Origin of the sequence: Sporomusa sp. (assembly GCF_035561155.1) — a bacterium.
In the GTDB taxonomy this organism is placed as follows: Bacteria; Bacillota; Negativicutes; order Sporomusales; family Sporomusaceae; genus Sporomusa.
In genome coordinates, this window is the sequence record NZ_DATMYD010000155.1 from 1 (window position 1) to 56,770 (window position 56,770).

The 56,770-nt window shown below is 45.1% G+C and carries 55 protein-coding genes, 2 pseudogenes, 1 riboswitch and 1 other annotated feature; of the genes and pseudogenes, 9 read left to right on the top strand and 48 right to left on the bottom strand.

Annotated features, from left to right (window positions below; genetic code table 11):
• Window positions 1-189: 189 nt before the first annotated feature.
• From pcp to VN447_RS21255, 19 genes and pseudogenes are all read right to left on the bottom strand, one after another.
• Entirely contained in the window at window positions 190-846 is a 657-nt protein-coding gene (pcp, locus tag VN447_RS21165) for a pyroglutamyl-peptidase I (protein WP_325528059.1), read from the bottom strand.
• An 11-nt stretch (window positions 847-857) separates the two neighbouring features.
• Window positions 858-1,703 carry a methyl-accepting chemotaxis protein gene (locus VN447_RS21170; RefSeq protein WP_325528061.1) on the bottom strand — a complete coding sequence of 282 codons (846 nt, stop codon included), beginning with the start codon at window positions 1,701-1,703 and terminating at the stop codon, window positions 858-860.
• Between the two features lie 21 nt (window positions 1,704-1,724).
• Window positions 1,725-3,086, bottom strand: a complete 1,362-nt coding sequence (gene accC / locus VN447_RS21175; protein ID WP_325528063.1) for an acetyl-CoA carboxylase biotin carboxylase subunit — start codon at window positions 3,084-3,086, stop codon at window positions 1,725-1,727.
• Between the two features lie 12 nt (window positions 3,087-3,098).
• Entirely contained in the window at window positions 3,099-4,052 is a 954-nt protein-coding gene (locus VN447_RS21180; RefSeq protein WP_325528065.1) for a DUF979 domain-containing protein, read from the bottom strand.
• Window positions 4,042-4,755, bottom strand: a complete 714-nt coding sequence (locus tag VN447_RS21185) for a DUF969 domain-containing protein (protein WP_325528067.1) — start codon at window positions 4,753-4,755, stop codon at window positions 4,042-4,044. The genes VN447_RS21180 and VN447_RS21185 overlap by 11 nt, the downstream gene beginning before the upstream one ends.
• A gap of 48 nt (window positions 4,756-4,803) precedes the next feature.
• A complete protein-coding gene (gene accB / locus VN447_RS21190) occupies window positions 4,804-5,274 on the bottom strand; it encodes an acetyl-CoA carboxylase biotin carboxyl carrier protein (RefSeq protein ID WP_325528069.1) in 471 nt (156 codons plus the stop codon).
• Window positions 5,275-5,288: 14 nt separating this feature from the next.
• On the bottom strand, window positions 5,289-6,296 hold the full coding sequence (locus VN447_RS21195; RefSeq protein WP_325528071.1) for a biotin-dependent carboxyltransferase family protein: 1,008 nt from the start codon (window positions 6,294-6,296) through the stop codon (window positions 5,289-5,291).
• On the bottom strand, window positions 6,293-6,994 hold the full coding sequence (pxpB, locus tag VN447_RS21200; RefSeq protein ID WP_414714934.1) for a 5-oxoprolinase subunit PxpB: 702 nt from the start codon (window positions 6,992-6,994) through the stop codon (window positions 6,293-6,295). The genes VN447_RS21195 and pxpB (VN447_RS21200) overlap by 4 nt, the downstream gene beginning before the upstream one ends.
• A 54-nt stretch (window positions 6,995-7,048) precedes the next feature.
• Window positions 7,049-7,816 carry a 5-oxoprolinase subunit PxpA gene (locus VN447_RS21205; RefSeq protein ID WP_325528075.1) on the bottom strand — a complete coding sequence of 256 codons (768 nt, stop codon included), beginning with the start codon at window positions 7,814-7,816 and terminating at the stop codon, window positions 7,049-7,051.
• Between the two features lie 193 nt (window positions 7,817-8,009).
• Entirely contained in the window at window positions 8,010-8,948 is a 939-nt protein-coding gene (locus VN447_RS21210; protein ID WP_325528077.1) for a biotin-dependent carboxyltransferase family protein, read from the bottom strand.
• On the bottom strand, window positions 8,945-9,706 hold the full coding sequence (pxpB, locus tag VN447_RS21215) for a 5-oxoprolinase subunit PxpB (protein WP_325528079.1): 762 nt from the start codon (window positions 9,704-9,706) through the stop codon (window positions 8,945-8,947). The genes VN447_RS21210 and pxpB (VN447_RS21215) overlap by 4 nt, the downstream gene beginning before the upstream one ends.
• 17 nt (window positions 9,707-9,723) lie before the next feature.
• Window positions 9,724-10,611 (bottom strand): LysR family transcriptional regulator, encoded by an 888-nt coding sequence (locus VN447_RS21220; RefSeq protein ID WP_325528081.1) that lies wholly within the window; start codon window positions 10,609-10,611, stop codon window positions 9,724-9,726.
• A gap of 227 nt (window positions 10,612-10,838) precedes the next feature.
• The gene (locus tag VN447_RS21225; RefSeq protein ID WP_325528084.1) at window positions 10,839-11,117 is read right to left on the bottom strand and encodes a helix-turn-helix transcriptional regulator; all 279 of its coding nucleotides are present in this window, start codon (window positions 11,115-11,117) and stop codon (window positions 10,839-10,841) included.
• A 193-nt stretch (window positions 11,118-11,310) separates the two neighbouring features.
• Entirely contained in the window at window positions 11,311-11,694 is a 384-nt protein-coding gene (locus tag VN447_RS21230) for a DUF2294 domain-containing protein (protein WP_325528086.1), read from the bottom strand.
• A 78-nt stretch (window positions 11,695-11,772) separates the two neighbouring features.
• A riboswitch (cyclic di-AMP (ydaO/yuaA leader) is annotated at window positions 11,773-11,909 on the bottom strand.
• Window positions 11,910-12,068: 159 nt separating this feature from the next.
• Entirely contained in the window at window positions 12,069-13,679 is a 1,611-nt protein-coding gene (locus VN447_RS21235; RefSeq protein ID WP_325528088.1) for a BCCT family transporter, read from the bottom strand.
• Window positions 13,680-13,843: 164 nt separating this feature from the next.
• A pseudogene (locus tag VN447_RS21240) lies at window positions 13,844-14,650 on the bottom strand (methyltetrahydrofolate cobalamin methyltransferase); the annotation flags it as partial.
• Between the two features lie 13 nt (window positions 14,651-14,663).
• Window positions 14,664-15,302 (bottom strand): corrinoid protein, encoded by a 639-nt coding sequence (locus VN447_RS21245; RefSeq protein ID WP_325528091.1) that lies wholly within the window; start codon window positions 15,300-15,302, stop codon window positions 14,664-14,666.
• A gap of 24 nt (window positions 15,303-15,326) precedes the next feature.
• Complete coding sequence (locus VN447_RS21250) at window positions 15,327-16,751, bottom strand: trimethylamine methyltransferase family protein (RefSeq protein WP_325528093.1); 1,425 nt, start codon at window positions 16,749-16,751, stop codon at window positions 15,327-15,329.
• Between the two features lie 186 nt (window positions 16,752-16,937).
• The gene (locus VN447_RS21255; RefSeq protein ID WP_325528095.1) at window positions 16,938-18,383 is read right to left on the bottom strand and encodes a sigma-54 interaction domain-containing protein; all 1,446 of its coding nucleotides are present in this window, start codon (window positions 18,381-18,383) and stop codon (window positions 16,938-16,940) included.
• Between the two features lie 276 nt (window positions 18,384-18,659).
• On the opposite strand from VN447_RS21255, the gene caiT reads away from it, so the two are divergent.
• Window positions 18,660-20,243 (top strand): L-carnitine/gamma-butyrobetaine antiporter, encoded by a 1,584-nt coding sequence (gene caiT / locus VN447_RS21260; protein WP_325528169.1) that lies wholly within the window; start codon window positions 18,660-18,662, stop codon window positions 20,241-20,243.
• 100 nt (window positions 20,244-20,343) lie between these two features.
• Here caiT and ilvA read toward each other — a convergent pair whose 3' ends face one another.
• The 9 genes from ilvA to VN447_RS21305 all read right to left on the bottom strand — a co-directional run bounded on the left by ilvA (window position 20,344) and on the right by VN447_RS21305 (window position 30,117).
• Window positions 20,344-21,588, bottom strand: a complete 1,245-nt coding sequence (ilvA, locus tag VN447_RS21265) for a threonine ammonia-lyase (RefSeq protein ID WP_325528097.1) — start codon at window positions 21,586-21,588, stop codon at window positions 20,344-20,346.
• Between the two features lie 46 nt (window positions 21,589-21,634).
• Window positions 21,635-21,863, bottom strand: a binding site (T-box leader).
• A gap of 170 nt (window positions 21,864-22,033) precedes the next feature.
• Window positions 22,034-22,969, bottom strand: coding sequence for a DMT family transporter (locus VN447_RS21270; protein ID WP_325528099.1), 936 nt, complete (start codon window positions 22,967-22,969; stop codon window positions 22,034-22,036).
• A 157-nt stretch (window positions 22,970-23,126) separates the two neighbouring features.
• Window positions 23,127-24,038 (bottom strand): arginase, encoded by a 912-nt coding sequence (gene rocF / locus VN447_RS21275; RefSeq protein WP_325528101.1) that lies wholly within the window; start codon window positions 24,036-24,038, stop codon window positions 23,127-23,129.
• 38 nt (window positions 24,039-24,076) lie between these two features.
• Window positions 24,077-24,649: a chromate transporter gene (locus VN447_RS21280; RefSeq protein ID WP_325528103.1), complete on the bottom strand. Its 573-nt coding sequence runs from the start codon at window positions 24,647-24,649 to the stop codon at window positions 24,077-24,079.
• A 1-nt stretch (window position 24,650) separates the two neighbouring features.
• A complete protein-coding gene (locus VN447_RS21285; protein WP_325528105.1) occupies window positions 24,651-25,226 on the bottom strand; it encodes a chromate transporter in 576 nt (191 codons plus the stop codon).
• Between the two features lie 154 nt (window positions 25,227-25,380).
• Complete coding sequence (gene dcuC / locus VN447_RS21290; RefSeq protein ID WP_325528107.1) at window positions 25,381-26,745, bottom strand: C4-dicarboxylate transporter DcuC; 1,365 nt, start codon at window positions 26,743-26,745, stop codon at window positions 25,381-25,383.
• A gap of 82 nt (window positions 26,746-26,827) precedes the next feature.
• Complete coding sequence (locus VN447_RS21295; RefSeq protein WP_325528109.1) at window positions 26,828-27,919, bottom strand: dipeptide epimerase; 1,092 nt, start codon at window positions 27,917-27,919, stop codon at window positions 26,828-26,830.
• 332 nt (window positions 27,920-28,251) lie between these two features.
• Window positions 28,252-28,593: a DUF3870 domain-containing protein gene (locus tag VN447_RS21300; protein ID WP_325528111.1), complete on the bottom strand. Its 342-nt coding sequence runs from the start codon at window positions 28,591-28,593 to the stop codon at window positions 28,252-28,254.
• 78 nt (window positions 28,594-28,671) lie between these two features.
• A complete protein-coding gene (locus tag VN447_RS21305) occupies window positions 28,672-30,117 on the bottom strand; it encodes an NAD(P)/FAD-dependent oxidoreductase (RefSeq protein WP_325528113.1) in 1,446 nt (481 codons plus the stop codon).
• Window positions 30,118-30,298: 181 nt separating this feature from the next.
• Between VN447_RS21305 and VN447_RS21310 the strand changes: the two genes are divergently transcribed.
• Complete coding sequence (locus VN447_RS21310) at window positions 30,299-31,051, top strand: exodeoxyribonuclease III (protein ID WP_325528115.1); 753 nt, start codon at window positions 30,299-30,301, stop codon at window positions 31,049-31,051.
• An 88-nt stretch (window positions 31,052-31,139) separates the two neighbouring features.
• Here VN447_RS21310 and VN447_RS21315 read toward each other — a convergent pair whose 3' ends face one another.
• On the bottom strand, window positions 31,140-31,997 hold the full coding sequence (locus VN447_RS21315; protein WP_325528117.1) for a YitT family protein: 858 nt from the start codon (window positions 31,995-31,997) through the stop codon (window positions 31,140-31,142).
• A gap of 98 nt (window positions 31,998-32,095) precedes the next feature.
• Window positions 32,096-32,875, bottom strand: a complete 780-nt coding sequence (locus tag VN447_RS21320; protein ID WP_325528119.1) for a hypothetical protein — start codon at window positions 32,873-32,875, stop codon at window positions 32,096-32,098.
• Between the two features lie 322 nt (window positions 32,876-33,197).
• On the opposite strand from VN447_RS21320, the gene VN447_RS21325 reads away from it, so the two are divergent.
• From VN447_RS21325 to VN447_RS21335, 4 genes and pseudogenes are all read left to right on the top strand, one after another.
• Entirely contained in the window at window positions 33,198-34,187 is a 990-nt protein-coding gene (locus VN447_RS21325; RefSeq protein WP_325528121.1) for an asparaginase, read from the top strand.
• Window positions 34,188-34,352: 165 nt separating this feature from the next.
• Window positions 34,353-34,587, top strand: a pseudogene (locus VN447_RS23335) (methyl-accepting chemotaxis protein); the annotation flags it as partial.
• A 50-nt stretch (window positions 34,588-34,637) separates the two neighbouring features.
• Window positions 34,638-35,360, top strand: coding sequence for a cache domain-containing protein (locus tag VN447_RS21330; protein ID WP_414714935.1), 723 nt, complete (start codon window positions 34,638-34,640; stop codon window positions 35,358-35,360).
• Between the two features lie 287 nt (window positions 35,361-35,647).
• The gene (locus VN447_RS21335) at window positions 35,648-36,037 is read left to right on the top strand and encodes a hypothetical protein (RefSeq protein WP_325528125.1); all 390 of its coding nucleotides are present in this window, start codon (window positions 35,648-35,650) and stop codon (window positions 36,035-36,037) included.
• A 196-nt stretch (window positions 36,038-36,233) separates the two neighbouring features.
• Here the strand turns inward: VN447_RS21335 and VN447_RS21340 are convergent, their stop codons facing one another.
• The 3 genes from VN447_RS21340 to VN447_RS21350 form a co-directional block, all read right to left on the bottom strand.
• Entirely contained in the window at window positions 36,234-36,365 is a 132-nt protein-coding gene (locus VN447_RS21340) for a hypothetical protein (RefSeq protein ID WP_325528127.1), read from the bottom strand.
• A 149-nt stretch (window positions 36,366-36,514) separates the two neighbouring features.
• Entirely contained in the window at window positions 36,515-37,945 is a 1,431-nt protein-coding gene (locus VN447_RS21345; protein WP_325528129.1) for a DEAD/DEAH box helicase, read from the bottom strand.
• 121 nt (window positions 37,946-38,066) lie between these two features.
• Window positions 38,067-40,445: an ATP-dependent DNA helicase gene (locus tag VN447_RS21350; protein WP_325528131.1), complete on the bottom strand. Its 2,379-nt coding sequence runs from the start codon at window positions 40,443-40,445 to the stop codon at window positions 38,067-38,069.
• Between the two features lie 135 nt (window positions 40,446-40,580).
• Between VN447_RS21350 and VN447_RS21355 the strand changes: the two genes are divergently transcribed.
• Window positions 40,581-41,573, top strand: coding sequence for a Gfo/Idh/MocA family oxidoreductase (locus tag VN447_RS21355; RefSeq protein WP_325528133.1), 993 nt, complete (start codon window positions 40,581-40,583; stop codon window positions 41,571-41,573).
• A gap of 179 nt (window positions 41,574-41,752) precedes the next feature.
• On the opposite strand, the gene VN447_RS21360 is transcribed toward VN447_RS21355, so the two are convergent.
• From VN447_RS21360 to VN447_RS21400, 9 genes are all read right to left on the bottom strand, one after another.
• Window positions 41,753-43,054, bottom strand: a complete 1,302-nt coding sequence (locus tag VN447_RS21360; RefSeq protein ID WP_325528135.1) for an MFS transporter — start codon at window positions 43,052-43,054, stop codon at window positions 41,753-41,755.
• A 220-nt stretch (window positions 43,055-43,274) separates the two neighbouring features.
• Complete coding sequence (locus VN447_RS21365) at window positions 43,275-44,288, bottom strand: zinc-binding alcohol dehydrogenase family protein (protein WP_325528137.1); 1,014 nt, start codon at window positions 44,286-44,288, stop codon at window positions 43,275-43,277.
• 62 nt (window positions 44,289-44,350) lie between these two features.
• On the bottom strand, window positions 44,351-45,352 hold the full coding sequence (gene yiaK / locus VN447_RS21370; RefSeq protein WP_325528139.1) for a 3-dehydro-L-gulonate 2-dehydrogenase: 1,002 nt from the start codon (window positions 45,350-45,352) through the stop codon (window positions 44,351-44,353).
• A 15-nt stretch (window positions 45,353-45,367) separates the two neighbouring features.
• Window positions 45,368-46,381: a Gfo/Idh/MocA family oxidoreductase gene (locus tag VN447_RS21375; protein ID WP_325528141.1), complete on the bottom strand. Its 1,014-nt coding sequence runs from the start codon at window positions 46,379-46,381 to the stop codon at window positions 45,368-45,370.
• 20 nt (window positions 46,382-46,401) lie between these two features.
• Window positions 46,402-46,878 (bottom strand): YhcH/YjgK/YiaL family protein, encoded by a 477-nt coding sequence (locus VN447_RS21380; protein WP_325528143.1) that lies wholly within the window; start codon window positions 46,876-46,878, stop codon window positions 46,402-46,404.
• 146 nt (window positions 46,879-47,024) lie between these two features.
• A complete protein-coding gene (locus VN447_RS21385) occupies window positions 47,025-47,327 on the bottom strand; it encodes a hypothetical protein (protein WP_325528145.1) in 303 nt (100 codons plus the stop codon).
• A 15-nt stretch (window positions 47,328-47,342) separates the two neighbouring features.
• On the bottom strand, window positions 47,343-48,332 hold the full coding sequence (locus VN447_RS21390; protein ID WP_325528147.1) for a LacI family DNA-binding transcriptional regulator: 990 nt from the start codon (window positions 48,330-48,332) through the stop codon (window positions 47,343-47,345).
• Window positions 48,333-48,534: 202 nt separating this feature from the next.
• Entirely contained in the window at window positions 48,535-48,741 is a 207-nt protein-coding gene (locus VN447_RS21395) for a hypothetical protein (RefSeq protein ID WP_325528149.1), read from the bottom strand.
• A gap of 297 nt (window positions 48,742-49,038) precedes the next feature.
• Entirely contained in the window at window positions 49,039-50,763 is a 1,725-nt protein-coding gene (locus tag VN447_RS21400) for an NADH-dependent [FeFe] hydrogenase, group A6 (RefSeq protein WP_325528151.1), read from the bottom strand.
• A gap of 231 nt (window positions 50,764-50,994) precedes the next feature.
• Between VN447_RS21400 and VN447_RS21405 the strand changes: the two genes are divergently transcribed.
• Window positions 50,995-51,897, top strand: a complete 903-nt coding sequence (locus tag VN447_RS21405) for a radical SAM protein (RefSeq protein WP_325528153.1) — start codon at window positions 50,995-50,997, stop codon at window positions 51,895-51,897.
• A 23-nt stretch (window positions 51,898-51,920) separates the two neighbouring features.
• Window positions 51,921-52,562, top strand: a complete 642-nt coding sequence (locus tag VN447_RS21410; protein ID WP_325528155.1) for a dienelactone hydrolase family protein — start codon at window positions 51,921-51,923, stop codon at window positions 52,560-52,562.
• Window positions 52,563-52,690: 128 nt separating this feature from the next.
• On the opposite strand, the gene VN447_RS21415 is transcribed toward VN447_RS21410, so the two are convergent.
• From VN447_RS21415 to VN447_RS21440, 6 genes are all read right to left on the bottom strand, one after another.
• The gene (locus VN447_RS21415) at window positions 52,691-52,936 is read right to left on the bottom strand and encodes a hypothetical protein (RefSeq protein WP_325528157.1); all 246 of its coding nucleotides are present in this window, start codon (window positions 52,934-52,936) and stop codon (window positions 52,691-52,693) included.
• A gap of 166 nt (window positions 52,937-53,102) precedes the next feature.
• Window positions 53,103-53,423 carry a DUF1540 domain-containing protein gene (locus VN447_RS21420; protein ID WP_325528159.1) on the bottom strand — a complete coding sequence of 107 codons (321 nt, stop codon included), beginning with the start codon at window positions 53,421-53,423 and terminating at the stop codon, window positions 53,103-53,105.
• Between the two features lie 15 nt (window positions 53,424-53,438).
• A complete protein-coding gene (locus VN447_RS21425) occupies window positions 53,439-53,981 on the bottom strand; it encodes an NADH peroxidase (protein WP_325528161.1) in 543 nt (180 codons plus the stop codon).
• 254 nt (window positions 53,982-54,235) lie between these two features.
• Window positions 54,236-54,439: a 4-oxalocrotonate tautomerase family protein gene (locus tag VN447_RS21430; RefSeq protein WP_325528163.1), complete on the bottom strand. Its 204-nt coding sequence runs from the start codon at window positions 54,437-54,439 to the stop codon at window positions 54,236-54,238.
• A gap of 55 nt (window positions 54,440-54,494) precedes the next feature.
• Window positions 54,495-55,559, bottom strand: a complete 1,065-nt coding sequence (locus tag VN447_RS21435; RefSeq protein WP_325528165.1) for an AI-2E family transporter — start codon at window positions 55,557-55,559, stop codon at window positions 54,495-54,497.
• A 186-nt stretch (window positions 55,560-55,745) separates the two neighbouring features.
• The gene (locus tag VN447_RS21440) at window positions 55,746-56,366 is read right to left on the bottom strand and encodes an HD-GYP domain-containing protein (protein ID WP_325528167.1); all 621 of its coding nucleotides are present in this window, start codon (window positions 56,364-56,366) and stop codon (window positions 55,746-55,748) included.
• Between the last annotated feature and the right edge of the window lie 404 nt (window positions 56,367-56,770).

The following is a 56,770-nucleotide window of genomic DNA, read 5'->3' on the forward strand; positions in this document are numbered from 1 at the left end:
TGATAAGGTAGAAGACAAGTTATAAAGGTTTCCTAAATGGTAAAAGACGACCCTCACCCCAAAATTGGGAACAAGGGTCGTCTTCTGTTTCGTACTTTTTAAGCTTTGCTCCGTCAAAACCACAAGTTCTTCAGTGGCCTCACAAAATGTGGGCTGTTTTCTCATTGAGTCAATATTTCACAGGTTGTTCTAACATAGTGTCCCGCCGGTCACTTTGATATCTTGCTTATTCGCCAGGGCCGCGTCAATTGCCAGCTCTAGTCCGCGCACAATAGTTTCAAGAGCCATACTGGGCTGTCCGGCAAGACGTACCGCCTGTTCCGGCAGATAAGGAATATGGATGAATCCGCCGCGCCGTTTGTTGCCTTCCCGGGCCAGTGCGTGCATTAGTCCATAGAATAAGTGATTACACACAAAAGTGCCTGCTGTATTGGAAACACGAGCAGGAATACCACCTGCACGCATGTGTCCGACCATGGCTTTAATGGGTAACGTCGACCAGTAAGCATCCGGCCCGCCAATGACAATCGGCTCGTCAATTGGTTGGTTGCCCTCATTGTCCTTGATCCGGAAGTCGTCGATATTGATTGCTACCCTTTCAACAGCTATATCTACGTAACCAAGAGACTGGCCGACAACCAACACTAGCTCGGGATCTAGTTCTTCGACATAATTTATAATCGAGGTGATACTTGATCCTTTAACAACAGGCAAAGAACGGGTGATGATTTCAAAGCCGTCAATTTGCCGGCCGTTTAACAGTTTAATTGCTTCAAGCGCAGGGTTGACAGGTTCACCACCAAACGGCTCAAAACCTGCGACTAATATTTTTTTTATCGTGTTCACAACCCCCTCCATCATGTTCCGTTTATCATGTGATCAGATACACTGGATAGTTCCCCTGCCATTGATGCCAAACCCTGGCTAGCTTTGGCCATCTCGTGAATAGATGTTTCCTGGGTTTGAACCGTTTTGTCGATAGTAACCACTTTATCATTCATCATAACGATCGAATCTTGAATCTTAGCCAAAGAATCGTTAATATTTTTTACTGATTCAGCGCTTACAGCTGCCAGCTTCCTGATCTCAGCGGCAACAACACCAAACCCCCGGCCAGCATCGCCTACACGGGCAGATTCGATAGCGGCATTAAGTCCCAGAAGGTTTGTCTGACTGGACACATTTCTTATGAAAGAAACAATCTCATCGGTTTGCCTGATGGTATAGGCCAACTCACCGCTCAGCTTCCCCAGTTCACTACAAATAGTCGACAGTTCCTGAGAACCGGCAGCAACTTCCTCCATACTAGCCGTAAATTCTTCCGCCGAAGCCGCAAGATCGCCAGCGATATTGCGGACTTTTTCCTGATTGACCACAGCCTGGGTTGTAATAACGCAGCCAATTGTATTATTTTCGTCTTGTACCGGATGAGCACAAGCAATGTAGGGAATACCGAAGGCTGACTGCTCCTTGGTAATCAGCCGGATAACCCGGGCACCTGTTCTGATGCACTGCTCACTGACTTGCCCCTTCATCGGCTCTCCTGCCTTGAGCCCTAAGTCAAACGCCTTTCCCGGTACATAGGCAGTATATACTCCATCCTTTATTACCGATATACCTACATCTTCAACAAAGATTTCGTTAAGATAAGGAGCCACTTCGGTAAACAATCTTACTATTTCCTCTCCTGAATGCCGTTGCATACCATTTCATCCTCATCTACTCTATTTTTTGTGAACATCAAAAATATCTGTATGGATTTCCAAAAAGCCGGTATTAAAACTTCCACTTAAAAACACTTCATGTTCTAACAGCTTTTGGTGAAACGGAATTGTCGTATGGACCCCCTCAATGATAAACTCGGCTAAGGCCCTTTTCATCCGCTCGATGGCCTCCTGCCTGGTTCTGCCCCACACAATAATTTTGGCGACCATCGAATCATAGAAGGGAGAAATCGCATAACCGGGATAGGCAGCACTGTCAATGCGTACACCAAACCCGCCTGGCGGCAGATAACTCTTAATAACGCCCGGTGACGGCATGAAATTCTTGACCGGATTCTCGGCATTAATCCGGCATTCAAGCGCCCAGCCATTAATCTTCACATCTTCTTGAGCGATCGAGAGCAGAGAACCAGCAGCCACAGCAATTTGTTCTTTGATTAAATCCAGGCCGGTCACCAGTTCGGTGACCGGATGTTCCACCTGAATACGGGTATTCATTTCCATAAAATAAAATCGGCCATACTTATCCAGTAGAAATTCCACAGTGCCGGCGCCATGATACTTGACAGCTTGGGCGGCCAATACGGCAGCCTGCCCCATTTGCTGCCTAAGCTCGGGATTGAGCGCCGGTGAGGGTGCTTCTTCAACAAGCTTTTGATGACGGCGTTGAATGGAGCAATCCCGTTCACCTAGATGGATTACATGGCCGTGTTGATCAGCCATAACCTGGATTTCAACATGCCGGGGCTCTTCCAAAAACTTTTCCAAATAGACATTTGCGTTGCCAAATGCCAGCTCGGCTTCTTTTTGCGCCTGACGAATGGCCTTCCTTAATTCGGATTCATTTGGAGCCACCCGCATGCCTTTGCCGCCACCGCCGGCTGTTGCTTTGACAATAACCGGGTACCCAATAGCAGCAGCCACATTGACGGCCATGTCAACATCCTCAATAATCCCCTCGGTACCAGGGACTACCGGCACACCGGCCTGCTTCATGGTCTCTCTGGCAACTGCTTTGTCGCCCATGGCCCTGATTGCATCAGCAGCAGGACCAATAAAAACAAGACCGCTTGCCGTACAGATGTCAGCAAAGTCTGCATTTTCAGCTAGGAAGCCATACCCGGGATGAATCGCGTCAGCCTGGGCAGCCGCAGCCACGCTTATCAGAGCGGCTATGTTTAGATAACTGCCTTTAGCCTCTGCAGGCCCAATGCAATACGCTTCATCAGCCAGTTTGACATGCAGGGCCTCCCGATCGGCTGCTGAATAGACAGCAACCGTGGCAATCCCCATTTCGCGGCAGGCCCGGATAATTCTTACGGCAATTTCTCCACGATTGGCAATAAGTACTTTTTTAAACATGATAACTCCCCATTAAAATACCAAGAAGTACATTAAGAATATATTGACTGTCAGCAAGATGAGAGCTGTCGGCACCTGGGCTTTGATAACACCGTTTTTATCAGGTAAATCCAGCAGCGCTGCAGGCACAATGTTGAAATTAGCTGCCATGGGTGTCATCAGCGTACCGCAGTAGCCGGAAAGCATCCCGATCGATGCCAGTATAGCTGCGTCCCCACCGTGCATTTTAACAATAAGCGGCAGGCCAATACCGGCTGTCATGACTGGGAAAGCAGCAAAAGCATTACCCATAACCATGGTAAACAGGGCCATACCTACGCCATAGGCAAGGACAACCATAAACTTATTATCAACAGGAATGGCTGAGCTAACCAGATTAGATACAACCTGCCCTACACCGGCAGCTGCAAACAGGGCTCCCAGCGTGGCCAGCATCTGCGGTAATACAGCCGCCCAGCCGATAGCATCAAATAAACGACGGGATTCTTTCACCGGCTGCAAGCCTTTATCCTTAGTCAGGCTCATGGCTGCCAGCAAGGCAAGCACACACGCAACCCCTAAACTGACCAGTGTAAGATTAGCCTTATCCAGCAATTGCAGGCCACCGATCTTGAATTCTTTCAACCCGAGTGTACCAATCATGGTAATCAGGGGAATCAATAGCGCCGGTACAAGTAGCCAATTACCCAGCTTTTTGGCCTGAGCAGTGCGCTGCTCTACGGTTGCTTCATCATGTTTCCCCATACGCACACCGCCAAAACCAGCAATAACAGCCATAGCAATAACTAGAACCCCCATATACATGGGACTAATGATATTGCCAAATAAGAAAACGATGGAGTATAGCCCCCAGAAGGTCCCGGTCAGCATTCGTTTGGGATTATTTTTATCAAGGAAAGAGAGCAGTGCAACAATCGCAAGCAGCGCTCCAAGTACATAATAGACATGATTAAGACTAATTAGCATGGTTGTTCAGCTCCTTTACATGTTGACTGCCAGTTGTACCTTGCTGCACTTCCCGCTGAATAGCACGGTCAAGCAGGAACAGGCGCGTACCATGAATGATAAAAGCGGCAATAGCAGTGGGAATACCCCACATGGCAATTTGCAAAGGCTCAAGAAAGATACCGTTCTGCTCGTAGAAACCTTTCATCAGTAAAACAGCGCCAAAGGCAATAAAAATATCTTCGCCAAAAAAGAGGCCCACATTATCAACAGAAGCCGAGAATGCCTTAATCTTATTGCGGGTGTCTTCAGGCAACGGTCCGAATTTGTTCTCAGCCGCCGCCTCAGCCATGGGAGCAATCAACGGTCGAACCAATTGGGCATGGCCACCTAGTGCAGTAAGGCCGACAGCAGCAGCAGCCTCGCGAATGAATAGATATAGAATCAGGAGACGCCCGGTAGTTGCGGCCTGAATTTTGCCGATTAAAGTCAACGCTTGTTCCTTTAATCCATTACGTTCTAAGAGACCGATAACCGGTAATGTAAGCAAAAATAGCGGAAGATAGCGGTTTTTTACAAAAGCCTCGCCAAAGATAGTAAGAATTTTTTCTACAGATAAGCCCCCTGCCAAGCCTGTGACAATACCTGCGACAACGACAACTAACAGCGGGTTAAATCTAAGAGCAAACCCGATAATAACTACAACAATACCTAGAAGAGTCATATTTTTTCGCTCCTTTTCATTAATTTAGTTTAGGGATGAATGGAGTAGTTAGTCGTGCATCTCCTCCCTTACTACAAATAGTGGCTGACCATATTCAACAAACTCGCCGTCTTTGGCTAGCACTTCAATGATTTCCCCCTTGATACCGGCCTCTATTTCATTAAATAATTTCATGGCCTCAAGCACACAGACAATCGTGTCTGCATTGACTTTTTGCCCCACTTTGACAAAAGGCTGAGCGTCCGGTTCGGGAGCGGCGTAAAAGGTCCCTATCATGGGCGCCACAATCTTATGGCATTTTACCTCACTCTCAACGCTTGCAGACTCAGTCTGCCGGACTTTGACAGGCAGAGCGGCTGCTGGGGTTTGACCAGGCTGTTCTAACGCCGGTTTTCCTGATAATACACCACCGTCTTTTACGATAACCAGCCGGGTTGACCCCTGCTCCAATTCAAATCTGTTAATAGCAGACTGGTTTACCGCTTTAATAATCTCCAGTATTTCATCAATCTTGAGCATACCTTCACTCCTTATCACGATCTCAGTTTCAGGCCGATGGCCGTCCGCAGGCTGTCAATTGCTTTTTCTCTTTCCCGATAAAGCCTGGCGGCCTCGTTAACAGTGATTTCTTCAAACCTGATTTTTCCTCCCGGCTTTATCTGGGCAACCTTGGCAACATCCACCAGAGCTACCTGACCCATCTTGGGATAACCGCCTGTTGTCTGACGGTCGGCCAGCAAGACAATCGGATTGCCGTCAGGCGGCACCTGAATAGTTCCTAAGGCTACCGCTTCAGATACCATCTCCAAAGGTTCTGCGAGCAAAAGAGCTGAACCTGATAACCGGTATCCCATTCTGTCTGACTGTGGTGTAACCTGAAAGACACTATCCCAAAACTTAGCTTTACTCTCATCGGTAAACTGTTCAAACTGCCCACCGCGCATAACCCGTACCGCAACCGGATCAGAATCCAACCCAAGGTGCACTTTGCCAGCATACCAGGGCGTAGCGATCACTGGGCTGCAGGCCGCCTGTTTGGTCAGCTGCCAGATAAACCAGAGAGAGTCTGTCTGCGGTGAGTTAATCTCCAGCACGTCATCTGCCTGCATCGCCCGTCCTTTAAAACCGCCGATACCTGCTCGCTGATAGGTGCTTTTGCTGCCCATTACGCTGCTAATGTTATAGCCGCCCGCCACTGCCAGATAAGCGCGGCAGCCTGACTTAGAGTGGCCAAACTTAAGTATACTGCCTTTCTGAATATACACCGGCCGCCATAAAGGAACCGGTTTGCCTGCTATTGTGGGCGACAAATCTCCGCCGGTTATTGCCACCAGCATATCTCTTTCAAACCTGAGGACAGGACCCATCAGCGTAATCTCCAGCCCTGCCTCCCCCTCGGCATTGCCGACTAACAGATTGGCTACCCTCAGCGAGTAGGCATCCATCGCCCCGCTAACAATGACCCCGTATTTCTGATAGCCGTATCTCCCCAAATCCTGAACGGTAGTGAGCAGACCGGGGCGAAGAACTGTTATGCTCATTGTCCTGCCCCCTTTAGTTCCCGGTATTCTTTCGGGCAAATTGGCCGGAATTGGATGCTATCGCCTGACCGGAGCAGGGTCGGCGGGTTGTCATTGGGGCAAAACAGTTCTAGTGGTGTACAACCAATAAGCTGCCAACCGCCCGGCGTTGTGATCGGATACACCCCTGTCTGCATGCCAGCGATGCCAACAGTTCCTGCCGGGATGGCCGGGCGCGGCGACTGGCGGCGCGGAGCGGCAATGCGTTCTGACATTCCTCCCAGATAAGGAAACCCAGGAGCAAAGCCCAGCATGTAGACAAGATATTGGCTTCCTGTATGAATCTCGATAACCTCATCAATTGTAAGGCCGTTATGCTGCGCCACAAACTCCAAATCGGGACCAAACTCTCCGCCATAACAGACAGGGATCTCCACAACTCTCGGCTCGCCCACTTCTCCCTGTTCCAGCTTGCTCACAATATCTTGCAAGTGTGCAGCAACCGTTTCACTATTGAGCCTGATAGGGTCATAAAAGACGGTAACACTAGCAAACGCTGCTACATATTCCACCATCCCGGGAAAGGGATATTGATCGAGATAGTGACTCACTGCTTTTACCTTCCGGTGCAGGTCCGGATGAATACCTTGCCCGAACTCTATCATAATGGCCGTTTCACCAAACGGCACCATGTTGGCAGCCGATTGACACTCAGCCATGGTTTGTTTCAAACTCATCACCCCGTTATCAAGACTAGTATGGGCCACTGGCGTCTATATGTACTTACCTGCAGACTGGACACAGATGCCAGAGCCTTCAAGAGTTTCCCTAATACGGCAGGCAAAGGCCAGTGCCGCGGAGCCATCGCCGTGAATACAGACAGTATCTGCCTGAATCGCAACCTCGGCACCCTGTTGTGAGGTTACTTTCCCCTCGCTGACCATACGGACAACCTGAGCAATCGCTTGTTCATGCCCGGTAATCAGGGCACCTGGCTGACTGCGCGGGGTCAGTGAGCCATCTGGCTGGTACGTTCGATCAGCAAATACCTCAGGGGCTGTTCTGAGACCGGTTTTTTCCCCGGCTCTGACCAGTTCACTGCCGGAGAGACCAAATAGAATTAATTCAGGATTGACTTTGTACACGGCTTCAGCAATGGCTTCAGCCAGGTCTCTTTTCTTGGCTGCCATATTATACAGAGCACCATGCGGCTTGACATGCTGCATTGTTCCACCTTGTGCTTTGATAAACCCGGACAGCGCACCAATCTGATAGACCACCATGTCATACGCTTCCTGCGGCGAAATGGCCATATCGCGGCGGCCAAAACCAATCAAATCAGGAAGTCCCGGATGGGCACCAATGGCGACATTATTTTTAAGGGCAAGGGTTACTGTTTTGTGCATTACCCCCGGATCGCCGGCATGAAAACCACAGGCGATATTGGCTGAGGTAACAAACTTCAGTATTTCTGCGTCAACCCCCATCGTGTAGGCGCCAAAACTTTCTCCCAAATCGCAATTCAAATCAACCCGGTACATGCTTTTCGCTCCTTTTTTATTAAATCTAATTCTAAACACAAAAAAGACGCATCAAACAAACATAGCTCTGTTTGAAGCGCCCTTGCTTCTTACAACGTTTTATTATTTACTTGTGTTTTATCATATCATTGTAAACATCATACGTAAAATTGAAAAATTAAATAGGGCAGTTCAATTTTCTTGAACTGCCCCCCTATTGCTGCCTGGCTATCGTATGAACTATTTGTTCCTCGTGCTGTAACGCTTCAATCGCCGCCTCTTCAGTAACAGAAGTAAACCGGATTTTATCACCTGTCCTTGCCTGCGACAGTCTGGGCAAATCTACCTGGATTACATAGGCAATTTTGGCAAACCCCCGGGTAGTCTGGTGATCGGCAGTAACAATAAAAGGCATACCGTTAGAGGGTATTTGAATGGCTCCGAGGCCCACGGCATCTGACACAATATCGGCTTCTTTCCCATGTGGTAGAATCTTTGGTCCCCTGAGCAGATAACCTGTCCGGTCTGATTGGCCAGTAACAATATAGGTACTGGTAAAAAACGTCTGGATTGCATTGCTGGTAAACATTTTGTCCTGTGGACCAAGAATAGCCCGTAAGTTAACCTCCGGGGTATATTGCATAATACATTGACTTGGCAACCGCCGCGGGCCAGCGGGGGCAGCACTGCTTTGACCAACATATAAGACATCCCCCTGACGTAAAGCCCGGCCCTCATAGCCCCCAATTTTTGCCCGCGTATACGTCGACCTACTGCCGAGTACCAGCGGCACTTCAATGCCCCCACGAACAGCCAGATAGGCACGACAGCCGTTTACCACAGCGTCAAACCGGAGTTCCCCCTGTTTGGGTACAAAGAAAGACGACCAGTTACTAATGGGCTTGCCACCCAGTTTGCCCTGCATATCAGCACCACAAACAGCAACTAACTGCTCCTCGTCAAATTTAAAAGATGCACCCGCGTCTGTCATCTCGATGACGGCAGCATTTTCTTGGTTACCTGCCAGGATATTAGCCATCCGGTAGGCATATCTGTCCATAGCTCCGGCAATGGGCATCCCGTACGCCTGATACCCCCACCGGCCGCCATCCTGAATTGTTGTAAAATCGCCCTGCTGAAGCGTAGTAATCATTCACCTTCACGTCCTTTGTTACAAGTGACTACCTCAAGTCTATAGACGCCTGCAGTAACGTCTCTGCGGATTGTAAAATAGTCATCAATCCCAATGTCTACAAATTGTACATAGTCGCCTGCAGCAACAAGAAAGGGATTACTGCGCTGCGGGTCAAACGCTTTGAGAGGGGTGCGCCCAATGAGCCACCATTCACCCGTACTCTCGATCGGATAAAAGCCGGTTTGATTACCGCCAATTCCTACAGAGCCAGCGGGGACTTTGTTGCGCGGGGTTTCCTGCCGTGGTACTACAAGCTTTTCCGGCAGCCCTCCCAGATAAGGAAAACCGGGAGTAAACCCTAGCATGTACACCAGGTATGGTTTAGCGGTATGGGCTGTTACCACTTCCCGGGCTGATAAACCGGTATACTTGGCCACAAAATCCAAGTCAGGCCCCAACACGCCACCATAACAGACAGGAATATAGACAACGCGGGATGGTAAACACCCTATCTCCTGAGGCTGGAGCTGACCAAGCAACTTCTGAATAAGCTCAGTTAAAGCCTCCCGACTAAGTAATAACGGGTCAAAATACACAGTGACTGACCGGTATGTTGGTACAACCTCCAGTATGCCGCACCGGTTGTTCTCCAGCAGCAGCCGGGTAAGCTGCAGGACAAGCGCGTTGATGTCCGGCGAAATAACTGCTCCCAACTCGATTACAAGTCCATATTCACCAGCCATCTGCAGCTTGATATCCTGTGGAAACACATTCATTCGACAGTCAACTCGCTTCACTTAAGCAATCTTTCTTGAACTAATTTAATAAAAGCCCGTATTGCATGAGAGTGCCATTTATCCTTGTGATAAACCAAGTAGGTACTAGTCTTAAGATCAGGCCCCTGCCACAACAAAGCAGTCAGCAGGCCGGCTTCAATCTCCGCTTTGACCGCAACAAGCGGCAGTATCGCTATCCCCAAATTACTGATGACAAATTGTTTAATGGTTTGAATTTGACCTATTTCTAACACGGTTCGTGCCTGAACATCGGCTTTAGTCAGTATCTCTTCCAATGCCATCCGGTAATTGCTGCCTGAATCGGTAAAAACAAAGGTCTGTCCTTGCAAATCTTTGACTCTTACCTTTTTCTGATTTGCAAGCCCGTGTTGAGGCGATGCCACCATAACAATTGGTTCAGGCCAGAGCAGTTGCCCCACCAAATCGGCATCCCGAATGTTCTTTTCCAGAAAAAAGGCCAGGTCCATCATGTTTTTCCGTAGTAGATGGCGAAAATCGCTGGCAATACCTAATTTTAGCTTTAGGCCTACATCAGGATATAGGGAGGCATACTCTTTCAATACATCGGTTAAATAATATACACACAATGATTCAGGCATGCCAATGACAATAGGCCCTCGCGGCACTTCAAAATTATCAAACTCATTTTTGGCATCATCTGCCAGCTTGGCAATTTGTTCCGCATAGTCATACAGTCTTTCGCCATCAGTTGTCAGCATGAGCTGATGCCCAAATCGTTCGAAAAGAGCGGTGTCCAGCTCTTTTTCCAAAAGTTGAATATGGGTAGTGACCGTCGATTGCGTGTAGCCCAAAAACTGAGCTGCCTGTGAGAAGTTGCCTAGTTTTACGATAGTGATAAAAGTCTTTAATTGTCGAATCTCCAAAAAGCCAGCCCCTCCCTGTAAACAGACGTTTACACACTGCATCAACCAATAAATACGCCATCAAGCAATCAGTTGCAATTGTCTTTCGATTTATTGTAACCCCTTTTTTCCGGCAGATGTTAATTATATAACTGCTCCGTCTAAAAAAAGAAAAGTACCCAAACCCTACTGTATAGTAAGTTATGGGTACTTTCTATGCATCTTAGACTATATCCTGCTAAAAGAATCTATTTTGTCCTCCCCACGGCACAGAATCGCCCACAGCCGAAGTTTTTGATATAAACAGTACTGCCATCCTCATCCTGCACAGCCATACACTCCCCTACCAGCTCTGGCACTGTAGCCTTTAGCATTTCTGCCATCCGGGTGATAAGCCCATGCCCCGGGCGCCAGCGGTTGGCCTCATAATGTTCGATAGCGGTAGCTGATACACCGATAGACTCTGCCAACTGTTCCTGGGTCATGCCGCAACGCTCGCGCAAAGTTCGAATTCTCTCGCCGATCATTTGATTCCCCTCTTTATCATACTAGTCAGAATTTTATTATGTTACTTGAGGCCCCTGCCTATGACAAAACAAATAGCCGGTACGAAACTACCAGGCATCAGAAAAAATCCCTTGCCTCATACCTTCGTACCGGCCTACCCAACACCAAGCTTATGCCCTGTGTCCTGTCCACCAGCACCTCTGGTTGTTATTTCTATCCGCTCTTTTTTTCCAGACATCTGAGTTTCTTTTCAAGGTTCTCAGCCATAATATATATTTCCACTCGTTCCCCGGTTTTTGTACTAATGTCGCTGTGGCTACTGACAACCTTACATTCAGTAAGCGTTGCAACCAAGTCCTCCGCCTCATCACTAAATGTTTCCCTAAGTATCTGGCGCATCTCTTTTACCACCTGCCGCCCCTTATCGGTCTTGGCCAGATGGGTTTCCTCTACTGTAAGTACTCCCTTAAACCGGATGAGCACCATATCTTCAATAATATAAGTTCGGCTCTCAACAGGCCCCCGTCCTACCAGACTGCGGTGGAGTTTTATAAATGCGTCACTAATGGCCGCTTCCAAAACGGCTTTTTTCTGCATACCGTACCTCCCGAAGTTCCGGAAATCCTGCGCTGGGTCATCGGGAAACAAAAAAAAGACCCATGACATGAAGGTCTTGCGACCCCTTGCTTTAGCCTACGAAGTTAGCTGACGGGTAGGATGGCAAGAGATAAAGACATCCCTTCTGCTAGGCAGAATTAACCCCAATGAATGGTTCCTCCGCTTCCGTATATGGAACTCGGCTTTTTGTTATTGATTTAACTATACTCCCAGATTTAATAAAAAGAAAGGGTCAATTAACGTAATGCAAGCCATACCAAGCCATTGGATAGGCAATAGCACACATTGCCTATCTATCTCTCAGGTTATCTCTATAATTCTTTCCTTTCCTAAGAATTTCCGAAGACATCCCACTAAGTCCCCGCCCGATCAGTCTCGTGATTATTGATCGTATCAACATCACCGCTATATTTATCAGTTACCAAAGGCTTAACTAGACTGCCAAAGTCCTCATTAAGCCATTTTACAAGTGATATAGCCAGTACTATCGTTAGGAAAAGCACAGGCACACCAGTTAATACCGACGATAACTGTACAACTTTCAAACCACCTACCAATAGCAAAGCTACGGTGGCAAATAATATCACAACCGCCCAAAAAATCCGTGACCACCTGGGAGGTTCCATTCCCTGACGAATTTCAATACAACTCATGCTCGCAATTGTATAGGCATTAGCATCTACACCAGTAGCCTGAGAAATTACCATGACTATAATAAAAAAAGGGGTAATTACCCAATTTAGTGGAAGTGTCTCAAGCATAGCTGATACTACGCCCGGGCCGCCAGAGACCTTTAACAAGGTTGCTAACCCAATTCCTTTATTTAACATCAAATCAACATTATAGCTGCCAAAAGTAAGGTAAAACAGGGCGCTGCCTGCTGGGGCGGAAAACACCATATTAAATATTAATTCCCTAATTGTACGTCCTCTTGATATTCGGGTAGCAAATAGCCCAACAAATATAGCCCAAGCACACCACCAGGCCCAGTAAAAAACAGTCCAATCTTGTGGAAAACCTGATTTCGTGATTGGATCAGTATATAAACTCATCCGTACAAAATTTTGCAGCAAAACTCCTACATTATCAAAAAAGTATGATAGCATCCAGGAAGTAGGACCGGAAAACAATACAAACGCAAGCAGGATGAATATTAGATACATATTCCAGTCTGATAACTTAGCAATTCCAGAGTACAACCCTTGATAGGTGCTATAGCCGTATACCACAAAAAACATCACAGCTACAAGGAGTTTAAGGCCAATTGTGTCCTGCATTCCAAAATAGTCAGCAGTGAGCCGCGATATCATGGGTATTATGAAACCTAACGAGGTAGCAACCCCTCCGACCATACTGATTACCACCACAACATCAATAAACTTCCCCGACCAACCTTGCGCCAATTTGCCCAAAACCTCACGGCAGGCGTAGCTTGGATATAGATAAGGCTTTTTTCTAACATACAAGATGTAGGAAAATGCCACTGCCGGGACGGCAAAGGTAGCCCATGCACTAAAACCCCAGTGAAATATCCCATATGCCAGCGCCCATTGGGCGGCCTGAGGCGAAAACTTTTCAGCCCAAAAAGGGGGATTTTGGAGATAGTAAATCGGTTCAATGCAGGCCCAATAAACAAGACCAGCCCCCGAACCTCCGCAAAACATCATAGCAATCCAAGTACTTGTGGTAAATTCAGGTTTGTCCTCAGTTCCGCCTAGTTTCACCCTGCCATAAGGCCCTAAAGCTAACCACATAACAAAAATAAATGAAGCGAACACGGTAGATTCCCATAGCCAGTCAGTGTGATACGTAATGGTATACATGGCGTTATCAATGAAACCTTGGGCCGACTGTTGAAACACAACTAAAGGACCGTAAAACAGCAGGCAGACAATAAAACCACCCCAAAATACCGGAGGGTCGATTTTGGCTATTCTCTCCCTGCATTGAGTCAATTCATCCACGTAATCCCCCCCCTCGCTTTACGTCATCTTGCCTCACATCAAACCCGCCTAACGCCTTTATATGTTACTTAGAATTTAGAGCAAAAATAGGCGGTTGGATGAAAGTATCCTTACTTTCACCCAACCGAACTCCTGATTTTGAGGTTCGCCCCTATGCGAAAACCTTATTCTCCATATAAACCCTGGCGATAGGCTGATAGGAATCCCATACAATAATCATCCTGTCCCAGCAACGCCTTACCGGCATGAACAACCCCCATCATCGATTTATCTGTCGGATTTAAAATATAACCATCCATTCCTACCGCCATGGTCTGCGCTACAAACAGTCGGTTTAACACTTTCCGTTCAGGCAGGCCGTAGGAAATATTGCTAAGTCCGCACATAAACTGGGTTTTAGGGTACTGCTCCTTAATCAGTCTAATGGTTTCCAGAACCTCTATACCGGCTGTCCCCACACTGCTTACCGGCTTTACCAACGGATCAAAGTAGATATCGTCATCTTCGACTCCGGCTGCAGTTAATTTCTTGTACAAACTATCCGTGACCCGCATACGATCAGCAGCGGTTTCTGGCATACCCCTGTCATCCATACAAAGCGCCACTACTTTGGCTCGGTACTCTAGCACCAGCGGCAATACCGCATCAAAACGCGGCCCTTCATCTGTAATAGAGTTAATCATTGGCTTCCCGAATTTGGCCAATCTCAGCCCAGCCTCAAGAGCCAGGGGATTGGGACTATCAATACATAATGGCGCCTTTACCACTTCTTGAATGGTATTCACAAGCCATTCCATATTTTCAACTTCATTAAAAACTTTATTGCCACAGTTCACATCGATATAATCGGCCCCAGCATTCAATTGCTCCAAAGCAACCTTTTGGATATATTGGGCATCTTTATTGTCAACCGCTTCACTAATCGCCTTGCGGCTAGTATTGATTAATTCACCTACAATAAGCATAGTAAGTCCCCTCCGGTTTTTACAATTTAGAAACGATTGCGGTTGCCATTTCTTTACAAGCTACTGCATCTACGCAATAGCCATCGGCACCAATCTTCTCAGCAAATTCCGGATAAAGGGGCGCTCCTCCGACTAATATCTTGACTTGCTCTCTAAGGCCAGCTTTCTTAATGGCATTGATGGTATCCTGCATTACCATCATAGTAGTAGTCAGCAGAGCGCACATGCCAACAATAGCTGGTTTATGCTCTTTAATTGCCTCAACAAATGCTTCAGCTGATACATCAACGCCCAAATCAACCACATTAAAACCGCCACTTTCGAGCAACATGACTACTAAATTTTTGCCAATATCGTGTAGATCGCCTTTTACCGTTCCCATGACAAAAGTAGCCATATTGGCTGATTCAGCATCTGACAAGAACGGTTTAACTAACTTCATGCCCTCGGCCAATGATCTAGCCGACATCATTACCTCTGGAATAAACATCTCGCCGGCTTTAAACTTAGGAGCAACAATCGCCATACCAGCTAACAAACCATCATTGACAATCGCAAGCGGCGCTGTCCCTGCATCAATCAGTTGCTGAGTAATCACCTTCACACCGGCAAAATCTCCGCGAAATACCGCTTCTGCTAGTTTATTAAGTTCACTCATATTATTCAAACTCCTTCTTGTTGCTTAATTGTTTAGAATCTTTTGCATGTATTGCCGTATATCTTTATCAGCTTCCGGAGCAAGCAAAGACTCTGGTGCATTTTGTAGAATTTGCTTAAACTTCTTATTGGCTCGCGTCACGACGTCTTGCTCACCTGCCGATTTCCAATCAACATATGACTCCCAATCAGCGATTGTCGGAGTCCAAAGATCTCTAAAATGCTCAAAGGTGCTTGTATGAGTCAGATAAGTCCCCGTATGCCCTACTTCCTGAATAGCCTCCACCGCCAATGCTGTGTCAGAAGTATCAATTCCTTTGGCAATCCGCTTTACTCTGGCTACCAATTCTTCATCAATAACGAATTTTTCATAGGATGTTACCATAATCGCATCCAGTACACCCATACATTGGACAAAAATATTGGCACCACTCATCATACCCATCATCAAACTTTGCATTGTCTCATAGCCTGCTTGACAGTCCAATACTTTGGAATGATTGATACCGCACATAGTCCGCGTGGGTAAATGATAAAAATCCCGCCCCATCTGGATATTAGGAGTATTAATTAACATGGCTTCCGGCGATCCAGCTGCATAACTAGCCGCTTTCATGTAGCCTACTGTTGAGGCTGTAGCATAGACCACCGGCGTTCCTGGGTTAACAAGTTGGGCCAGTACCAATCCTGCCAATATCTCTACATTTTGCAACACTGCTGTACCTAAAAGGCTGATGGGTCCAGATACTCCAGCCATAATGCACGGTGCCAGTAAAATTACCTGATTTTGTTTAGCGTACTCAATAATGGTTTCTATTGTCTCTGGTGCGTAGGCAAGCGGACTCAATGAGTTGACTAATACTCCTACATAGTGTTTTTCCCGCAAGCAGCCTTTTGGACCGATCGCCATTTCAACCATCTCCAGCGTTTGCCGAACCTGTACCCCATCTACGCACATGCCAATAATCGGCTTATCCGTATTTTTAAGCATCTGATACATCATTTGAATATATTTTTGGCTTGCTGCAACATCACTGGGGTCTACCGGAATGCTGCCATTTAGATCAACAACCGGACTAGCCTGGCAAAGTTTCATGATATTGGCGTAATCCTCGATTGTTGCCAAACGGCGCCCGTTATCCATGTCTTCAATATATACCGGCCCAACATTAGGCTGAACCAAGATACCTTCTCCCACAGTAACTGAGCGTTGTTCATTTCTGCCTTGCCATGTAAAAGTGCGCGGGCATGTCTTTAATGCAGCATCTACTAATTCCGGCGTAATGTACACAGTTTTACCGTTAACGGTCGCACCATGCTTTTTAAAAACCTCAACTGCTTCGTCACTATGAAAAACAATCCCTGTCTCTCTCAGTATTTTGAGTGAGGCATCATGAATTCGCTGGAAATCCTCCTTCGAAACTACCTCCAGCCAACTTTTTAGCGCCAATATAAACACCTCCATTAATTCGTATATTGTTTTCCTATAGATCAACAGTTGCAATTCTTGTGCCAAATGCAAATAAGACCATACTTTGTTGTTGGGAATAAATATTTACAACGCGCTTGAATAAGTCAATTATCGACTTTGCCTTAATTAAGTCAAAAACCAAGTCTTTTAGACTTGGTTTTAAAGTCATATTAAATCTGATTCCTCTTCAGAATAGTATTTTCGGATGAGACGGCTTGCCTTGCTTTGACTAATATTTAACTCGCTAGCCACCCGGTAGGAACTTCGAAACCGTTTGTATAGCTGAATGACCAATTCTTTTTCCGTCTCTTTGAGCGAAACGCCTCTAAACAAGTCTGTACTTTCTAAATTAGATACATTACTTATGTTAGCAGGTTGCTTTTGCAGAATGTATTTAGGAAGATGCTCTGGCCGAATTGTTGTTTCAGCCACAGTAACCGCCAGGCGCTCAACCAAATGTTCAACTTCACGCACATTGCCAGGCCAACGATATTGAGTTAATAGCTCAAAACACGAATCATCAAACCGGTGAAACACCTTATACTTAGCATCAATTTTATCCAAAAAATAACAAATCAAGGGAGTAACATCATCTGGGCGGTCTCTTAATGGCGGTAGATTAAGTTCAATTACATTTAGCCGATAATAGAGGTCTTCACGGAATTGGCCATCTTTAACTAGTTGCGCAAGATCGCGATTGGTAGCCGCGATAATCCGGATATCCACCTTTTTGTGTTCCCGCCCGCCCACCGGTATGAACTTATTATCCTGAATTACCTCTAGCAATTTGGCTTGTAGTCTCAAAGGAACCTCACCAATCTCATCCAAAAATAATGTTCCCTTATCGGCTAATTCAATTAAACCAACCTTGCCTGACTTCTCCGCACCTGTAAAGGCACCGCGACAATAGCCAAACAACTCTGACTCAAGTAGTTGTTCAGGAATTGCAGCACAATTGATGTTTATAAATGATTTTTCTTTACGTCTACTTCTGTTATGAATATATTTAGCCATAACATTTTTTCCTGTCCCTGATTCGCCAAGAATTAGCACTGTCGAATCGACTGCGGCAATCCTTTGAGCCATTGCCAAACAGGCCTTCATTTGACTGCTTTGAACAATATAACCTTCGAAACATGCTTCACTTGGCCTTAGTTCCTTAACCTCTTGGTTATGCTTTGCTACTAGCTGTTTGGTTTCTTCCAAATTATATTTCAGTTCCTCCAGTTGGGTTATATCACGGCTGTTGAAGACGATAAACTCAATTTCGCCAGCAGAATTAAGCACTGGCGTAGTTGTGACAACAAGCTTTTTCCCCAGTACCGTTTGTTGCTCAACAGTAACCCTTTGTTTCTCTTTAAAAACCATCGGTGCAATAATCGGCGAATAATATCCCTCATTAACTAAATGATAAATCGTTTTGCCAATCATTTCTGCCGCTGTAAGACCATAGTTTCGCGCACCGGCCTCATTAACATAGATGATAATCCCTTTGGTGTTTACCACACTAATTTCATCAAACGAATTGTCCAATATTTTTTTCAAGTCTTCCAGACTTAGATTATTTTCATCAATGGAAGCGTAGTTTAAGATACTTTCAATTCCAGCCAAAGCTATATCTCTCCTTCGCTAGCTCAAAATAAATATTGTACTAAATCTCGACAGCTATAATGTTAATAATTACTATTGTTCGACAAAATTCATTAAATTCCTATATATTTTGAATAATGTCAATTCTTTTAATCATTTACATTGACCGATTGATTTGGTATAGAAATTGCATTATATATTGCTTGAATCCTTATTAAGGAGGAATAAGGAAACATACACTGGTTGTACAAGTGCTGACAGGCCTGACCCGTAAATTTCTTTAAGGGGGAGATTAAAATTAGCGCCACTAACCAAAATAATAAAAAAATTGAACCATGGGTCTTTTTTCCACCACTTATCTTTGCTGCAGTCTTTTGCCTCTGGGTTTTTAAAGATGCAAAAAGTGCCGCCGCGGGCCTCAAAAACGCCTATACTTTTGTAACAGTTAATATGGCTTGGGCATTTGAATGGTATATAATGGTCATGTTTGTCTTTTGTCTCTACTTTATTTTTGGCCCTTATGCCCATAAAAGGTTAGGGGATGAAAAGCCTGAATTTAGCACAATTTCTTGGCTAGGAATGATTTTTACTGCGGTTGCCGGTTTAGGAGTGTTAACCTGGACATCCATTGAGTTTTTCTATTACCTACAAACACCTCCGTTTGGAATTAAGCCCTTTTCACCCGAGTCACATCCATGGGCTTTGGCTTACCCGATGTTCCACTGGGGCTTTACGGTATGGGCTATGAACACTGTGTTTGGACTGGCTTTCGCCTACTTATTCTTTGTTAAGAAAAGAGACGTGGTTAGACCCAGTAGCGCCTGTGAATGTCTTTTCGGTAAAAATTTAACAGATGGCTGGCTTGGCAGATTGATTGATGCCCTGTTTGTTATTGGGTTTGTTGGCGGAGTCACGACCTGTATTGGTGTTAACGTTCCTACTGTATTTGCTTTAGTATCCAAGGTATTCGGTTCAGTCCACACGTTGGAGTTGGACGCAGCTATTATCTTATCCTGGTCAATTTTTATGGCTATGCTACTGTATACCGGCCTTAATAAGGGTGTTCGCCTACTTAGCGATTTCCGGATATACTTCGGCTTCGGTCTACTGGCTGTTATTCTTCTTTTTGGGCCCACCTCCTACATTTTGAATACCGCTACAGATACTTTGGGTCATTTACTGCAAAACTTTGTACGGATGAGTTTATATACTGATCCAAACTTTAAATCAGGTGTACCGCAAGACTGGACTATCTTCTACTGGGCTTGGTATGTCGCTCTTGTCCTGCAGGCCGGCATCTTCTTAGGCCGAATTTCCAGAGGAAGAACAGTCCGCGAATACGCGATCGGCTCGCTTCTTGCGTCTACCGCCGGCAGTTGGTTATTCTTTGCCGTTTTCCAGAACTTCTCCATGTACGTTTATGAACAAGGCACTGTTCCGATTGCTGATATTATGACTAAAAGCGGTCAAGGTGCCGCAATTGTCGAGATTTGGTCTCAGCTCCCTTTAGGCGGGATTATGACTTTTATTTTACTCATCTATGCCTATATTGCTATGCAGACCCTTCTCAATGGCGCTACCTACACGTTAGCTATGGTTACTACTAAGGAGCTATCAGGTGAAGAAGAGCCGCCGCAATGGATCCGGATATTCTGGTCACTCGTATTAGGAGCAATTGCCATTGCCCTGGTTTATATCGGCGGTATAAGACCATCCCAAACAATGACCATTGTTGGTTCCATTCCGATATTCCTTATATCTGTGTGTGTTTTGATTTCCTTTATGAAAGATATGCGCAAGCATTGGGGAACGACTGGTGAGGAAAAGCTATCATCACAAACTACCCAGTACTCTACTCCGGATAATAAAATTCAGGCATAGTTACTAGCATATCAACCGCTTATCACTAATAGGGACTGCCTCAACAATTGAGGCAGTCCCTATTTTTCATAAACCTATTCATATAATGTGCACGCTACTCCTAATAAACCTTACTGATTTCCATCCCCTTCTTTTTGAAGGCTGTTTCTATTTCCTGAACATGACTATGTCCATTTGTCTCCACAGTGACCTCCAGTTGGGCCTGCTTGAACCGATCCATGACCTTGGAGTGATTATGGTCTAGCTTAATGACATTGGCATGCACGTCTGCCAGAATTTGAGCAACACGCAGTAGTTCGCCGGGCTTATCTGGCAGAGTTACAGTAAAGCAGAACAACCTGCCTCTGGCGACCAGCGCTCTGTTTATGATCGCCGAAATGGTGGATATATCAATATTGCCGCCACTAAGCAGACATACTATGTTCTTGTCTTTTGCCTGCAGTTTTTTGAGCCCAGCCAGTGACAGCACCCCTGCACCCTCAGCGACCATCTTATGTTTTTCCATCAAGAGTAATATTGCATCAATGATATCAAAATCTGAAACTGTGACTATATCGTCCACAAACTGTTTGATGAATTCAAAAGTTAAGGTACCTGGTTTTTTGACAGCAGCGCCATCTGCCATGGTATCTACCTTTTCCAGTGTGCTGATCCGGTTCTTTTCCAGCGACTGTTTCATGCAGGATGCGCCCTCAGGCTCCACCCCAATTATTTTTATGCTTGGTTTTAACATCTTTGCAGCAAACGCCAATCCGCTGATTAGACCGCCGCCGCCAACGGGGACCAATATTTCATCAACATCATTAAACTCCTTAAGAATTTCCAAAGCCAGTGTGCCCTGACCAACGATTACATCCAGATCATCAAAGGGATGGATGAACACATAATCGTTTTCTTCTTCCAGTTCTCTTGCCTTCTTATAGGCGTCATCGTAGTTATCGCCGTGCAAAACAACATGAGCGCCATAGTTTCTGGTGGCTTCGACCTTTATGATCGGCGTAGTGGCCGGCATGACCAGGGTGGACTTGGCACCAAGCAGCTTAGACGCATAGCCGATTCCCTGAGCATGATTACCGGCTGAAGAGGCAACAACCCCTCTTCCCTTCTCTATATCACTGAGCTTGCTAATCTTATAATAGGCCCCGCGGATTTTAAACGCACCTGTTACTTGCAGGTTTTCCGGCTTGATAAACACTTGATTTCCCGACTCATTACTAAAAATAGGGCTTGCAATCAACTCTGTCTTCTGTAAAACAGGGCGCAGTTGCTGTTCAGCAAAATAAACATCATCAATCGATATCGAAGAATTCGGAAGCTTGTAGACACCTTTTTTCGATTCTGACATACGTTCCTCCTAATAGATAAAAATAAAAACTCGTCCTTGATTTTTAATCAAGGACGAGCTAAATACCCGCGTTACCACCTTATTTGCATAATAATGCCACTCTTCGGTTCAATCAAACCTAAGCCGAGTAACGTGGCTAACCCGGCATTTCTTACTTCAATTTCAGAAATGCAGTTCTGGAGTGATTTTCTTCCAGGTGCCTGTTATCGACTTTCACCATGTGTCGACTCTCTGCAAACATACATCCAGACTACTATCTCCATCATTACTATTATTCTTTATATTTTGTATACATTGTACCACTGTTTATATCCAGATGTCAATTGTTTATAAATTAATGCGTCACGTGTTCATTTATTGCAAAAACTAGCTAAAATCGCATATTGATTGTTCAGTTTGTAGCTATGTTTACACATTCCGGCCTCTCCAAACAGGAAAACTACACCTAGATCTTATTACCTTCCTCGACCAAATTTTGATTACGAGCAGCCGGTTGTTTACGCGCTGCCCAGATACCGCCACTGATAATAAGTAAGCCCCCGATGATGTGGGGGGTTCCGATTGGTTCATCTAAGAATAAAGAACCGAGTAATGCCCCGTACAGGGGCAGTGTATTATAAAAAACCATCGCGCCGCTCGGGCCAAGCCGGGCAACACCTGCATTCCAGGCGTAAAACCCGATCGCAGCAGGAACAATGCCTAAATAAATAGTGATTAGAATCAATCTGGCATCAAGAATGACTGGAATCTGTTGCAATTCCCCTACAGCAAAAAGGCATAAAACCGGAAGACCGATAAACGTCGAAAAGGCCGTAGCAGATATCGAGGAACGATACCGCATAACCCTGCTGCTTATAACAGAATACAGGCCCCAGATGGCGACCGCAATCAGGATGATGAGGTCTCCCCTATTAAACTGAGCGGTTTTCCAAAAGGATAAGGCCCCACCTGAAATCAAATATAATACGCCAATCAACGCAAGTATGGCACCGCAGATTTGCCGTTTGGACATAGGCTCTTTGATAAACCAAGTCGCAAATAGGCCGGTCAACAGCGGTGCTAAGCCATTAATAATGGTACTATTGACTGCTGTCGTGTAGTGGAGTCCCCAATACAGGATCGGCGAAAAAAGAACGATGCCTGTTAAGGCCATCGCTGCCAGCAGCCAACAGTCCTTGCCAATCTGCCGTTCTGCCGGCGGTTGCCGCCGGAGTATTATGGCAAAAATGAGCGACGCGATAAAAAATCTGGCACTGGAAATCGTAATCGGCCCAATAAAATCTTTCAACAAACGCCCAAATACCATATTAGAAGCCCAAACTAATGTGGCCAAATTTACATATCCAATTCCGATAATTTGTTTTAGTTTCTCTGGATTCATACGCCTACCTACCTTTACTATTCAGTGCGCTGACTTACTAGACTGCATGTACTATTTACCATAATTGTGGAAAATTCCTTCAAAGATTACAAAATTAAAACAGGACCGGCCTCACGGCTGTCCTGTTTATCTACCCCATATACCGTTAGTTGTCTAACTATAACACCCGTTCTCCTAACAAAGACCCCATAAGGGCCACTGCCACTTTAGCCGTCTGGTTGCGATGATCCAGCACTGTATTGACCTCGACAAACTCGGCGCTTGTCACAATATTAGCCGCAGAAATCAACTCCATGGCTAAATGGCTTTCACGATACGTTAGCCCGCCAAACACCGGGGTGCCTACCCCTGGCGCGTAGAGTGGATCCATGACATCCATATCAAAACTCACGTGAACGCCATCTGTGCCAGCCGACACAATCCTGATGGCTTCGTCCATCACCTTACCCAGACCCATAATATCTATCTCATGCATCGTGAACACGGTAACACCTAATTGTTTCAAGAGCACCTTTTCCCCAGGATCCAAGTCGCGTACGCCAATCATAACAAAATTTCGAGGGTCCAGTTTTACATCCTGGCCCCCGACCCCTGTCAGCCGTTCATGCCCAAGCCCAAAGCTCACTGCCACCGGCATACCGTGAATATTGCCTGTCGGCGAGGTTTCAGCAGTATTAATGTCGCCATGAGCATCAAACCAGAGCACGCCCAGCTTTTTTTTATGCTGCAGCACGCCGGACATTGTCCCGATAGCGATACTGTGATCGCCTCCGAGCACTAACGGGAACCGGCCTTTTTGCATTTCTTCAGCTACGGTATGACACAGCTCAGTATTAACTCTTTCAATCTCATCCAGATACTTCAGTTTGGTTCCGTCCACATAGCAGGAGTCAGGCCTGTTAGGCAAAATATCGCCCCTGTCATCAATGTCATAACCGAGCTCCTGGAGTTTTTCCCGCACCTTGGCATAGCGGATAGCACTCGGTCCCATATCGACGCCCCTGCGATCGGCCCCAAGATCTAGTGGTACGCCGATAATTGAAACGCGGTTATTAATAGTTGGATTCATATAGGGGGTATCCCCTTTCCTACTGATAATTTATTTGCTTAAAATAGTACTAAACCACATAATCCGGAGGCAATGATAAGAAAAATCGGGGGTATTTTTGTCTTAATCAGCAATATTACCGACAATACCATAATCATTATGCTCTTTATCTCAAAATTCCATGACGAAATTGCAATATTTATTCCATGTGCAATTCCATGAGCCGAAAAAATTATACCATTCTCTATGGCCATCTTCAAGGCTGCAACAAGAATAATACCTGGAATAACAGCTCGGAGTCCATACAGGATTCCCTGAGCAGCAGGATGTGAATTGCATTTTAAAAAATAGACTGCTGCAAGAACAACTACCAAGATACAGGGTATCAAAATACCCAAAAAGGCTGCTGCCGCCCCCGCAAAACCATTTATCTGATAACCAAGCCCAACCGCTGCGTTAACAGCTACAGGGCCTGGCGACATAGCGGCAATTGCTATCGTATCTGTCATGCCTTGCGCCGATACCCAGCGATTCCGCTCGATCGCTTCCATCATAATCGGTATCATAACATACCCGCCACCAAAACACAGTAAGGAGAGTTTTAAAAAAAGCTGAAATAATTGAAAAGTCATGTCATGAATTCTCCTTGCGCGTGGCAGACTTGCACTTCATAGCCACTTGTGACACATAACCAATGATACCACCTGCCAAGATGACCGGTATTGTTGCGTCAGACACCATAACACTAACAAGGCTCGCCGCTACACACAAGACTTTCGCACCCCTGCTCTGAAGTGAGGTTTTACCTGTCCTAAAAGCTGCACATAGGATAAGACCTACTACCGTTGGCCGTATGCCGGAAAAAGCAGCTTCAAACAGCGGGTTACTTTTCACTATCAATAGCATCATCGACAGAGCTAATACAATCAGGGCCGAGGGCAGTAGGTTGCCACATACCGATACAATAGCCCCTGGAATACCCCTCAGCTTGTACCCTATGAAGGCAGCAACGTTAAGCCCAATGGCACCGGGAAGACAACCGGTTACGGTAAAGATATCAGCGATGTGCTCTGAACCAATCCACTTCTTTTGGTCTACTACCTCGCGTTCGATAACAGGCATCATTGCATAGCCTCCACCAAACGAAAAAGCACCAATCTTAGAAAACGTAATAAACAAATCAGTGAGCCGGCACTTGTTATCCACCATCTGTCCCCCCAATGTAGAAACAACATCACTTCTCTGCTTCAAGTATATTACGTATGTCAGTTATCTTTACCTAATTATACCAAAAAACGGCCTGAACCGCCCTATCGATCGCAAGGGGTTCAGGCCGTTTCTTTATAATCGAGGCTCTTTTGCCTTACCGGTAGAATAATAAGAAATTCGCAACTATAATCACGATCAAGGCCCCAGCCATGGGAATCGCTGTCCGTTTAACCACGTCAAACGGCGATACACCACCCATGCTTGAGGAAACTACGATAACGGCAGTGATCGGTGAGATCGCACGGGCAGCACTTGCAGCAAAATGCATAGGCAGCAGCATAACTACCGGCGCAACCGACATTTTAGCGGCAACAGTCGGGGTTAACGCGGCAAAGGCAAAAAACGGCGCATTGCCCGAACCCATAACAACAGATGCAACCGCGATGATGCCTACCATAACAAGAATCATGCCTGCTGCACCAAACCCGGAAGACTGGGCCGAGGCGATGATGGCGTCAATAGTCCCGATTGTCATAAGACCTTTGGCAAAGGTTTCACCGGCGACAATCAGCGTAATAACATTGGCCATCTGCAAACCTAAGCCATCGAAGAAAGATTGTATGTCGGCAAGAACTTTTTTACCATCCCGGTAACGGATATATTCAAAGATCATACCAATCGCTACACCAATGAACATGGCCTTAATGATATCCATCTTAATCCATGAAATCCACAGGCTGCTAAAAATCAAAATTAATGCTAAGGGCAGGGCCGGCAGTATTGCGTAAATCATTGGCGGCGTATTTTCGTCTGCCTCTGCTGCCGCTAATTCCGAGGCCTGAACTACATGCCCGTCACGTTTATCAAACCATTTTTGCGTGAAGTAGTGGAGCACCGCTACTACCGGTATAACAGCAGCAGCAATGGGAATCTGGTAGTTGGTCCAATATAAAACCGGATCAATCCCGGCAGTAGTAGCCGACAGGATGGTACCTGTGTCACTAGGGCTCCAGTCAAGACAAAGGGTAGTGGCAATGACTGCAGTAGCTGACAGACGGCTGACACCCAAGCTGATAAGTACCGGGAACACAGTGACCATGAGCAGCATAGCCAGACCGGACGCACTGTTGATGCATAGGCCCAAAAGCATTCCTAACACCCAGGCACCTGCCATAACCAGATAAGGGGAGCGCAGAGCTAACAGCGGTGTTATTGTCAGCTTAACCAAAGCTTTACTGGCGCCGATATGATCCATGTAGCGGGCAAACCCGCCCACAGCCATGATATTTAGACCAAGTCCGGCAGCCCGGGAACTCATCGTCTGTTTAATAAATTCGAATGCGTCAAAAAGCACTGACCCTGTGCTGTCTTTCACTGGCAGAATCTTACCAAGTCCGAGGGCTACAGCTGCGAACATGAGCATTAAACCGGCCATAAACAAAACAGGCTGAGGTTTATACTTTTTGACAATCAGATAACCCACCCAAAAAGTTACTAATAAAGAAATAATAATACCCACTTTTTTACCTCCATTTTTTAGCGATTCTATAATATTGCCTACATATATATATCCTTTACCAGCACCCCCTTATTCCTATGCCTTACTTAATCTCTTGCCAGCCTTGTACGTCGGTAATGCCCAGACCTGGCGCATCAGGAATAATAAGCTGGTTTTTAGAGAAACTTACGCCGCCAACTACCGGGTCCTCAGCCAACAGAACAGCCGCATCCAAATCTGATTTGGTAACAATCCTCTTGCCGGCTGCCAGGCTCGCCGCTGCCGTAATTCCTACCTTGCTTTCCAGCATACAACCCATCATACAATTAATGCCCATGGTCTCGGCAAAATGGGCAATTTTGATGGCATTATGCAGGCCGCCGGCTTTCATTAATTTGATATTAATTAAATCACAAGCTTGCATGGCCAGCAGTTGAAATACCTCATAAGCACCAAAAGCCGATTCGTCTGCCATAATATCTGTTTCCACATGATCTGTAACATATTTGAGCCCTATGAAATCATGAGCCTTTACCGGCTGCTCAATCAATTCAATATCCAGTCCCATATCCTCGAATTTGCGGATAGTCCGGACAGCTTCCTTCGGGCTCCAACCCTGATTGGCATCAAGTCGAATCTGCACATCATATCCGACTGCAGCGCGGATGGCCTGCACCCGCTTAATGTCAAGCGCCGCATCTGTGCCTACTTTAAGCTTCAGTGCTGTATAACCTGCCGCCACTGCCTCCAGCGAGTCCCGTACCATCTCTTCCGGGTCGTTAACACTAATCGTCAAATCAGTTGTAATCACTTCACGATAACCGCCCAGTAATTTGTACAGCGGGATACCGTGCAGTTTGCCGAACAGATCATATACCGCAATATCCAGCGCCGCCTTAGCTGAGCTGTTGTGCAGCATAGAGGAATCAATTGTTGTCATGATTCCTTCCAGGTTGTCTACGTCCATACCGATTAATTTGGGTCCAATTGTGTCACGGATGGCTGCGATGATAGAATCCTGGCTCTCCCCTGTGATGACCGCTGTAGGCGGAGCATTACCAAAGCCGATCTCTCCCGTATCTGCGACCATCTTAATGATAATATCCTCAGCTGAATTCACCTGCCGTAGGGCTGTCTTAAAAGGTTTCTTTAACGGAATGCTTACTTTACCAATTCTGATTGCGGCAATTCTCATTTGTAAGACCTCTCCCTTGTGCTTTATATTCTATAGTCCAACCGCATAAAGTGAGACTTAGCTTCAGGTGGGGTTTTAACCCCATCTGAAGTTTAGTCGACCTTATCCAGGGACTTAGCCGCTCGCCTGTGCCCTTTGGGTATAACTCCCACTTGTAGAAGATGGGAGTCTTAGAGCGGCTTGGTCATCGGATAAAAATGCCTACACGGTAAAAAAATCCAGCATAATAAACCTCCTATACAGAAGGCTATCATGCTGGATTTTATTTACGTCTACGTCAGCGTATCTTTTTAGCAAACGTACGGTAAACAAAGCAGCTTTTATAGGTGTTTTTAGTCGTTCAAATCAAGCGGCAAACCGCTCACAATGCGAAAATACTTCTTTTGAGCATCCTTATAAGCTACTAAAATAGCTTTTTGGGATGAACCAAAATACCGAGACTCAACCTGCTGCTTAACGACCTCAAACTCTTCCCGCATACTTCTGCCGGCAAACAAACTGCAGATAAATTCAGCCGTAGTAGGAACTGTCGCCGAGCTGCCGCAAGTCACGATCTTACCTGATTCCCGTTCCACAACAAAACCAATAAAAAACTGTCCATAACGGTGAGTAATCGGATTATTCTGCTGTGACTTGGCATTACCGACTATATAGATGGTATTCTCTGCAAACATGTCGCTCTCCATCTAGTCTTTAATGGATCTTATGAATACAATATTCGCGAAAAATGATTATTTTCCTTTCGCCACTTCTCACATTTTCAACATTTCAGTGCGTTTGGCTCTTTTGACTAATGTGGAAGAACCCTCGCCCCGCTCCGGCACTGCTTCAAGCGGGATATTAAGTTCACGGGCTATTACCTGCCTGACCCTTGAACCGCAAAATGCCCCCTGACAGCTGCCCATACCGGCCCTGGTCCGCCGGCTGACTGCCGCAATCGACTTCACCGGGATATCCCGCTGCAGGCAATCGATAATCTCTGCTTCAGTTACTTTTTCACACCGGCAAATAATATGACGCTCCGGCTCAGGTGCATTAATATCGCCATCAAATGCATCCCCTTTTGCCTTGATGATTGGCTGCCGATACGGGTGGAATGTTGGATTGGGCTCTAAGGATAACCCGGCGTTCCTGATAAGTTCGACTACCTTCAAGGCAATGGCAGGCGAAGACGTCAGCCCCGGCGAATCGATGCCAACCAAATTAATGAATTGCTTTACAACACTATCCTCTATAACCCAGTCTTTACGGTTTGATACCGGCCTATTGCCGGCAAAAGACTTCAGCGCTCGCCGCATGTTAAAGTCCGGAACTGATTTTCGGGCTGTCTGGACAATATACTCAAGCGTTTTTTCATCTGTGCCCAAATCTTCCTTATCCTCAATCTCTTCGGCATTAGGACCAATCATTAAGTTGCCATGATAGGTTGTTGTTACCAGAATCCCCTTGCCCAGCTTGGTAGGAACCTGGAAAACAACTGATCGAACCAGATAATTCTGGTCCTTATCCAGCAAGACATACTGGCCTCGCCGCGGGATAATATGGTAGTCATTGATGCCAACCATTCCGGCAACCCTGTCGCTATGGATGCCAGCCGCATTGATCACATAGCGGGCACATACCTCGTCACCATTGCTGACAGTCAGTTTAAAGCCATCGTCGTCCAGCTTTTGAATCTGGGTAACCTCAGTTGCAAGCTTAAGCACCACACCGTTGCTAACTGCATTCTCAGCCAAGGCTACAACAAATTCATAAGGGGAGGTTACCCCTGCATTCTCGCAATATAAAGCAGCTATTACCTCTTTGCTTAAATATGGTTCCATTTCCCGTGCCTGATCACCATCAATCAGCTTTAGCCCCTGAACGCCGTTTTCCCTGCCATATTCAGCCAGCTGGTTAAGGGTTACGATCTCTTCATCACGAAAAGCCAATACTAACGACCCGGTCTTTCTATACCCGAAGTTTAGCTCTTTATTCAACTGTTCATACATCTGATTCCCCTTGACACAAAGCTCCGCCTTCAAGGTGCCTGGTTCATCGGAATAGCCCCCGTGGACAATCCCACTATTGGCCTTGGAACAGCCGCAGCTTACATCTTCATTCCTTTCCAGCACACACACCCTCACGTTGTACCGTGACAGCTCTCTGGCAATATTCATCCCAACGACCCCAGCACCAATAATACAGATATCATACATATTAAGTCCCCCTTTCGCCCGCCCAAAGTAATTTGTTTTTTCTAATATTTATTATCTAAAAAATTCGAAAATCCTGCTGATTTTACCTTTGTACTAACATATTTCTACAAGGAAGGAAAACAGCCAGACTACAGGGAATATACATTTCGGAGTATTATCTCTGCATAGAAAGAGGGGTACCATGAAACTGATATCATGGAATGTAAATGGGCTTAGAGCCTGTCTGGGTAAGGGCTTTCAAGATTTCTTCACCAGTGCAGATGCCGATATCTTTTGTGTTCAGGAGACTAAAATGCAGCAAGACCAGTCAGAACTGGTTTTGGATGGATATGAGGAATACTGGAACAGCGCAATGAAAAAAGGCTACTCTGGTACTGCTATTTTCACACGAATAAAACCTCTGGCAGTTACCTATGGCATGAACATGGAAGAACATGATCAGGAAGGCCGTATCATCACACTGGAGTTTGATCAGTTTTTTCTAGTCAATGTTTATACGCCCAATTCGCAACGTGGGCTTATGCGCCTTGAATACCGCATCAAGTGGGAAAACGACTTCAGAAACTACCTCTTACAACTTGATAAAGCAAAGCCTGTCATTATGTGCGGTGATCTCAATGTGGCTCACGAAGAAATCGACATTAAAAATCCCAAAGCGAACCGTAAGAATGCCGGCTTTACTGATGAGGAAAGAAATAATATGACAGCTCTGCTTACGTCCGGTTTCACCGACACCTTCCGGTCGTTATACCCTGAAAAAACCGATGCCTATACCTGGTGGTCCTATATGATGAACGCGAGAGCCCGTAATATTGGTTGGCGTATTGACTACTTTGTCGTTTCAAACCGTCTAAAAGAATCTATTAAAGATGCTCTCATTTACCCTGACATTATGGGCAGCGATCATTGTCCTATTGGCCTGGAGTTATCCTGAATATCGTTATCTTAAGCAAGAAAGGGGCAGTGCTGAACTAGCGTTTCAGCACTGCCCCTTTTGCGCGGTCGGTAGTGGTACAGGTTTTCTAGTGGATTGCTTTCTTCTTAAACCTGCCACCCATTACCTCATGAACATCATTAATTGTAACAAATGCACTCTCATCGATCTCGTCGATTATGGACTTTAATTTTGCCATCTCAAGCCTTGTAATGACAGAATACAGGACATCTTTGCGTTCCTTCGTATACCCGCCCTCGCCATGTAAGACGGTAACTCCCCTGCCTAAACGAGCCATCAGTGCATCGGCTATGTCGTCCGGTCTATCCGATACAATCATGACAGCCTTAGACTCGTCCAAACCTTCAATGACAGTATCAATCACTTTGAAGGCGATAAAATAGGCAACCAGCGAATACATCGCTTTATCCCAAGTAAACACAAGCCCGGCACTTGTGAGTATGAACAGATTAAAGAACATAATGATTTCGCCAACTGAAAAACTTGTGCGCTTATCCAGCAAAATAGCGACAATCTCTGTCCCGTCAAGCGATCCGCCATAACGAATGATTAAACCGACGCCTACACCTACAATAATTCCCCCGAATACCGCTGCCAAAAATAAATCATTGGTTAAGCCTGGTATGGGATGAAAAACTGATACCCAATAGGACAAAGACACGATAGAAAAAAGCGTCGATATCGCAAATGTTTTACCGATTTGAACATATCCCAGGTATAAAAACGGTAAATTGAGCAACACCAAAAACAGACTAAGAGGTAATCCTGTCAAATGGCTTGCCATAATGGACAGTCCCACGATTCCTCCGTCTATAATATTATTAGGAACGAGAAAAATTTCCAAACCGACCGCCGCTATGATTGACCCGAAGAAAAGCATTGCATATTTTTTTACATTCTTTACAGTCTGATTTTTTTTCGGCATATACCAGTCCTCCCAATAACGTATTTTCCCTTAGTTAATAGGTATTTTCTTCATCTACGACGTCATTTCCTGCTATATCCTTACAACTATTACATAACCTACTGCTTGGGAGTACCATTTGGGCGCAGCAGGGGTTTTTCACCTTTAATCGATTGCACAAATTCGAATGCTTTTTTAACCTTTTCTGCTTCACCCTCAATGATTACTACGACTGAACCTTCCGAGCCCGCAATCCCCCCTGACCCAATATGGTAAGCCTGAACGCCGAAAAGGGTAGTTAACGCCTGGATTTCAGTTACTACCACTGCATTGATGATCGGCATCATCCCGATTGGGCTGCCGGTGCTGTATGTGTAGCTTCTATTACCGCTATGTTTTACAGCTTCGGCTACGCTAGGAATCATTTTTTCCATACCTACAGGCATTATTAGCCGGGCTCCACGGGCATATAAGGTACCTAAGGCAGAACCAATTGTTCCCCCGGCATGATGTGCCATAAAAACTGCCGCATTAAATTGACTATCGACAGCATTTGCCCCTTTTATAAAAACATCCTTGTCAGAAAACAGCTCAAGCGCCTGCTCGGCTCTGATATCTTTACGGACTCCCTTGTGTAACACAATAGGGAAAATATAATCAGGATTATCCGGGGTGTTCCACGTTTCTCCCAATGTTATGTGACCTGAAATAAAATTTTCTTTAATCAGGGGACTGCCAAGCAGTTCTTCCGCGACATAGCCGTTAGTACTCCCTGTTGCCACAACTATCCATCCATTGGTTAATGCTTCTTTAATCTCAGGGAGCTGGACAACCGCTTTGGCAATTAATCGCCTGGATTCATAAGGGGTTACTACAATAAATGCTCTTTCTGAATACATGTCAGCACCTCCACTAAGGTTATTATTACCCAATTATCAGCCACTAGACAAACAATGGTTGGGCGGTATACATTGCGAAACGTGACGCAAACCCACGCCTGTTCCAAGAAATGTTATTTACTTATGACAATGATAAGCTAAACCCGCCAACAAAATCAACCCATATAAAAGAGGTATTCAATTAAACAATATCCACGAATACAGTATTATGGGGTTTTGTGGTTTTACAAGTTCTTTCTTGACCCTCGCTAAAATAGTATATAGCTGCCTTGAATTATATGGTATCATTATAGTGGAATAACTCAGCGAAAGGGTTGGGATTATGAAAAATATTACAGTACTTGCTACTGGCGGAACTATTGCTGGGGTATCCCACTTTCCTACTGATACTGTCAGCTATCAGCCGGCGGTAGTGTCAATTGAAGAGATATTGAATGAAATTGGTTCAATACAAAGCATTGCTACTATCACCAGTGAACAAATCACACAAGTAGATAGTGCAGATATGAGCCACGATATCTGGCTTCAGCTGGCAAACCGCATAAACACCTTGTTAAACCAGCCAACTGTTGACGGGGTCGTTGTAACCCATGGAACAGATACACTTGAAGAAACTGCCTACTTTTTGAATTTAGTCATAAAAAGCGAAAAGCCGGTAGTGCTGGTAGGAGCTATGCGGCCGGCCACCGCAATTAGCCCTGACGGACCTATGAATCTATATAATGCTATCCTATTAGCAACAAGTTCTTCGGCAAAAGGTAAAGGAGTTCTTGTTGCGTTAAATGATACCATTAACAGCAGTCGTGATGTAACCAAAACGAACACCGCGCTCCAAGACACCTTCAAGGCCCCTGAGCTCGGATACCTGGGTTATATAGTTGATAGCCATCCCCACTTCTATCGTATGCCGACACGTAAGCATACCTATATGGCAGAGTTCGATATCACCGGCATTACAAAGCTGCCCCAGGTTGATATTATTTACGGGCATGTCAATGATAGTGGTACCTTGGCACATGCGGCTGTAGCGGCCGGTGCCAGAGGTCTTGTTTATGCCGGGCTTGGTAACGGAAATATGTCTCAGCAAATGAAGAATGTTCTCAGCGATATTCAGCGCAAAGGCATTGTCGTGGTGCGTGGTACCCGGGTTGGCAATGGTGTAGTTACCCGGAATGGAGCTCTAGATGATGACCAAAACAACTTCGTAGTAGCTGATACTCTTAGCCCTCAAAAAGCCAGAATCCTGCTCATGCTTTCATTAATGAAGACAAGCAATCCGGCTGAAATTCAAAACATGTTCTGGACATACTAGAAAATTGTCTTTGAGCTTCATCTGACATTTTGTAAATAACAGAGAATATAGTTATGTTACATAGCTTGACTGACAATTCTATTACCATTACAATATAAATACGTATGGCGATGATGCCTGCCCGTGTTAGACGGGCAGGCATCTTTGTTTTGAGGGGGAGAACATATGTCTGGTGATAACAACAATATTATTGATGCATCCATTCTACTCAGCGAGCTTAAACATGCTAATAATGAAATGAGCAAAGTAATTAGTACAATCCAGCAAATTGCTCAACAAACCAACCTTCTGTCATTAAACTCAGCCATCGAAGCGGCACGGGCTGGAGAAGCAGGCCGGGGATTTGGCGTTGTAGCAGATGAAATTAAAAAGTTGGCCACTCGCAGCTTTGCTTCTACTAAAGAAAGTACTATGATTATTGAAAACATCCAGGCCAAAGCTAATGAAGTCATGGCCGTACGAACAGCCGACGTTGCTTATGACACAATAGACAAAATTGACCGTAACCTCTTTGAGCGCAATTGTGATGCCCAAGCCTGGGCTGGTTTTTCGCAAGTAAAGAATGCCTTATGTTCGACCGCCGCTGATCGTATTGAACAGGCTAACAACCTATTAAAAACACTTGTTGAGATTTACGAAGTCTATTTTGATTTATATGTGCTCGATTCCGAAGGAACGATAGTAGCAGCTGGCATACGCCGTGAACTTATTGGTGAAAAGATGTCCGACAGGAGCTGGTTTCAAGAGGTTAAGGCCGCTAAAGCCATATCTGTAACTGATCTGTATTTTTCTTCAGTGGAAAAACGCCATACAGTTGCCTATTCCTGTCCTGTTCGCAGCGATGCCGGCGAGATTATCGGCTATTTTTCATCTCGTTTTAACTGGGAATACATTTATGACATCCTGGATTCAGCCCGCATCGGTAAGAGGGGTGATATAGCCATCATCAACAAGGACGGCTATGTTATCGCCTGCCCAAGCCGCAAGGGCATTTTGACAGATAACTTAAGCAGCCTTGAAGCGGCTCAACGAGCTATGAAAGGCGCAGCATACGGTTACACCCTTGAAAAAGACAATCGTGGCAATACTAAAATTTATGGGTATGCCCATACACGCGGTTATAATGCCTACAAAGGAAAGAACTGGTCTGCCATAATCAGTGAGACAATATAACTTGGCTTTCCCTCAAACTAGCACATATCCAGGTTTAAAGTTATAAGAAAACGCCTACAGCATAGATTTCATATGCTGTAGGCGTTTTTTCTATTCTCGCTTTCTGCGGACACAGCCCTGGCTACAACTCAGACGGCAATTAACGCCCTATCGGCATCCCTGGCCAATAAGTGAGCCCCAGCCTGGTCGCCGCCCCAACCAATATTTTTCATATAGTAACACTACATAATATATATGAATAACATAAAGTAGATACCTAGTAAATTAATATGTTAGGAGTGATTAAGTTGAGTTGTTTACCTGAATTTGAAGTTGAAAGAATTGCGACCATTATAGCAAAGCAATATCAAGATCAATGGCAAGCACAAGCACAATTACAGGCGCAATTACAGGCGCAGTTACAATTACAAGCACAAGCGCAGAGCCAAACCGAAACCGAAACCGATACAGTAACCAATCATATGGAAAAATGCGGAAATTCACTAGCTATCGCTGTTGCTGACCCCTTAATTTCACTATTATTAATAATTATTATTGTTATCATTGTGCTGTTCCTGCGTGGCGATATGACGGCTGCCACCGTCGCATCATTAGTGGATAGAATGATAGATACCAGCAAGAAATCGAATTTGCCGCTCGCTGATCTTATTGAGGAGCTTAAAGCAGCAATTAAGTAGTAGTAGACAAAAAAGAAATTAGATCATTTAACGAATCTATCCTTACACAAGTATAATTGACCTTTCTTAAAAGAAAAAAGAAAGGATAAAAAGCCCTGGATTTAAACACTCAGGGCTTCAGGTAGTAATCGCGTATCGAGGTTTAAGTTATAAGAAAACGCCTACAGCACGGATTTCATATGCTGTAGGCGTTTTTTTATTTGCCCCTTCCGTTTTTCCTCATGGGCATTTTATTGTTTGTAGTTTTTGCCTTACTTGCTTTTGGGAATGGCTTATTGTTTTCGTTTGCTTTTTTCTTTTTTTCTTGTAGAAGAGTGAGTAAATCCACTGAGAGCTCCTCCTTTACCAACATAGAGTTACAACTATATTTTACAACGCAACGCATCTATTGTATACATTTTATAAGCTTCACTATAGGATAGAATTTCTTTTTTCTTTGCCGCTTATTGTCTATAGGCGACAGGGCTGCGGCTTGCATCAAATACTACGAAAGCCTACTTTCTTTATGGTATATATCTTCCCTTTGATCTTTGTAGCTTCGAGAGCATCCATCACAAGGCCGCCTTTGCCCCCAAGGATCTCTACATAAGAACAAGTCTCCTGAACATCGATAATACCAATATCTTCGGCACTGACCCCAGCAATATTAGTGATGGCTCCCAGTATATCTCCCGGTCTCATTTTCGTCTTTTTCCCGGCATTAATACGAATTCTGGTAATCTCTCGATTTATTTTTTCACCTATATCAGGTTTGAAAATAGGCTTAGCCTTACTATTCTCAAAAATCATTTTGCCTCTCTCAACCGCTTCGGCTGTCGGCAGTTCTAACCTAGGTATCTTATACTGAACATATTCTTCTATTTCAGCTAAGGTTCTACGTTCAGCCGGGGTCACAAGGGTAATTGCGGTACCCTCATTTCCCGCTCGCCCCGTCCTGCCAATTCGATGAACATAGCTTTCATTATCTACAGGAATATCATAATTGATCACAAGAGCTATCTCTGCTACGTGAATACCTCTTGCAGCTACATCAGTGGCGATCAGAAATCGAAACTCACCTCTTTTAAATCCTTGAATTGTCGTTAACCGATCCCTTTGTTCCATCCCACCATGCAAGCTTCCACAGAGATAGCCTGCATTTTTTAGTTTTTCAGCTAGAACCTCTACTTTTTCTCGCGTGTTGCAAAACAGAATACAGCTATCCGGCCTCTCAGTAACCACTATTTTTTTGACAAGCTTGAACTTGTCATTCTCTTCAACCTCATAATAGCCCTGCTGGATTTTTTCTGTAGTAGGGTTTTCCGATTCAACCTCCAGCTTCACCGGATTTGTCATATATTGACCGCATATTTTTTGGATTTGATCAGGCATTGTTGCCGAAAACACCATGGTGACCCTATCTTTAGGCAACTTTTCTATAATTGCTTCAACCTGCTCGATAAAGCCCATGTCCAGCATTTTGTCTGCTTCATCGATAATCAGATACTTGATTTCGGCCAAGTTGATATTGCCGCTTGTAATATGATCAAACGTTCTGCCAGGTGTACCGACGATAATATGCACCCTTTGTTTTAGCTCTCTTTGTTGTACCGCCATCGGTTGCCTACCGAAAATAGCAGCACACCTTATTTTCTTAAACCTTCCTATATTAGAGATATCCTGTTTTACCTGTACCGCTAATTCTCGCGTCGGAGTAAGGACTAAGGCCTGCGGGTTCCTTTGCTCGACTTCTATCTTTTCACAGACCGGGATTGCAAAAGCGGCTGTCTTGCCACTGCCAGTCTGTGACTTCACGATAATGTCCTTATCTGCAAATACCAGGGGTATCACCTGCTCCTGAACCTCTGTCAGGCTTTCATACCCTAAGGTTGCTAATGCTTTTCCTATTTCTTCACTAAATCCGCCCATAATATTAAACCCCATTCTCGCAAAATTCCCTTATAGCTGCCGTACAGCTTTTATGGCTGTCTGCAGTGTATTTAATAGAAAGCTTTATTTATTTTGTGCCTAACCAAGCTATCCTAATCCTCTATCCCATCATCCAAAACCTTTTTGCCTCATCGGCAATCCTACTAACACTGTTCGTGCGTACGGCCCCCTGCCATTCTGGCGGAAAGAGCCGCTTATACCTTGATTGCGAAAACCGATCATCAATAAGGAGAACCAGTCCCCGGTCATACTCGGTACGAATTACTCGCCCTGCTGCTTGCAAGACCTTGTTCATCCCCGGATAGACATAGGCATACTCAAACCCCTGGCGGTTATCCTTATCAAACCACTGCCTGATAATCTCCCGCTCCAGGCAAACCTTAGGCAACCCCACGCCAACGACAACAGCCCCGACAAGCCGCTCACCGATTAGATCAATGCCCTCACCGAATACGCCTCCAAGGACAGCGAAGCCCACAAGTGTATCTGTGTTCTCACTGGAGAATTGATCCAGAAACCCGGCACGTTCTTCTTCAGTCATCTCACCCATTTGCCGAATTACCCTTGTTAGCGGGTTTTTCAAGGAAAACCGCTGGTACACTTCCTCCATATACCGGTAGGAAGGCAAGAATACTAAGTAGTTTCCGGCTCTTGCTCCGATTGCAGCTGCTATACTGTCGACAATCACCTCATAGGTCTTTTCCCTTGTTTTATAAGTAGTACTGATATTGTCGGCGACTAAGAGGCTTAGATGACTATGGTCAAACGGCGTAGGTACTGTTATTTTACCGTCCCCTTCCTCGCCGCCTAATACTTCTGAAAAGTAATTAAGCGGGGTGAGCGTAGCGGAAAAAAAGACTGCCGCCCGCCCCCTCTGAACAGCCTGCCGCAATAATTCCGAGGGGTTAACACAAAACAGTTTTAGTTTTATATCCTTGTCCATTTTCTCGACGTACGTCACATAGCGTTCATCATACGTCTCGGAGGTCCGCAAAAAAGCATTGACCTTAAAATAAATATCTAAAAGTTCTTCACGAAAATCTGCCGGTTCATTTTTTGCCAACCACTTTTCGGCTAAATCCATAAACTTTCTCAACAATGGGAGAATATCGGTGAACGGCTGTTCTCTCACACAATAGTCTGATTCTCCCACAGCAGACTTTTCTATACACAGCTTTCCGCTCTTCAACAAAAACGTATTTATCTTGCCAGCAGCTTTAGCAAGCGGGGGAAGTTTATTGTTAACGTTTTTCTTTAAATCAAGAAAGCTCTGCTTCGTTAACTCTGCTGAAAACATGTCCCGGGCCCGGTCAACAAGATTATGCGCCTCATCAACAAGAAAGCAATATTGTCCGTTATTTTCATAAAAGAATCGTTTCAGATAGACCCTGGGGTCAAATACATAGTTATAGTCACAAATGACGGCGTCAGCCCAAAAAGCCAAGTCCAGCGACAACTCAAAGGGGCAAACCCGATGCTCCCGGGCATACTGTTCGATGACTTCACGAGTAAAGGCTTCCCGCTGCCAACAGTCATGCAGGGCTAGGTTAATCCGGTCATAATAACCCTCAGCATAGGGACATTCCTCGGGTGTACAAGCCGCCTCAGGCATAAAACATGTTTTGTCCTTGGCTGTAAGTGTCAGCGTTTTACATCTCAAACCGGCTTGCCGCAGCCGGGCAAACGCTTCTTCTGCTAATTGCCGGGTTACTGTCTTAGCCGTGAGAAAAAACAGCTTTTCCACATGCCCTATCCCCAAGGCCTTAATAGCAGGAAATATGGTTGCCATGGTCTTGCCTGTGCCTGTCGGTGCCTGAGCAAAGAGCTTAAGCCCCCTACTTAGCGTCTTATAAACAGCAACAGACAATTGCCGCTGGCCATGGCGAAATGCTGAAAAAGGAAATTGCAACAGTTCGGCAGAGGCATCCCGTATTGCTACCCAGTCACCAAGCCGCTTAGCCCACATAGCATATTCGGTTACCAGTGAGTCAAAAAAATCGGCTAGCTCTAGCGCAGAGTAACTTTGTTTAAACATCTTAATTTCTAATGTTATCACCTGGCAGTAGGTAATCTGGACACCAATCTGCGCAAGGCCATGCTGTGCGGCATAGATATAAGCGTAGCACTTAGCCTGCGCCCAGTGCAGCGGGTTGTATCCTTCCTCAATTGTTTCAAGGTCCTGAGTAACTGACTTAATCTCATCAACAGTTATTTGTTCAAGGCCTGTTTCATCTTTTGTTGTAATGATGCCATCGGCACGCCCGCTGATCTGCAATATCACGTCAGGCCGCTCAATTACTATAGATAGGCTTACCTCCGACTCATACTCCGAACCTTGAGACTGTTGAATTTTACGGTGAATTTTACTCCCGTCGACCATACGTGAACTACCGGTAAAGGTTGCTACCAAATCTCCGGACCGGAGCACAAACTCAACTAGATTCCTCACTGAAGTCTTGATCACTTTATTTGCAGACATATATTATTACCCTTCGGCCTCAGTATTGTTTAGTTCTATCAATCTAAAAGCGCTCTCCCCATTGTCACAGTTGACGTACTTAGGTAATTGTTGTAAGTTAAGGTAAAACACATTGCTGAAAGGCAGGCTTTTATCATGACACAGATAAATTGGGGTATTCTTTCAACAGGTACAATCGCTAAAAAGTTTGCGTCCACTATTTCTCAGCTGACCGATTGTGGAAAGCTGTTGGCAGTCGCTTCACGTAGCCTAGCAACTGCGAATCAGTTTGCTAATGAGTATAACATTAAAGCCTATGGAACTTATCAAGACCTGGTCCGTGATCCTAAAATTGATGTTATCTATATTGCCTCCCCGCATTCATTGCACTATGAACATGCAAGACTTTGTTTAGAGAATGGCAAAAATGTTCTATGTGAGAAGTCCTTTACAGTCAACGCAGCCCAAGCAGCTGCACTTACACAGCTGGCTGCAAAGAAAAAGCTTTTTATTATGGAGGCCTTCTGGACAAAGTTCCTTCCGGCTTATCAATTGCTTAATAAAACCATTGCTGAAGGTGAAATTGGTGAGCTAACACACTTCAGAGCTCAATACGGATTTGCCCCAACCGGGGCAAGGTATGCAAGAAAGTTTGACCCTGCGCTTGCAGGCGGCGCCCTGCTGGATATTGGTGTTTATGCTCTTGGTGTTGCAGCCATGCTTCTAGGTTACCATCCTAAACATCTATACTCAAGTGCAATTATTGGCGAGTATGGCACAGATAAATTCAACAGCATCATGCTGGAGTATGAAAACCAAGCAACAGCCCACTTAATTACAACGATCGGCTCAATTATTGATCCACAGGCTGTACTCTTTGGTACAAAAGGCCATATTGTACTCCCAAACTTCTCAGCATTGCAGGAGTTTACAATAGAAAAAAGCGATGGCACCCGCTACACTGTGGAGTCACCTTTTGAGATTAACGGTTTTGAGTATCAGATAAGAGAAACGGAAAAATGTTTGATATCCCAAAAACTAGAAAGCACAATAATGACTCATCAAAACACCCTTGATGTAATGCGCTTGATGGATAAAGCACGTTCAGACTGGGGGCTGACATTCCCTTGCGAGGCAGCCCCGGCTTAAGCCTGTTTCCCAGGACCGGCAATCATATATATTCGCACACCACTGTTGCAAGTCCTGTATCAAACAGGCAAGCCCAGTATTAGAAAAAGGATTCCGCTTAATACGGAATCCTTTTTCTAATTGACTTATTCGCTTTTAGTGCCTTTTGCTACAGGCGCCTGGAGCCGCTCGTACGAATTTCAAGAACGCAAAACAGGTCGAGCTTCCCGGCCTCGGGGATCTGCTTGCACTGAATTAGGCAGTAGGGTAGTAATGGCCGCTCCCAGGAACAATATACCAACAAGACTATAAACCCCGACATTGTAGCTGTATGCCTGAATCAACGCGCCAACCATGTACGGTCCGACGAAACCACCAAGATTACCAAGCGCATTAATGACACCACGGGCACCTCCAGCGACTTCGGGGCTAAACAAACGGGGGGGAATAGTCCAGAACACGCCAGCCGCCGCCTGCAAAAAGAAGCCGCACCCCACTAGAAAAGCATATGACACCCAGATATACTCCTGGCTTTGGACGGACAACAGGAGACACAAGGCAAATCCAATCAAGGGAATAATGACGAATTCTTTCCGGCGCCCCGTCCGGTCGGAGATATTAGAAACTAGCAACATACCAATAATGCAACCAATATACGGTAACGCGGATAACCAGCCAACCTGGGCCATACCAGTTTTGGTCAGATTCTTAAGCAAGGTCGGCAACCACAAACCGAAGCCATAAATCCCGGATTGGTAGCAGAAATTCAAAGCAATCAACTTCCACATGGTTACATTGGGCAGCAAATCTTTCAGAGCTGCCTGCTTTATATTGCTTTTTGCCACTGCTTCTTGCTCTTCACGCAGCTTACCCTGAATATATTCTTTCTCTTCTTTACTAATCCACGCAGCTTCTTCCGGACGGTCGCTTACCATTAGCAGCCAGGGAATGAGAACAAGCAGCGAAATTAATCCTTCGACAATAAACAGCCAACGCCAGTCGTACGTAGAAATTATATATCCGGAAAGAGGTCCTGTAATGATAGCAGCTATAGGCACAAACAGGATAACAATGGCATTGGCCCGGCCCCGTTCTTCATTGGGGAACCAATTGCTGACCATTGTCAACACTACCGGCAGCATCCCGCCCTCGGCGACGCCTAGACAAAACCTAAGAACCAGTAGTTGATTGACGCTGGTGATAAGCCCACTCAAAACAGAAATCACTGCCCAGAATACAATGGAAAAAGTAATAAACTTTTTACCGCTGCGTTTGGCAGCAAACTGACCGCCCGGAACCTGTAGAAACAGATAACCTATAAAGAAGATACCTGCTGCAAAACCAGCCATGCTGGCCGTCATCCCCAGTTCAGCATTCATCCCGCCAGGCATGGCAAAGCCGATATTAACACGATCCATATAGGAAATAATGCAGACAATCATTATGGGGGGTAAAATATGCAGCCAGCGCCCACTAGGTATTTTACGAATTTGTTCATTCATTACAAACACCCTCTTTTCAATTTTCAACCGGGAACAGGACACCACCCAACGCTGCTAATAAAGTAGACTTAGCTTCAGGTGGGGTTTTAACCCCATCTGAAGGTTAGTCGCCCTTATCCAGGGACTTAGCCGCTCTTAACTCCCACTTGTAGAAGATGGGAGTCTTAGAGCGGGTTAGTCATCGGATAAAAGGCATTCATCCTCCTTTGTATTGCGAGCATTAGAACAGCGTGATGATTTTTAAATACCGTTCCGGGTGTTCTGATAGTTCTTGTACGCTATCAGGTACTTCCGCAAACTTGACCACTTTGCTTACAATCGGCCGAACATCAATCTGACCGTTCGCAATCAAAGCGAGCGCTTCGCCAAACTCACCGGCGCTTGTCCGCGAACCCATGATATCCACCTCTTTGAAGGTAAACAAGCTGGTTGGCATACTGGTCTCAACCTTAGGCCAACCTGTCAAGGCAATCCGGCCGGCATGGGAAACATAATCAATTGCCCCCCGAACAGCCGCATTGGCTCCAGACGCTTCCACCACAATTTCCGCCATCCGGCCGCCGGTGATCTCCTTGATTCGTTTCTTGGCATCCTCCACCCCGGCAAGAATGGTATGCTGCACACCAAGTTTACGGGCAAATGCCAGCCGCTCTTCCACCACATCCAACACAATCGGAAATGCCCCATAAGTCAGTGCAGCCTGCGCCATTAAGAGCCCGATAGCCCCCGCACCAATGATGCAAACATGCTCACCTGCCTTAGTACGAGTACGATGCAGTGCATGCAGAGCAATCGTAAGCGGCTCAGCCATCGGCGCCAGTTCAAGCGGAATGGAATCTGGCACCTTATGAAGCATCCGGGCCGGATGGACGATGCGTTCAGCCATGCCGCCATCAATATGCACACCGATAACCCTCAGCTTCTCACAGCAGTTGGTCCGGCCGATGCTGCAAGGATAGCACTGCCCACAGTAAATGTATGGATCAACAATAACCCGGTCACCAGCTTTGAGGCCAGTTTCGTTCTCGCCAATCTCCAGTATTGTGCCAACTACTTCGTGTCCGATCACCCGCGGATAAGTGACCAGCGGATTACTGCCCCGAAACGCACCGACATCTGAACCGCAGATACCGGCCGACTCTACTTGAATTAGAGCCTCACCTTCCTGCCGGGACACCTCGGCGATCTCTTTAACCCCGATTTTTCCTGGTTGTTCTAAACAAATGCATTTCATTTGCTTGGTCTCCTTCCCTGCTATCAATAAAGTCACCGCAGCAACTTTGGCAACTGTACTAACTACAGCGATTTAATTTTATTCCAGACACCTTCATCGACCGGGATACCATTTTTCAGGTGTTCGGCCCTGATCTTAAGCACCCGCTCGCCAGGATATAAAACCTCTTTGTCCTCATCGACCCGGACGGAGGCTTTAACGTCTGCCAATACTTCGTTTACGGCCTGCTCAAGAAAAGCGTCGCCGGCAATTTTTGTTACATCGATGGCGATTAATACTTGTGACAGCTGATACTCATCCCCGCCAAGCTGACCAACCTGATATGAAGAACTTCCGCCAGCAAGCAAGGTCGCCGTCAAATCAAGCAGAATGGATAAACCCGAACCCTTCCAATAGCCAATTGGCAGCACGCGCCAGGTTTTTTCAATGGCCGCCGGGTCACATGTCAGATTACCCTCAAGATCATAGCCACCGGGCACAGGCAGTAATTCTCCTTTTATCTTGCAATTTTCCATCTTTCCATAAGAAAACTGCGCCATGGCCATATCAACTACAACATGCCCCTCTTTGCGCGGGACGGCCACAATCAGAGGATTGTTCCCTATTCTTCTGTCCTTTGCTCCCCAGGCAGGCATGTTGGGCTGCGTGTTGGTCCAGCAAATCCCAATACAGCCCGCATCGGCAGCCTGCCATCCATAGGCGCCGCCCCGCAGCCAATGATTGGTATTTTTAATTGCCACACACCCGATGCCATATTCACGCGCTAATTCAATAGCCCGGTCCATGCATTTTTGGGCGTTAATGTTGCCCATTCCGAGATTCCCGTCCCAGCGCTCAAAACCACCAATCCCATCGATTTTAGTGGGAACGGCTTTCACGTCAATATACCCCTTGTCAATATACTCAACCACCCGTGGGAACCGGTTTACCCCGTGGGAATATACGCCATCACAGCTAGTTTCAGTCATCAATCGCGCCGACTCGGCCGCCATCTCGTCACTGAACCCTCTGTTAACCAGCACACGCTTAAATTCGGCCTGCATTTCAGCAAAAGCTATTCTCATCACTTAACACCGCTTTCAATTAAATTGGTATAACTTATCAAAGCCTTTTTCCTGCCGGTAACCACGCAGTATCTCGTCCATTACCCGACTTGCCCGGGCCGCGCTTTCCAAATTTCCCGGACACTCCCCAATACCCAGCAATTCGTTTACAATACTTTGAATAAACGGCTGCTGTACATGAGGCGGATCGTTATATTGATACTTGACTATTCCATCCCCGGTTTTCACCTGAATAGGGCCTTGTCCGAAAAAGTCAAACCACAGCTTACCTTGGCTGCCGACAAATTCCACCTGATCGACATTCTCAAAACTGGTAAAACACCAGGTACCTGTCCCGTGCACGCCGTTGGCAAACTTCCAGTTGGCAGTCACGATATCTTCCACCTCATAAAGACCTGCTTGATTGGACGCTTTACCATTCACCTCAGCAAACGGGCCACAGCAGAAATCCAGAATATCCATGGTATGAATCGCCATATCCAAAAACTTGCCGCCGCCGGCAATTCGCGGAATCAACCGCCACGGCAGGTTCTCCCTGTTATAATCCTCTGGGGCAGCCTGTTGAGCCATCATGACATTTACAAAGCGGAGTTCGCCAATCACCTTGCTGTCAAGCAGCTTCTTCACATTAACAAACCGGTCCATAGCCCTGCGGTAATACGCTACGAACGCCGGCACACCAGCTTTGCGGGCAGCTTCAACAATTTCCCGGCAGCCTTCATACGTTTGCGCCATAGGCTTTTCGATATAAACCGGCTTACCTGCCTGGATACAACGAATGGCATATTCCTTATGAAAAGCGGGCGGGGTAGCCACATAGACAATATCGATTTCGTCGTCCTGCATCAATTGATCAACACTTTCGTGCACTTTAGGAACATGGTGACGGGCAGCGTAGCTTCTGACCTGTTCCAAATCAGCACCGGTTACAGCAACTAAAGCAGAATGATCTGCTTTATAGAAACCTGGGCCGCTTTTGACTTCGGCCACAGCCCCACAGCCAATCATGCCCCAGCGAATAGTTTTCATAATGTTAATCCTCCCAAGACTTATAGTATTGCTGTATTAACTTTCACTACCACCTTACGAATCGAAGCTGATCCGCCATGCTCGCAGCCCGGCCGGTGGACATCCTCCGGGAAAAATACTGCAAAGCTGCCTGGCTGCATAACAAGCTCCATCTCGTTTTCCATCTGCTCATAAAAAATAATATCACGCAATTCCAACAATTCTTCCGCTACTTTATTATTGCCTGTATCTACGGCAAAACCAATCTTTTCTTTTCCTTGTACAGAGAACTGCACGTCAATATACTTACGATGTACTTCCGGCCGGCCCAACGCCTTATCTTTAGTTTCGGTATCAAATACCTGCGCAAAAATATCCTCGCCTTCAATTTTATATACCCCGGTCGGCATCGACAAAAACTCATTTTGCTTGCTCTTAAGATAAGCGATGGCCTTGACAATAGGGGCCGGATACTTTTTTTCCATATCGTCGGTTTGTGCCACATTTCCATAAAACATAATTTTTCACACACCTTTTTCAAGTAATACTTGCTTATTTTTGAAAGCGCTTTCATAATTATCTTTATTATACATAGAATAGTTCTACTTTTCAATAGATTTTTTATTTTATCTCAATTAGGCTAAATCACCCTAATCTTCTTATATTACCCTTGATTTAACGCTATTTTTCCTCTTTTAGACAGACTAGAAATTTTAAGTGTATTTTTGTAAAATTTTATTAATTTCTTCTCCCGCTTAACCAACAAGTTCAATATTGAAACCGCTTGCATTTTATCTGTTAGATTGGCAGAATATTTTGCAGTTAATAAAACGCAGGCCAAAAAGAAAAACCCGGCACCATTATCCGGGTTTTTCTGATTATAAATTTTTTTATCCTGATAGAAAGCATATCTTTCTCCTGGATAAGGGCAACATCGGCTTACGCTGTCGCCAAAGGCTCGGCGCAAGTCATGTTTTCTTTATCAGGTACTTTTTCGTATTATCAAATCTGGTCGAATCATGATGGTCGAGGATACATTTTTAGTTTCAATCAAATCATGCAACATTTTAGCGCTTAATGAGGCAACAGTTTCAACCTTGTTATCTACACTTGTCAGTTCAGGATCACAACATTTTGCAAAAGTAGAATTATTAAAACCTGTGACGGCCACATCCTCCGGCACACGCCGGCCTAATTCTTTCAACTTTTTTATCCCACCGACTGCAGTGATATCCTCGCCAAATATGATTGCAGAAAAGTCTTTACCGTCATCAACCAACTTCGCCACTGCCATATAGCCCCCTTCAAGGCCACGTGGTACTTTTATGATTGATGTATCATCGACTGGCAGACCATGTTCTTTCATTGCCGCGATAAACCCGGCTTGCTTGCGCTCACCACTGTATGTCTCCGCATCCTTAATATATATAATCTTTGTATGTTTTTTTGCATATAAGTGTTCTACACAACAAGAAATTCCATAAAAGTCATCCACCAGCACCGAGTAGCTATTATCCACAGCTAAGTATCCATTAGCCAACACGATCGGCAAATTCCGCACATGTTTTGACACATATTTTCTGACCTGTTGGTCATTAAAAACCGAGCCAATGAGAATTATCCCATCCACTTTTTTTTCCATCAGCATTCTTAAATAATTGATACTCTCATCTGTCTTGCCACCTGTATTACATAAAATTACGTTGTAACCCAGTTTACTAAAATCCTGTTCAATAGTAAACGCTGTATTGGCGTAATGAGGATCACGAATATCGACTGTAACTACCCCGATTGACTTGATAGAGCTGGACATAAGCCCCCGCGCAAAAGCGTTGGGTGTATAGTTATGTTTTTTCAGGATAGTTTCTACTTTTTCTTTGGTTTTGGCGCTAATATTCTGTTTGTTGTTAATTACACGTGAAACGGTTGTAATAGAAACTCCGGCTTCACGCGCAATATCATATATATTCATTGTTCCTCCTTCAGCGAACGCCCAACCCGCACCTGCATAATCCTGTATGTATTATATCACAATCACGTCCATAGTTCTCGCCAACAGGCCTTCAATACCAATCGGCGCTCCTACGCATCAACATAAGTTTCAGCTAGTTAAAAAAATGCCCTTAACTCTTTGTCAACCTAAATGGCAGGAGTTAAGGGCATTTAACTTTTCTTTACAGCTTTTCGTTGGAAGTAATCTGAACCGACAGTTCTCCTTTGGATGTCCGCTTAATGACGCCTTTCTTGCCTGCACCATCGTCAACAGTAATGGACTGCAGATTATGTGCCATCAGAAAATTAAGTGCGTCCTGCTTGATGAAGGCTTCCCAGTTTACTTTCTTCGTGTTAGCATCATTTTGATCGAGAATGTCTTGAGCCACTAAAATACCCTCCCTGATTCATCTACTATAACAATTAAGAAAAACATGGATTGCTAGAAAAAGCAATCTATGTTCTGCCCTTTGAATTATACTAGACATTTTCCTGATTGCATAGGGGATAGAATCAATTCACAGCACTATTCACTAGTATTGAGTAGGAATATATGAGCAAAATGGATTCCAATTGTTCGTACTATTGATAACGTAAACTTGGACTTACCAGACTATTGTAAAAAGACAGGGAAGATCTAAATCTCCCTGTCTTCTTTATCATATAGCGTCTGATAGAGTTTATTTCTACTTACGTACTTGCGCATGATAATGAGTATGCAGTAAGTGATGCGATTTCTCGCCGAGCGGTTTTTTTAACCATGTATCGTATAGTTCTTTAACTGCCGGATTTTCGTGTGCTTTACGGATAACCGCACATTTATCACATTCATATATAGCCGCCATACGCTGTTCACGAATATCAGGGGAAGTAGATATTGGTTGACCGCCACCACCAATACAACCGCCGGGGCAAGCCATGATTTCGATAAAATGATAATCGGCTTCTCCATTTCGGATCTTGTCCAAGATGATACGCGCATTGGCTAATGTATGAGCAACCGCAACCTTAACAGTCTTATCACCAATATGAACTTCGGCCTCCTTCATGCCGCTAAGCCCGCGTACATTATGGAAATCGACACACTCCAAAGGCTTGCCTGTTAACACCTCTGACACTGTCCTAAGAGCTGCCTCCATTACCCCGCCAGTAGCACCAAAGATAACCCCCGCCCCACTGGAAATCCCTAACGGGGCATCAAATTCTTCTGATTTCAGGCTATTAAAGTCAATCCCGGACTCTTTGATCATCCGGACTAGCTCTCTGGTTGTAAGAACATAGTCAACATCCTGATATCCGCTTGCTTTCATTTCCTCCCGCCCGGCTTCAACCTTTTTTGCCGTACAGGGCATTATCGATACAGATATAATATCCTGGGGATCAATCTTGACTCTCTCAGCGTAATAAGTTTTTACCAACACACCGAATATCTGTTGTGGAGACTTAGTTGTAGACAGATGAGCGAGCAGGTCAGGGTACATAAGTTCGACATAGTTTACCCAGCCAGGGCTACACGAGGTAATCATCGGCAGTGGCCCGTTCTTAGTCAACCGTTCAATAAACTCTGAACCTTCTTCCATAATGGTAACGTCGGCCGAAAACACAGTATCAAAAACCCGGTCAAAGCCAAGACGTCTTAAAGCAGCTACCATTTGACCTGTCACAATACTACCACTCGACATTCCAAGACCTTCGCCTAATGCCACCCGAACCGCCGGCGCGGTTTGCACAACTACGTGTTTCTTAGGATCTTGTAAAGCCTCCCATACTTCTTTAGTATCATCTTTCTCAACAATGGCTGCTGTTGGACATACGTTAGCACATTGCCCACAAAAGGTGCAAGCTGCTTCATGCAGGCCTGCATTAAAAGCAGGAACCACAGTAGTATTAAACCCACGGTTAGCAAACGTATAAACATGAACGCCCTGCCGCTCACTACAGGCCCTGATACAGCGGCCACACAAGACACATTTGTTTTGGTCACGGACAAGCGCCGGGTTAGCGGCATCTACCGGGTAATCCTTCTTTTCCCCATCAAACCTGATTTTGCGGATACCGCAATCGGCCGCAATTTTTTGCAACTCGCAATTTAAGTTTCGTTGACAAGAAAGGCACTCTTCCGGGTGGTTAGCAAGCAATAGCTCAACCACAGCCTTACGGGCTTCACGAACTTCACTAGTATTAGTCCTAACTACCATTCCCTCATTAACTGGATAAACACAAGAAGCTACCAGGCTGCGTGCGCCAGCTACTTCCACCAAACATATTCGACATGAGCCTTCGGGTCTAAATTCAGGATGGTAGCACAAAGTTGGAATTTTTATTCCAATACCGCGTACAGCTTCTAACACAGTAGACTCTTTAGGTACCTGTACCTGTTGCCCGTCAATAGTTATATTCACCAAATCCACAGTATCACGCCCCTACTATACAATGCGCTAGGTTCAGCCCAAATTCAACCTGCTACGAAAACGCATTTTGTTTAATACTATTACTAGTATTTTGTTAGCAGGTTCATTGATACAAGGAAGAATTTGCATGCACGCCAACCTAAGCTAAAAGACCCAACTGGCGTGTTCATAACACGCTTGTATAGCTTATAGTAGTTGTCGGTATAGTAATAGTGAATGGAGGGAAAAAGCGTGATCGATTATCCAAGTTATATCACATGTCCGGAAAAAAGCCTGCAGCGCACGGCACTGGAACTCGTTTCCCTGCTGGAGGACTGCACTGTATGTCCTCATCACTGCCACGTTAACCGGCTTAAAGGCGAGCTGGGGTATTGTCACGCAGGCTGGCATGCTGAAATTAGTGGATACGGGCCCCATTCGGGTGAAGAATCGCCGCTAGTGGGCCGCTACGGCTCAGGTACGATCTTTTTCAGCCACTGCAACATGGGGTGTGTATACTGTCAGAATTGGGACACCAGTCACAGTCAGGGCGAGCAGGTATCGCCGGAAGAACTGGCAGACATTATGCTCGATCTCCAGTCGCAAGGCTGTCACAATATTAACCTAGTGTCCCCATCACATTATGTCCCACAGATTATTGCGGCGTTAGTTTCTGCCGCTAACAGGGGTCTTCGCATACCCTTGGTCTATAATAGTGGTGGTTATGATGAAAAAGCTGTCCTGGAAAAACTTAACGGCATCATTGACATCTACATGCCTGATTTTAAATACGCCGACCCTACTGTAGGGAAAAAGTTATCCTGCATCGATGCTTACACTGATATTGCTAAAACGGCTATAAAAGAAATGCACCGCCAAGTAGGTGATCTTGTAGTCGGCGATAAGGGGATCGCCTGTCACGGTCTTATCATCCGGCATCTTGTATTGCCAGGCAACTTGGCAGCAACTGATGAAATCATGAGGTTTATCGCCCAAGAAATTTCGCCTTATTCTTATATCAACATCATGGATCAATACTATCCCGAATTTAAAGCAGGCAGCTATCCCGGGCTCAACCGGCCTATTAGCAGGAGCGAATATCAGGCAGCCTTAACAGCAGCGAAAAAAGCCAGCCCCCACTTCCGGCTAGCTTAGTACGTTAATTTGGAGGGGTAATTTTGAACAAAACAGCTGAATTGGTGAGAATCCCTGCAGGCAAAGCAGTAATCGAAGGAGCACTTAATATACCGCCCCTATCGTACGGGGTCGTACTTTTCGCCCACGGCAGCGGCAGCAGCCGTCATAGCCCACGCAATAATTTTGTCGCACGTATCCTCAATGATAATGGGCTGGCCACTTTACTCATGGACTTGCTGACTCCTGATGAGGATAGAAATTATGAGACACGGTTTGATATCGACTTACTGACGCAGCGGCTAATCACAGCGACTGACTGGGTAAAAAACAACCCACAAACTCAGGGTTTGCCTGTAGGCTATTTTGGAGCAAGCACCGGTGCAGCGGCGGCTTTAAAAGCGGCAGCCAAAGACTCGTCAATAGGTGCGGTCGTATCCCGGGGCGGAAGGCCGGACTTGGCAGGCAATGACTTAAGCCGGGTAATAGCCTCTGTTCTACTGATCGTGGGTGGTAATGATTTTGGGGTGATAGAGCTGAATGAAGATGCCTTTGCCCAACTACGATTCACAAAGGAACTTATCATTGTGCCAGGGGCTACGCATTTATTCGAGGAGCCCGGTACGCTAGAACAAGTTGCCAAACATGCTGCCGAGTGGTTTCATACGTCGTTCTCGCTGCCCTAGCAACACATAAAGATGGCCTCAGCCCTACGGCTGAGGCCATCTTTTTTTGTTTGGCTTTATTTCCTACGAGGCGCCTGCATTAGCACTCTTACTCTTAGTAGACGTCTCCAGTTTTTCAATTCTCTTTATTAATTGTTGAATTGTTTCCTCTCAGTTGAGTCTTTCTCTTGTTGTGCTTTCGTTGAATCTTTTTCCTGTTGTGCTTTCAGAAACTGCTTTTGGGCGGCTATAACAAGCATTATGCTTCCTAGGGCAACGGTGAAATTTCCAAGCGTATTGAGCTCATCTGCGTCTAGATCGTCAGCCAATATTATTGCCAGAATAGCTGCAAGCGCCCCAAGTTCATTAGCTCCAATGTGGGCTAGTAGCGACATAAAACCACCCCATCGTTACAATTCTAGCTGACCTATCCTAAGACAATAGTGGCGACAGAGCAGACGCTCAGAATCAATTACCTCTATAGACTTTACGCCAGAACACCTACTGATATACATGAAATGCTCATCATATATTCTTTATACGTCTCTTTATTTACACAGGCTAGCTTTTCAGTTTAAAACTAGCACACGCTGTGTGTGTGTAATATTCAGCAGTTCCTCCACTTACCTGGATGTTGTCTAATGTACATAAATTGTTACTATGATAAGTACAGGTCTCAACCGTGCATTTTAGACAGTCACACGAACCTGAGCTCAATACATTGTTTGTAAGCTCAGAGTAAAGAAGTTTGTTCAAAAAAGCACCACAAGCAGTTAAACGCTCTTCTTTAGCAGAACTGCCAACTATATCAACACAATTTGCGTAGCATACAAAAGATTTATTGTGCGAACAGCTACTCACTTCACAATTAATTTTAGCCATTTTTATGCCTCCCTTTTATTTAAAATATCTATCCAGCAAGCCCTTAAAGGCACAGCCATGTCTGGCTTCATCTTTACACATCTCATGAACGGTATCGTGGATGGCATCAAAGTTATGTTGTTTAGCTAATGTCGCAAGCTTCTTTTTACCATCACAGGCACCATACTCTGCCTCCACTCTCGCACTTAGATTCGCTTTTGTATCTGCCACCACCACCTCACCCAGGATCTCAGCAAATTTAGCGGCGTGCTCGGCTTCTTCAAAGGCAATTCTCTTGTATGCTTCAGCCACTTCCGGGTAACCTTGCCGGTCTGCTTGACGAGACATGGCTAGATACATTCCTACCTCAGTACATTCCCCCGTAAAATTAGCCCGTAACGCATCTAACATTTCTTCTGGAATGCCTTTAGCAACTCCAATTCGATGTTCATCTGCCCACGCTAATTCTCCTGTCATTTCTTTAAATTTATCCTTACTGGCCTTACAAACAGGACATTTATCAGGTGCTTCTTCCCCTTCATGAACATACCCGCAAACCGTGCAAATAAATTTTTTCATCCGTGTTCCTCCCGATTTATTAGAATGAAACATAACGATCTACAAGATAGTGTTAGACTTTTTTTTATATTTAATACCGGGTTTACCGTGTACAAGTCTTATCTAACAAAATAAAAAAGTTCTACCTCATGACAAGGTAAAACTTTTGGGGAGTCCCCGAATATACTCTTATTTTTTACCATCACTGTTTAATAGCTTCCTTAGCCTCTGGTTGTTTATCTAAAGCGGGCAACAAATCTTCCGTGATCTACGGTTTACTTCTTTCGCTGCCGGTAAGCGGTTATCGATTCTCCGCCCATCCCCCAGTTATCCACATCCACTTCATCAATAACGACAACTGTTGTATTAGGGTCTTTCCCCAGGACATCCTGGAGCAGCTGTGTCACTCCCTTGATGAGCTTGTCTTTATGTTCTTTGGTTACACCTTCACGGGTTACTTTTATATTTACGTACGGCACAATTAATCCTCCTATTCAATATGATTCAGTACTGTCTTTACATGTTATTAAACGCTCACTCACATGTACTCTCATCCCCTATTCTCTTGATTTCATCAGTAGTATTGTTGGTGGCAGGATCAGGAAACGTTGGCAGTACATATTTTAGAATAATTCGCAGTATACCCATGGTAGGTACAGCTAGCATCATACCCAAGACACCAAACAAATGACCAAATAGCAGTAGCCCAATCATTATTACAACAGGGTGCAGACAGAGTGCCTTGCCAACCAAATTCGGGTATATAATATTGTGATTTATCTTGAACATAATAAAGTAAAAAACAGCTACTTTTATAGCCAATGACGGTGATAATAATAAAGCGATTGCGATGGCCAGCACAGAGGAAGTAAGCGGTCCAATAACTGGTATCAGCTCACCAACTGCAGAAATAGCGGCAAAGACTGGAACATGTGGTAGCCCGGCAATCATAAAAAAGATTAAAACAGTTATGCCAGACACAAGGCAAACCGCCAGTTGCCCTTTAATATATCCGCCAAGAACAAAAGCAGCATCACCAAAGAAACTTGCGATCCGTGCCCGCTCATGTAACGGTACAAATGATATTATCATATTAAGCAGTTTATCCCCGTCTTTTAGCAAATAAAATACAATGAACGGAACCCCTATAAGTTCAACAACCCCAGACAACGCCTGGACTGCAGGCACTAAAGAGCTCTTAACTGCGGTAACAGCAAACTCTGTGGCATTATTTAATAAGTGGTTGGTGTATTCCATAATCTCAGGAGGAAGATTCAAAGAAACCAGCCATGCACCTAGCGTCTGCTGATTTACAAGGTGCGGCACAGTTGACGCAAACTGTTTAAATCCAGGTAGCATTTGATTGAGAATCCAGCTAATAAGTATGGCGGCACTACCTAAAAGCAAAATTAGCGCAAGAAAAGAGGCCACCCCAGGCGAAAACTTTCTCTCCAGTCTCTTTTTGATTGGTTGCAAAAGTAAAACTAATAGTAGGGCAATAAACAAGGTAACCCCAAGCTTAGCAGCAACAAAGAACAGGGTTCCAACAATAAAAATAAGCCCCAAGATATAACCAGTCAGCCAATTTAACGCAAACACTCTTGTCACACCACCTATAACATATTGGATCTTTCCTTTACTTAGTCCATACTTCTATCAGCCGTGTATGTGTTACTTTGCTAAGATCCGCCCAACGGAAGCAAAATACCCATAACTTCCTTAGAAGGTAAGTAATGGGTATTTTCTATGCATTCAGTAATATGTCCTGCCGTAACCCTACATATCCTAATTGCCATCTATCATAAAGCCAAACCTATCTTTTAAAAATTCAATAAACAACTTACAGATGACCGGGTTAAATTGTGTCCCCGAGCACCTTTTAATCTCTTCGATACACTCCTCTAAAGTAACCGGCTTCCGATAGCATCTGTTCGTGGTCATCGCGTCAAAAGTGTCACATATCGCAAGCATTCTGCTTAGCAAGGGTATGTCTTCGCCGGAAAGACCTCTAGGATAACCCTTGCCATCGTGTCTTTCATGGTGGTGGCGCATAATAGGAACAACAGCCTCCGCGCCTTCGATGATGGCTAGCATATCTGCCCCGTGCTCAGCATGCTGTTTCATAATTTCAAATTCGTCATCGGTAAGCCTAGCGGGCTTAGTAAGAATATCGCCAGGCGTTTTTATTTTGCCGACATCATGAATTAAACCCACAATAAAAGCAAGGTTGATTTCATCAGATGACATGCACATTTGATTTGCTAGTCCGGCCATAAGTTCAGCCACATGCTCTGCATGCATTGAGGTATATGGATCACAATAATAGACCTGTCGGCAAAACTCCTCTATAGCCTCCATATTCACTTTATTTATTATAGAAAGTTTGACCTGCTTGGGATTATGCATTCTCTCTCACCTATAATATTAATAATTAATAACAGATTTTGGATCGCTCCAAAATCTGTTAATTAATTCTGCATTCTGTTAAATCATTCCTGCTAATACCGAATCCATTGCAAATATTCATTATCGGCAATGGACTCACCGGAGACGCTACCTCTCTAGACGCAGAGTCCAACTTACTAACGATTGCTTATAGCTATCGTATCATAATAAATAGATATTTTTTATTTATCGTTATTCGAATTATAGTATGAATATAAAGTAGACTTAGCTTCAGGTGGGGTTTTAACCCCATCTGAAGGTTAGTCGCCCTTATCCAGGGACTTAGCCGCTCGCCTGTGCCCTTTGGGTATAACTCCCACTTGTATACCCTAAAGGGCACAGGAAAGATGGGAGTCTTAGAGCGG

Coding starts and splice junctions, on each gene's coding strand:
- VN447_RS21170 (WP_325528061.1), bottom strand. CDS start 1,703: ATGCAACGGCATTCAGGAGAGGAAATAGTAAGATTGTTTACCGAAGTG.
- accC (WP_325528063.1), bottom strand. CDS start 3,086: ATGTTTAAAAAAGTACTTATTGCCAATCGTGGAGAAATTGCCGTAAGA.
- VN447_RS21180 (WP_325528065.1), bottom strand. CDS start 4,052: ATGCTAATTAGTCTTAATCATGTCTATTATGTACTTGGAGCGCTGCTT.
- VN447_RS21185 (WP_325528067.1), bottom strand. CDS start 4,755: ATGACTCTTCTAGGTATTGTTGTAGTTATTATCGGGTTTGCTCTTAGA.
- accB (WP_325528069.1), bottom strand. CDS start 5,274: ATGCTCAAGATTGATGAAATACTGGAGATTATTAAAGCGGTAAACCAG.
- VN447_RS21195 (WP_325528071.1), bottom strand. CDS start 6,296: ATGAGCATAACAGTTCTTCGCCCCGGTCTGCTCACTACCGTTCAGGAT.
- pxpB (WP_414714934.1), bottom strand. CDS start 6,994: ATGGCTGAGTGTCAATCGGCTGCCAACATGGTGCCGTTTGGTGAAACG.
- VN447_RS21205 (WP_325528075.1), bottom strand. CDS start 7,816: ATGTACCGGGTTGATTTGAATTGCGATTTGGGAGAAAGTTTTGGCGCC.
- VN447_RS21210 (WP_325528077.1), bottom strand. CDS start 8,948: ATGATTACTACGCTTCAGCAGGGCGATTTTACAACAATTCAGGATGGC.
- pxpB (WP_325528079.1), bottom strand. CDS start 9,706: ATGAATGTGTTTCCACAGGATATCAAGCTGCAGATGGCTGGTGAATAT.
- VN447_RS21225 (WP_325528084.1), bottom strand. CDS start 11,117: ATGATCGGCGAGAGAATTCGAACTTTGCGCGAGCGTTGCGGCATGACC.
- VN447_RS21230 (WP_325528086.1), bottom strand. CDS start 11,694: ATGCAGAAAAAAGCCGTTTTGGAAGCGGCCATTAGTGACGCATTTATA.
- VN447_RS21245 (WP_325528091.1), bottom strand. CDS start 15,302: ATGAGTGAACTTAATAAACTAGCAGAAGCGGTATTTCGCGGAGATTTT.
- ilvA (WP_325528097.1), bottom strand. CDS start 21,588: ATGTCAGAATCGAAAAAAGGTGTCTACAAGCTTCCGAATTCTTCGATA.
- VN447_RS21270 (WP_325528099.1), bottom strand. CDS start 22,969: ATGAATCCAGAGAAACTAAAACAAATTATCGGAATTGGATATGTAAAT.
- rocF (WP_325528101.1), bottom strand. CDS start 24,038: ATGAATCCAACTATTAATAACCGCGTTTCAATTATCGGCGTACCACTA.
- VN447_RS21280 (WP_325528103.1), bottom strand. CDS start 24,649: ATGACTTTTCAATTATTTCAGCTTTTTTTAAAACTCTCCTTACTGTGT.
- VN447_RS21285 (WP_325528105.1), bottom strand. CDS start 25,226: ATGGTGGATAACAAGTGCCGGCTCACTGATTTGTTTATTACGTTTTCT.
- VN447_RS21295 (WP_325528109.1), bottom strand. CDS start 27,919: ATGAGAATTGCCGCAATCAGAATTGGTAAAGTAAGCATTCCGTTAAAG.
- VN447_RS21300 (WP_325528111.1), bottom strand. CDS start 28,593: ATGTTTGCAGAGAATACCATCTATATAGTCGGTAATGCCAAGTCACAG.
- VN447_RS21305 (WP_325528113.1), bottom strand. CDS start 30,117: ATGTATGATATCTGTATTATTGGTGCTGGGGTCGTTGGGATGAATATT.
- VN447_RS21310 (WP_325528115.1), top strand. CDS start 30,299: ATGAAACTGATATCATGGAATGTAAATGGGCTTAGAGCCTGTCTGGGT.
- VN447_RS21315 (WP_325528117.1), bottom strand. CDS start 31,997: ATGCCGAAAAAAAATCAGACTGTAAAGAATGTAAAAAAATATGCAATG.
- VN447_RS21320 (WP_325528119.1), bottom strand. CDS start 32,875: ATGTATTCAGAAAGAGCATTTATTGTAGTAACCCCTTATGAATCCAGG.
- VN447_RS21325 (WP_325528121.1), top strand. CDS start 33,198: ATGAAAAATATTACAGTACTTGCTACTGGCGGAACTATTGCTGGGGTA.
- VN447_RS21330 (WP_414714935.1), top strand. CDS start 34,638: ATGGCCGTACGAACAGCCGACGTTGCTTATGACACAATAGACAAAATT.
- VN447_RS21345 (WP_325528129.1), bottom strand. CDS start 37,945: ATGGGCGGATTTAGTGAAGAAATAGGAAAAGCATTAGCAACCTTAGGG.
- VN447_RS21350 (WP_325528131.1), bottom strand. CDS start 40,445: ATGTCTGCAAATAAAGTGATCAAGACTTCAGTGAGGAATCTAGTTGAG.
- VN447_RS21355 (WP_325528133.1), top strand. CDS start 40,581: ATGACACAGATAAATTGGGGTATTCTTTCAACAGGTACAATCGCTAAA.
- VN447_RS21360 (WP_325528135.1), bottom strand. CDS start 43,054: ATGAATGAACAAATTCGTAAAATACCTAGTGGGCGCTGGCTGCATATT.
- VN447_RS21365 (WP_325528137.1), bottom strand. CDS start 44,288: ATGAAATGCATTTGTTTAGAACAACCAGGAAAAATCGGGGTTAAAGAG.
- yiaK (WP_325528139.1), bottom strand. CDS start 45,352: ATGAGAATAGCTTTTGCTGAAATGCAGGCCGAATTTAAGCGTGTGCTG.
- VN447_RS21375 (WP_325528141.1), bottom strand. CDS start 46,381: ATGAAAACTATTCGCTGGGGCATGATTGGCTGTGGGGCTGTGGCCGAA.
- VN447_RS21380 (WP_325528143.1), bottom strand. CDS start 46,878: ATGTTTTATGGAAATGTGGCACAAACCGACGATATGGAAAAAAAGTAT.
- VN447_RS21390 (WP_325528147.1), bottom strand. CDS start 48,332: ATGAATATATATGATATTGCGCGTGAAGCCGGAGTTTCTATTACAACC.
- VN447_RS21415 (WP_325528157.1), bottom strand. CDS start 52,936: ATGTCGCTACTAGCCCACATTGGAGCTAATGAACTTGGGGCGCTTGCA.
- VN447_RS21420 (WP_325528159.1), bottom strand. CDS start 53,423: ATGGCTAAAATTAATTGTGAAGTGAGTAGCTGTTCGCACAATAAATCT.
- VN447_RS21425 (WP_325528161.1), bottom strand. CDS start 53,981: ATGAAAAAATTTATTTGCACGGTTTGCGGGTATGTTCATGAAGGGGAA.
- VN447_RS21440 (WP_325528167.1), bottom strand. CDS start 56,366: ATGCATAATCCCAAGCAGGTCAAACTTTCTATAATAAATAAAGTGAAT.